We start from the raw sequence: 57,671 nt of genomic DNA, 5'->3' as shown, positions 1-57,671 counted from the left end.
GCGGCCGGAGGGCGGCTGACATGCCGATGTGCGCGGACGGGCACACCTCGCAGTCGACCGACTACTGCGATGTGTGCGGTTCGGCCCTCGGCAGCGCGCCGCAGGCCGACCCGTCGTCACTGCGGCTGTGCCCCCACTGCCAGGCACCGACGAGCGGCCGCTTCTGCGAAAGTTGCGGGCACGATTCGGCTTTGCCGCCCGCCGCCGAGTCCAGGGCAGGGGATCGACCGGCCGCGGCCGACCCCTTCCGAGCTGGTGCGCGATCTGATCCGGCACGGGCAGGCACCGAATCAGGGCCTGTCGACGTCTCCCGCGGGAATGCGCGGCTCGACTCGTCGGGGACCGCCGGGGCCGATCCGACCCGGGCCGGTGTGCAGCCTGGGTTCGACCCCACCCTGATCGCGGGCACGCCACCGCCTGGTTCAAGGACATGGATCGCCCGGATCTTCGCCGACCGCGAGTTCTACGCGCGCGTCCAAGCCCGCAAAGGCCCCGATGCCGAACGCGTCGAATTCCCTGACTTCTATCCCGAACGCCGAATCATCTTGCGCGGCAATCAGTTCCTGATCGGAAAACGATCGGCCTCGCAGGGCATCGTGCCCGAGATCGACCTCGGCATCGCCCCCGTCGATATCGGCGTCTCTCGCGCGCATGCGATGATCCAGGTAGATCAGGGCGGCGCGCTCACCATCACCGACCTCGGTTCCACCAACGGAACCAGCCTGGACGGCGCCGAAGCCTCGATCACCCCGCAGCAGGCGATCGCCCTGCGCGAAGGCAGCCGGATCCACGTCGGCGGCTGGACCACCATCGCGATCACCGCGGAAGCGTAGACGCAGCTGTTCACCGAAACGTAGGGTCGGGGCCATGACGAAGTTCGACGGGAAGACCTGCCTGATCACCGGCGCCGCCAGCGGCCTCGGCCGCGCCACCGCCTTCGCGGCCGCCGCCAAAGGGGCGTCGCTCGTCCTGACCGACATCACCGCCGACGCCCTCGCCGCCACCGCCGAGGAACTGCGCGCGACCGGCGCCACCGTGCATCTCGCGCACGCGGCCGACGTCAGCGACCATTCCGCCGTGGTCGGTCTGGCCGCCCACACCTTCGACGCGGTCAGCCACGTCGACATCGTCATGAACGTGGCAGGCATCGCCACCTGGGGCACCGTCGACAAACTCACCCCCCAGCAGTGGCGTCGCACCGTCGACATCAACCTGATGGGCCCCATCCACATCATCGAAGAGTTCATCACCCCGATGATCACCGCGGGCCGCGGCGGTCACCTGGTGAATGTTTCCTCGGCGGCAGGCATCTTCGGCCTCCCGTGGCACGCCCCCTACAGCGCCACCAAGTTCGGCCTACGCGGCGTCTCCGAGGTCCTGCGCTTCGACCTACGCCGCCACAAGATCGGCGTCAGCCTGGTCTGCCCCGGCGCCATGTCCACCCCGATGGTCGACACCGTCGACATCGCGGGCATCGACCGCGACAACGCCGCCCTGAACAAGGCCATCGGCCTGTTCATGCGTCACGCCGTCACCCCCGACCAGGCCGCCACCGCCGTCATCAAGGGCGTCGAACGCAACCGCTACTGGGTCTACACCTCCCGCGACATCCAACTGGCCCACTGGGGCCAACGGTATGTTCCCTACGGCTACACCCTCGCCATGCGCGGCCTCAATTCCGCCATGACCAACTACGTCACCAAGAACGAGCTGGTGCGCTAGGCGTACCTCCGCCTTCGCTCCGGCCATGAACGCCGGCGTGCTTGCTAAACGAGGTCGCTGGGGTCGGTGTTGGCTCCGCACAGAATCACGCACACGCGTTCGCCGGGTTCGGGCCGGTATGCAGGGCCCGAACCTGTGTCGAGCAAGGCCGCCATGGCGGTCGCGGCGCCGTTTTCGACAGCGATCCGGTGTGAGTCCCACAGCTGTTGCCGGGCCGCGCGGATCGCGTCGTCGGGCACCAGCAGTGAGCGCACACTCGGATGCTGAGCTGCGTCGAGGGCCATCGCGGAAACACTCGGAGCACCGAGGGAATCAGCGGCGATCGAGTCCACGGTGACATCCACCGGGTGGCCTGCTTCGAGGGCGGCGTTCAGCGACCGACAGCCCTGCGGCTCGACAGCCACTGTACGAATCCCGAAATGCTGTGCGGCGATCGCGGTTCCGGTGAACAACCCACCGCCACCGACGGCGACGAGCACCGTGTCGAGGTCGGGCCGTTGCGCCTGGATCTCCCGCATGAGCGTGCCTGCCCCAGCGGCGACGAGCGTATTGTCGTAGGCATGGGCGGCCAGCGCTCCACTGGTCTCGGCGAACTCCCGGCAAGCGGCCAACGCTTGCTTATATTCCGGACCGATCAGTCGTACCTGCGCGCCGTAGTCACGAAGTCGACCGATTTTGACCGCAGGCGCGGTCTCGGGCAGAAACACCGTCGCGGGCACCCCCGCCTCCCGTGCCGCCCACGCACACGCCAACCCGGCATTGCCGCCCGAGGCGATCGTCACACCCGCGTCCGGCAACGTCCCCGCTGCGGCGTGCGCGCGCATGAAATTCTGCGCGCCGCGAGCCTTGAAGGAGCCGGTGAACTGCAAGAACTCCAAGGCGAACCAGAGCGGGTTCGTCCCTGGTCCGGCCGGTGCGACGGTGATCGGGCGAACAAGTCCGTCGATGCGCGCCGCAGCGGCTTCGATGTCAGCAAAAGTCGGGGTCACACCCACGATGATGCCACTGGATCGACCCCGTCGAACTGCGTGTTGACCGGCCGAATTGTTACGACGGGTTTACGCCACGAGCAGTCTGGGTACATAACAGATCGGTAACAAGCTCGAAGGCGGGTAGTCGTGTCGGTCTGGGGACGCGAAAACCCCCAGTGCACCGGCGCACGCCCGGCGTGTCAGCAAAGGATGTGCACACACAATGAGCGAGCGAAGCGAGCGGGCAAACACAGCCGCCATCGCGGTCATGACGGCGCCGAGCGTCAGCGAGGTGCTGGCATGAGCGCGAACCTGATGATTGTGGACGATGACGTCCAGATGCGGGGAGACCTGCGTCGCGCGATGGAGGACGAGGGTTACGCCGTCGCTGAAGCGGGCGTTCCCTCGGATGCCCTCGATCGGCTGCGCAGCGACGGCCCACCCGATCTGATGATCGTCGACCTGATGCGCGGTGAGGCCGACGGCTTCGACTGCATCAGAGAGATCCGTCGCGACCACGACGTGCCGATCATCGTGATCAGCACCCGGTACGACACCCACGACGTGGTCGCGGCCCTGGAGGCGGGGGCCGACGACTTCGTGAGCAAACCGTTCGAAATCAAAGAGATCACCGCCAGGATGCGCGCGCTCCGCCGTCGCGCCCGCATCACCGCCGACCGCGACACCACCCCCGAGGCGGTCCTCGACGCCGATCCGCTCACCCCGTTGGTGCTCGCCGCCGACGCGGGCGCGGTGCGACGCGGTGCCGAGGAGATCCATCTCACGGTCACCGAATTCCGGTTGCTGTGCGAGCTCGCGGAGACCCCCGGCAGAGTGCTGAGCCGGTCCGTGCTGCTCGAAAGAGTATGGGACCAGGGCTTTTTCGGTGACGAGCGGATCGTCGATGTTCATGTCCGACGGCTGCGTACCAAGATCGAACGCGACCCCTCCGATCCGCGCATCGTGGTTACAGTGCGTGGACTCGGGTACCGCCTGGACGTGCAGTCGTGTTAAACGATTCGTCATACAACCGCAAAGAGGTCGACACAAAGACCGCAAAGTCTGCTGGGCACCTTAGATGTATGACAACGTCCACCATGTCCATCGAGCCGACTGCCAGCGCGGCGGCCCCTGGTTCGGAACCGAGATTGCGTCATCCACGACTGGGCGATGGTGCGCAGCTGTGGCGGATCGCCCGCGACTCGCAGGTGCTCGACGTCAATTCCAGCTACGCGTACCTGCTGTGGTGTCGCGATTTCACCGCGACCTCGCTGGTCGCCGAGATCGACGGTCAGCCGGTCGGGTTCGTCATCGGGTATGTGCGCCCGGACGCTCCTGACACGCTGTTCGTCTGGCAGATCGCCGTCGACGCGCAATGCCGTGGCCGCGGCCTGGCCGCCAAGATCCTGCACGCACTGCTCGATTCGGTAGCGCACGCGGGCATCACCACGCTGGAAACCACGATCTCACCCGGAAACACCGCCTCCCAGGCGCTGTTCTCCGCGGTGGCCCGGGAACGCGGTGCCGATTTGCGCACCGAGGACCTGTTCGAAGAAAACGATTTCCCCGATTCACACGAGGCCGAGCTGCTGTATGTGATTTCACCGGCTCAGCGCCAGGAGGAACGACGATGATCACGACCACCGACACCAGCATTTTCGAGGCCATGGAATCGAATGTGCGCGGATACTGCCGTGACTGGCCGGCCATCTTCAGCACCGCCGAAGGCGCCTGGCTGCGCGACGAACAGGGCCGCGAATACCTCGACTTCTTCGCAGGCGCCGGCGCGTTGAACTACGGACACAACAACCCGATCCTGAAGAAGGCGCTGCTCGACTACATCGGCGGCAACGGCATCACCCACGGTCTGGACATGTCGACCGTGGCCAAACGCGAGCTACTCGAGACCTTCCGCGACACGATTCTGTCGCCGCGTGGCCTCGACTACAAGGTGCAGTTCCCCGGCCCGACCGGCGCCAATGCCGTCGAAGCCGCGCTCAAGCTGGCCCGCAAGGTCACCGGGCGCAAGACGATCCTGAGCTTCACCAATGCCTTCCACGGCATGACCCTGGGCGCGCTGGCAGTCACCGGCAACGCGGCCAAGCGCGCGGGTGCCGGTGTGCCGCTCGAGCACTCCACCCCGATGCCCTACGACGGCTACTTCGACAACACCATCGAGGACTTCGGCTGGATGCAGCGCGTCCTCGACGACAGCTCCTCGGGTTTCGATCGCCCCGCCGCGGTGATCGTGGAGACCGTGCAGGGTGAGGGCGGCGTCAACCTGGCCCGTGCCGAATGGCTGCGCCACCTGGCCGGACTGTGCGCCGCGCGCGACATCCTGCTCATCGTCGACGACGTGCAGATGGGTTGCGGTCGCACCGGCCCGTTCTTCTCCTTCGAGATCGCGGGCATCACCCCCGACATCGTCACGCTGTCGAAGTCGATCAGCGGTTACGGCCTGCCGATGGCGCTGGTCCTGCTCAAGCCCGAACACGACGTGTGGTCGCCGGGCGAGCACAACGGCACCTTCCGCGGCAACAACCCCGCCTTCGTCACCGCCACCGCCGCCCTGCGCGAGTACTGGGCCGACGACAAGCTGGCCCAGCGCACCGCCGAGAACGGCGCCTACGTGGGCCGCACGTTGAGCGCGGTCGCCGAACGCCACGCCGGAGTGTCGACCCGTGGTCGCGGCATGGTGCACGGCATCGTCTTCGACGACCCGTCGCAGGCGGGCAAGGTGTGCCGCACCGCGTTCGAACAGGGCCTGCTGGTGGAGACCTCGGGTTCGATGGACGAGGTCGTGAAACTGTTGCCGCCGTTGACTCTGGCCGGCGACGAGCTCGACCAGGGCCTGTCGGTGCTGGTCTCCTCGATCGACACCGTCTGTGGTGGTGCCGCATGATCGTGCGCACCACCGAAGAGATCACCGGCACCGAACGTGATGTGGCAGGGCCGGGTTGGCGCAGCAAGCGCATCGTGCTCGGTGGTGACAAGGTCGGCTTCTCGTTCCACGAGACGACGATCGAGGCGGGCACCGTCCACAAGTTCCACTACCAGAATCATGTCGAGGCGGTGTGGCTGGTCGAGGGCGAGGGCAGTCTGCTCGATCTCGACAACGAGACCGAGTACCCGCTGGGCCCCGGCTCGATGTACCTGCTCGACGGCCACGAACGTCACCAGGTCACCGCCCGCACCCAGCTGCGCATGCTGTGTGTTTTCAATCCGCCGGTCACCGGCCGCGAGGTACACGATGAGAACGGGGTGTATCCGCTGATCATCGAGGAGGAGGACGCTGCCAGTGTCTGAGATGTTCGACCGCTACTCGACCCGGTTGTCCGAGCCGGCCCCGCACGTCGAACGCACCGACCCGACGGCGTGGGGAGAAATCACCTCGCCCGAGTTGGCCGGTTTCGACGCGAACGGTTTCGCGACGATCCCCGACCTGCTCACCCCCGACGAGGTGGCAGCCTTCGGCGCCGAGATCGGCCACCTGGCGGCCGACCCCGTGCTCTACGGCGACGAACGGGTAGTGGTGGAACCTGTTGCCGGACAGGTGCGCTCGGTGTTCGAGGTACACAGGCTCAGCAAGCCGATCGCGGAGTTGATCACCGAATCGCGGATCGTCGGCCTGGCCGAGCAGATCCTCGGAACACCGGTGTACCTGCACCAGACCCGGGTGAACTACATGCCCGGTTTCGGTGGTAGCGGTTTCGCCTGGCACTCCGATTTCGAGACCTGGCACGCCGAGGACGGCATGCCGGCTCCGAGGGCGGTGAGCTTGTCGATCGCGTTGACCGACAACTACCCGTTCAACGGCAGCCTGATGTTGATGCCCGGCTCGCACCGCACCTTCGTGCCGTGCCTGGGCGAAACACCCTCCGGGCACTATCGGGAGTCGTTGCGCGAGCAGCGAATCGGTATCCCGACCCCGGACGACATCACCTTCCTCGCCGCCCGCTACGGCATCACCCAGTTCACCGGGCGGGCCGGTTCGGCCCTGCTGTTCGACTCCAACCTCATGCACGGTTCGTCGAACAACATCACCCCGTTCCCCCGCTCGAACATCTTCCTGGTGTTCAACAGCGTGGACAACGCCCTGGTCGAGCCCTACGCGGCTCCCCAGCGCAGGCCACAACACATCGCCGCGCGCGATTTCACCCCAGTTCGTGAGGGCGTGGCGGAAAGTGTTGGCGCACTGGCGGATCAGTCCCGCTAGGGCAGCTCGGACAATGCGGTGAGACAGGCCGCCGCTCGCGGATCGTCGCGGGCGGCGGCCTTCCACCATTGTTCTGCTGCGGCGCGTTCGCCTTGCTGCATCAGGAGAGCGCCGAGGTCGTAGGCGGCACCGCTGTGGCCTGCCTGCGCGGCTTGGGTCCACAGGATGCGGGCCGATGCGTGTTCGCCGCGTTCGTGCATGGCGGTTCCGAGGTCGTGCAGGGCGCTGCCGACACCTTGGCTCGCCGGTCGTGGGGGAGGGGGCGCGATGGCGACGTCGGTCGGGGGATCGGCAGCCGCCGCAAGGGAGACGGCCGGGAATTCGACGGGGTTCGGGAGTCCGACAGGCTCGGAGGTGATCGGGGCGATCGGGCCCGTGGTGAGTTCGACGACCAGTTCGTTGAAATCGGGTGTGCCGGGCCCGGTGCTGCACCACAGCGTCGACGCCCCGTCGGGGAGCAGATCGACCACCATCCCGTAATTGCCGGTCCAGGACTGATGCGCGCCCGACCCCGCGACCCAGACCGGCGTGAGCGTGAACAGCGCGTCGGGTGCGTCGGCGGTCACCGAGATGTCGATGCCCGCGGCGAGGGCTTCGTACCAGATGTCGACGCCCGCCAGGGATCTCCCGTCCAGATTCACGTGTCCGTCGTGCACGGAGAGCCCGAGCCCAAGGCCCGTCACGTCCTCGGGTGCCATCACCGACAGCGCGCGCAGGTGGACCGCGGTCGTCCCGGCGGGCAGCGCCTCGGTGTACATCGGGTACACCGCCGCGCCGCACCATTCGATCGGATCGGCGCCGCGGTAGCGCTGATCGAGCGGAATCGATTCGCTGCGACGTTGCGCGCCGGGATCATTCATCGGTGGAACCCACCCTTTCCGCTGTCACGCCCCCTCGCGGTGCCGCACGGTCCGCGGTTGCGCGCTACACCGTACTCGTGTCTACGTGGGGCCGTGGCGGATTCGCGCGTCCGCGCTCAGACGGCGACCGATTCGCCGATCTCCTCCTCGACCGCGGCGGGCGCGATCGGCTCGGGCGCGTGGCGCGCCTCGTACCGACCCGCCACCACGACGAGCACCACACCGACCGTCAGCCAGGCGAACAGCCCGAACAGGCGGGAACCGAATCCGGCGCCACCGTCGAAGTAGAGCAGGCTGCGCACGCCTTCGACGAAGTCGGCGCCGTTCCAGAACGAGTGCAGCGCACCGAAGAAGCCGTTCTGCAGTTCCGGTCCGTAGACGCCACCGGAGGTGGTGAAGTTCAGCATCACGAACAGGGTGATCAGGGCCAGCGTGGTCCAGCGCTTCAGGAACGTGTGCAGGCCGATGCCGATCAGGATGATGCCCGAGGCGTAGAGCCAGGCGATGCCGAACACGCTCGCGAGGTTGCCGTCGATCACCCCGAACACCGGACCCGCCACGAGAACGCCGATGAGGCTGACGATCATCGCCGTCACCACCCCGACCGCCGCGCGCACCCGCATCCGCAACATCGCGCCCGCCGCACCGATCACCGCGACGCTGCCGTACGCGCCGACGCTCAACGCGACCAACAGGAAGAAGATGCCCTGCCCCGTCGGGTCACCGCCGGCCTTGGTCGTCACATCGGTGACCACCAGCGGCACACCCTGATGATCCGACACCGACCGGAAGGCCACCTCCGCGGCCATCGCACTGGTGTCGGAGCTCGCCGTCGCGACGAGCAGTTCCGGCTTGGTCGCGTCGGGCACATAGGCGCCGACGAGCTCGCGGTTGTTCAGCGCGCTGATGGCTGCCTCGCGGTTGGGCACAGTGATCATGTCCAGGCCGGCGCCGCCCTTGTCCTTCATTGTCTGCGCCAGCACCATCGACTGCGGTGAGTCGCCGACGACAGCGAGCGTGAGATTGTTCGGCTCGGGCTGGTGGAACGCGCCGAGGTAGGCGAAGGCCATGCCGAGACACATCAGCAGCGGTGTCAGCAGATGACCGGCGATGTGCCGGAACTGGGTGCGAGTCATCGAGGGAAATCTCCAAACGGTTGGTAAATGCAACTATGTATGGTTGTATGATACAACTATGAGCGTGCGGAACACAAGAACCCAGGCTGTCGACACCATCCAGCGCGAACTCACCGCGTTCGCCCGTCGCGCCCGCGGCCGCGCCGCCGAACTGCACCCCGAGCTGAGCCTGGTCGCCTACAGCATTCTCGACCTGATCCTCGAGCGCGACGGCTGTCTGGCCACCGATGTCGCCGAGCAGTTCCTGCTCGACAAGTCGACAGTCAGCAGGCAAGTTGGCGCGCTCGAGCAGCTCGGCTACCTCGAGCGTGCCGTCGACCCCGCCAACCGCCGCAATCACGTCCTGCAGGCCACCCCCGAGGGGCGAAAGGTCGCCCGAGAGGCCGAACGCCGCCGCCGCGAGGCCTTCCAGGCGCGTTTCGCCGACTGGGCCGACGAGGACGTCACCGCCATGGCCGGTTACCTGGCCCGCTACAACCGCGGCGACTGACCGACCCCGCATTTCACGCGAGTAGTCTCGCGGTGGGCATCCGGCTGGCTATTGCGCGCGTCACTCCCGCCGGTGGGTGGTGCCCCGATGACGCACGCGAGTCGGTATAGTCGCCGCGGATGAGTAGTGACACCACCCACCCCGAGCAAGAGCGTTCCCCACGCCCGATCAATCGAGCATGGTGGCTGGTGCCGGTGTTGCTCACCATTGTTTCGGTCGTCTGCGTCAGGACGCCGATCTGGCCCTTTGAACGCTATTCCGACGGCTTCATCGACCTGCAGGTCTACCGCCTCGGCATCGAGGCGATGCGCGACGGCGCCGACATGTACGGCCAGCTGCCCAAGACCTCGATCGGCATCGGTCTGCCGTTCATCTACCCGCCGTTCGCGGCCATCGCGCTGGCGCCGTTCGCGCTGCTGCCGTGGGCTACGGCGAAGGTCCTCTACGTAGTGGTGTCGATCGCCGCCCTCTCCTGGACCCTGTACCTGGTCGCCCGCCGCTACCACACCGACCGCAAGCAAGCCGCCCTGCTGGTCACCGCCTGCGCGATCCCCATGGCGATGCTGCTGGAACCGATCCGCGCGACCATCGACTTCGGCCAGGTCAACCTCCTGCTGATGGTGCTGGTCGCCACCGACTGCCTGCTCCCGAAGACCCGCTACCCCCGCGGCATGCTGATCGGCCTGGCTGCCGCCATCAAGCTCACGCCCGCCGCGTTCGTCCTCTACTTCCTGGTCCGCAAGGACTACAAGGCCGCCGCGACCGCCGCTGCCACCGGCGCGATTGCGACCGTGGCCTCGTTCGTGTTCCTGCCCAAGGAATCGACCAACTACTGGTTCGGCGGGCTCGGCAATGTCTCCGGCCTCAGCGGTTCGGCCTTCCACACGAACCAGTCGATCCAGGCCGTCATGGCCCGCCTGCACATCACCGGCCTGCCCTTCGACGTGCTGTGGCTGGTACTCGGCGCCCTCCTGCTGGTCCTCGTCGTAGCCGCGATGCGCAAGGCCGCCGACGCCCCCGCGATCGCCCTGTCTCTCAACGCGGTCTTCACCCTGCTGCTGTCACCGATCTCGTGGTCGCACCACTGGGTCTGGATCGCCCCCGCACTGCTCGCCATGTTCTGCCACGCCCGCACCCTGCCCGCGAGCAGCGCCCGAGGCTGGTACGCCACCTCCGTCGTGGTCGCCGCGGTCTTCGTGATCGCCCCGCACAGTTTCCTGCCCGACGGCGAACACCGCGAGACCTCCTGGACCTGGGACCAACACATCATCGGCGACACATATGTATGGCTGGCTGTCGCACTCGTCGTGCTGTTCCTCGTAACCGGTCGCCGAACCACGCCCGTAGTAACGGCGCCGACCGCAGTCGAGGAACCCGCACGCGCCGCTTGAGCGATGGATCCAGCTCGGATTGCGTAGCGGGCGGATTCGAGTTGGTCGCAATCATGAGTAGAGCCGCATTGTGCTGTGCCGATGAATAATGAATTGAGGGTGGGTATTTCGGTCAGCTGCGGACGCGAAGCGGTGGTCAGCGCAATTTTCCACCGTTCCCGAGGTGATTTCTGGACAATTATCAACGGTGAGATCTCGGGACCTGTGTAATTTACAGAGAAAGGTTCTCGGAGGGCTTCAGCGGCGTTAACTGGATTGCACCCGCCACGTGGAAGTTCCGGTGTTACTCGGCCTACTCGGCGGTGACTTCCGAGGAGGATCGGATGAACGACAGTGCCGTCTTCGTCGTCGACCGGCTGCAACTCGTCGGCATCCTGTGTGCCGCCCGCGCTGCGGCGCGCGACATCGCCACAGCCCATCACCTCCAGATCGTCCACACGATCGTCGAACCCGACGTGGACCTGGAGTCGCTACTCGCCTACATAGACACCCACGAGATCGCCGTGGCCATCACCCCCACTTATCGACACATCCAGAACAACCCGGCGTGGGTCCGAACCCGATGCGACCTGATCACCATGAGCCCCCTGTCCTACCAGCGCCGCCAGCGCAGACTCATCGTCTCCTGAACCTGCGGTACCGGTGAACCGGTCATGAATCGTCGGGCTCCACCCACTGGAACCGGTGGTTGTGCAAGGGGAACTCGCTCAGGTCGACCCGGTCGAGCGTCATAGTGACAAGGCTGCCGTCCAATGAGCCGTTGAGGCGCAGATGGTCGGCGCCTTCTTTCTGGAAGGTGAACGATGCCAGTGGTTTCGACCCGGTATCGGCCAGTTCGATGCGGTGAGCCGCGGTGTCGATCGTGGCCTGTACATCGACGAAGCTGTCGTCCATGCGCTGATACGTTGCCCAGCCGGGCTCATCGAAAACCAGTCGTCGCCAACGGGTCCGGTCGGTTGTCAACGGCGGGACGTCGACTCCTTCCCGGGTGAACTCCGTGACCGTCCAGATGCCGTGAACCGGTGACTTCGGTGGATGTTGCGCGCGCCAATAGTCGATGCTCACGGGCAGGAAAGCGGTGGCGACCCAGATGCCGAGCAGCACCTGCGCGCCCGCGGCGATCCGCTGGGATCGCCTGGTGTGGAACGGATATGGTGCGGTCGAGACGTCGGTAGGCCGATCGAGGAACAGTACATTCATCAAACGCTGTGCCTCGGGTGCCAACAGCAGCAGCGACATCAACAGCAGGTGACCGGACAAGGTCCGGACGTACACGCCGAAACACAAATCCATCACGAACACCATGGACATGTCCACCATGACCAAGAGGGCGCCCGCGATCCTGGTCCGTGGGATGAACAGCAGTATCGCGCCCAGCACCTCGGCGGCGCCAAGCAGTACCTCGTAGGGCAATGAGACGCCGACCTGATTCCACAGCACATCCAACCGCGTGAAGTCCCCATACGGTGTGAGCAGCGTCGGTAGCGTCGGCGCGGGCATCTGCGTCGGAATCAGTTTCGCCAGACCGTAATTCATCATCGCCCCGGCGACACACAGCCGGATGAACACGAAGAACCAACCTGCCAGCTGCCGATGCGCATACCGTCGGTCCAGCAGCGTCCACACCGCAGTGCCGACCAGGCTGACCACCGAGATGCAGAAGAGCAGTACCCAGAATATGAGGTGATCGCGGCCGCCGGTCGTCACCAAGGGAACGTCGGTGACCCCGAACACCTGCCACCCCACCCATTGCAGAAACGGCTGCAGCAGTTGCAGTTGCCAGATCGGTGGGTCCAGGCGCGCGGACCGCCCGGGCACGAGCCATCCGGCGAGATCCGTGAGCAGCTGCGGATACAGCAGGCAATAGAGCCCGAAGTACAGGAAGCAGAACCGAAACGCGACGCGGGTGGGCAGGCTCCAGTGTGCGGAGACCACCCGATCCCGCACGTCGTCGGCATCTTCGACCCGTCGCGGTCGGAGTGCTTTCGATTGTTGGACAACGGCCGTGACGCTGTAGTGGGGCTGTACCGGCGTGCTGCTCGTGCGTGGCATTTCGCTTCACCTCGACGGTGTCTCGGAGCACGGTAGTTGATCTTGATTGCCGTACAATAGCCGACGATGAGGATGCGTTCGATTCATTCCTACGCTGAGGAGATCCGCATGCCCCGAACTCCGAAATCTCGCATGAAACTGGCAGTACTCATCAGTGGAACGGCACTGTCGGCTGCGCTCTTGTCGACAGTCGTCGAGGTGGCACCGATGCTGACAAGCCCCGCACGTGCTGCTGACCCGGTTCTGACGCAGGCCGACAAAGACGGTCAGTGCAAGGACGGGAGCAAAGGCAAGGGCAAGGCCGACGACTCGAAGTGCACCGGCGAGGACCCCGACAGGCGCCACCGCGACCACCGCCACAGGCACCGCCACCGTCACCGGCACGGCTGACCTACGGGCGAACAGCACAGGCTGCGGCCCACCTCTGCTGATGTCGGCAACGTTGCAGTTCGCCGACACGAAGCAGAGGTGGGCCGGCAGCGAACGGCCGAACTGATCCGTCGGCGTCCGGTCTGTCACATAGCTGCCGTGTTCCCGACGACTGTGGCGACTACCTCTCGTAGGCCAGTCATACGGGGCGCGTCCTTCTCGCTCGATGGCCACACGATGCCGAATGTGCAGTTGGGGAGCACGACCCTCCGGAAACGACTCCGGCACCATCGTCACAACCTCGTGCTGTGCGAGATCAGCCAGGCGCAACGACTTTCGTTGCGCCAGCGGATCCGTGGCGGCCAGACACGCGACCCGGCGCTCGTCCACGAGTGGAACAGCGTGAAAATGCGACGGAACCGGCAAATGCACGAATGCCGCGTGAATTTCACCGCGCTCCAGCGCGACCAACTGCTCGGCGAATGTGTCGATCACCTGCACTCGGGGTCCCAGTTCAGGAAAGCGTGCAGATACGCCGTCGATGATCCGGCGCGTCTGACCAATTGTCGTGAAGCTCTCGCATAAACCGATCCGCAATATCGCCGCCTGACTCGAAGCACGAAAGGCGATTTCTCTCAACTTTCCGTGGCATCCAAGACCGAACGGGCAAGTGGCACCAACTCGAGCGCGACCGGCGTGAGTTCTACTCGTCTGCTGGTTCGGTCGAAGAGTTGAACGCCCAATCTTTGTTCCATCGTGCGGATTTGCTGACTGAGTGCGGGCTGAGTCAGATATGCGCGCCTCGCGGCACGTCCGAAGTGCAACTCCTCGGCGAGAATCAGCAGCAAGCGAAGTTGGTGGGGTGTGGGGTCGTCTCCGTGCAAATTCAGACCCTTCTCGTCCATAACTCATACTCTATCGATGAGGGTGAGATTCCGATAGTTGCGCAGTTGTGAGGCATCACCCCGGGGTGGCAACGTGAAGGCGGTTCGTTTCCGCTCCTCATAACTCACAGAGATGGTAAAAATGCGCGCAAGTCTTGCCGCACTCGTGTTGTGCGTTTTCGGTATCACCACCGGTGAGTTCGTCATCGCCGGAATCCTGCCCGACGTCGCGGCCGACCTCGACGTCTCGATTCCGGCGGCCGGCCTGTTGGTGACCGCCTATGCCGTCGGCATGATCTTCGGCGGGCCGATCCTCACCGCGCTCACGGCGCGCTACCCGCGCAAGCCGTTGATCAGTGTGCTGCTGGTGATCGCGGTGGCAGGCAATATCGCCTCCGCGATGGCGCCGTCCTACGAGATCCTCTTCGTCGCCCGCGTTGTCACCGCGCTGGTCACCTCCACGTTCTTCGCGAACGCGATCGTTATCGCGACGTCGACCTCGCCGCCGGACAAACAGGCGTCGACAGTGTCGAAGCTGGTGTTCGGGATGAACATCGCGATGGTGCTGGGTGCACCGATCGGGACCCTCCTCGGTGATCAGTTCGACTGGCGTACCCCATTTTTCGCGATCGCGGCGGTCTGCGCGCTCGGCTTGGTGCTGGTCGTTCGGTTGGTTCCCGAGGTGGCGAACTCCGGTGGTTCGGCGTGGTCGGAACTGCGGGTGTTCGGCGATCGCAACGTTCAGTTGGCCATTGCCGTCACGGCGACCGGGAGCGCGGGCGTGCTGATGGTGTTCGTCTATTTCGCCTCGCTGCTGACCGACATCGCGGGATTCGCCTCCGGCGCTGTGGCGGTGATGCTCCTCGTCTACGGCCTCGGCGCCACCGTAGGTAACGTCATCGGCGGCCGACTGTCCGACCGCTCGCCGAAGAGGGCGCAGCTCGGTCTGCTCACACTGCTGGCGTGCGCGCTGCTGCTGATGTGGGCGGTCAGCGACAGCACTGTGCTCATCGCCGTGATGGTGTTCCTGGTGGGAGCGCTCGGCTTCTCGGTCATTCCGGGAATGCAGGCACGCGTCCTGAGCACCGCGGCGCAGGCCCCGACGCTGGCGATCGCGGTCAACGCCTCGGCATACCAGCTCGCCGCAGCCTTCGCCGGCTGGTTCGGCGGACACGTGATCGACACCGCCGGACTGCGCGCCGTGTACCCGGTCGCCGCCGCGATCACGGTCCTCGGCATCGCCGTCAGCGTCGCCGCCTGGAGCCGTGAGACGGTTCGGCTCGCGAGCTGACATCGACGCGGCGGCCAGTTCGGCGAGGAGGTTGCCGCGCTGGCCGGGTAGTTGCGGCCGGTCCTGCGATTCGACTCGGTCCAGGTTGCATTCCGCAACGTAGCCCCACCCGCACGAGCAGCGGATCCATCCAGCGCGGACCGCGCGAGTTGCAGCGCGACGGTGCCTGTCCCTAACGGTGGTGATCACCATGGCGCTGGTCCGTCGCCGTGGGAAACGCTGAGAACCAGCCCTGAACAGTTGCTGGCGTCGATCGTCTGCCGGGCTCGCGGACTCACCAGTCGGGATGGTCGGTTACTCCGCCGAAATCACCTTGTCGATACTCGCTTCGGCCCACGTCTTGAGGGTTGTGAAGTCGTCGCCGAGCAAGCCGAGTGCCGGATGAACGAACCGCAGCAGGGCGGCGGCGCCGTGATGGGTGTTGGTGTATCGCCGGTCCGGTGTCGTGATGTCGTCGTCGACCCACGCGAACGGCCGACCCGCGGCATGCTCGACCAGTTGAGCTGTCTTCCAGAAGGTGCCCTCCGGTCCGCGTCGGTGGCCGGGAATCCATTCGACGACAGGCAGTTCCGGCAATCCGATCGCGGGTCCGATGTAGGTATTGGCGTCGTGTTCCCATGTCGTCGCCCACCACAGCTCGTAATACTCCGCCAGCGCGACAAGCGCGGGACCATGCGTCCGGTTCAACCACACCCGTAGCGGTTTCACGCGCCGCACTGGGTTTTCGCCGTGCCGCGCGACCCAGACCGGCGGCATGAAACGGTGCGTTTCGTACCCGACGGGCCGCTTCGCCGGCTTCGCCCCGAACGGGTTCAGCGGTCCGTCGACATCGAGATACAGCAGCGGCCGAACCTCATTCGTCATCAAGGTTTCTCCTCGGTGATCAAGTCTCGACCCAGTCGCAGCCACCGTGATCGACTCCGCCACGACCGAAACGCGCAGTCAGGAGTGTAGAGCCGGACACCGACATCATTGAGCGCCAAGGCATTTCGTCCGGTAGGCCGCATCGAGTCGCTCTCGCTGATGTGGCAGGCATGATGGGCGGGTGAGCGTGGCGGGGGAGTACAGGCGCGTTGCCGAGCAGCAAGATCGGTCGGCGACCTTTGCGCTGATTCGGGTGTTGGCCGATCCTGATGCCACGGCGGCGGAGCGGGAAGAAATCTGCGATGTGCTGGGGCGGCTGGGTGATGTGCGGGCGGTTGCGCCGTTGGCCGCGATCGGCCGCGATCGGGACCGGCCGACCGGGGTGCGGCACAGTGCGTTGCGGGTGTTGGAGAACGCGGCGATGTGTCCGGAGGGTGCGCAATGGCGCGCCTGGTGGGACGCCGGTGACGACTTGGTCCGCGGCTGTTTGTTGCGGCAAGCCGAGCGAAGTGAGGCCGATCTGCTCGAACCGGTGGCGCGCGATCCGCACCACCCGCTACACCGGCACGCACTGACCGGAATCGAATTCGGCTTCGAGGAACCGCGTTGGCAGCAGTACAAGATCCAGGGCCTCGACCACCCCGATCCGGGGGTGCGCCGGACCGCGGCCGACGTTCTGTACTGGGAGGAACCGGTGGCAGCGGAACAGGCACTGCACCGCGCCGCCGACGACCCCGACACCGGTGTCGCCTGCGCTGCGATTGCCACGCTGCGCTGCTACCGCAGCCGGGCCACGCTGCGACTGCTGCACGAGATCTCTCAGGGTGATGGTGAAAGAGCTGTCGCTGCCAGGGATTCGAAGGATGACCTGCTCTACTACTTCCAGCGCGAGCAGCTGTCGGTTCCCCGCTGGCTCGCACCCGTCGCGGACCTGCTCGGCCCGCACGAGTTCGATGCTCCGACTTCGGGGGTGGCGTCGGCAGCCGACAGGTCCGAGCTGACCGTGCCGGCGGCGGCGGAGATCTTCTCCGTCTATTCCGACCTCGACGGCCCGTGGGCGCCGAAACTGGACGCGTTGCGCCGCTACCACTGGATCGGTGTGCCTGCTGCCGACCGCTTCGGCATCGCAACTTTTCTGTCCGCCCATTCGGACCCGGAGGTACGGGCATCGAGCTGCGCTGTGCTCTCGACCTGGCATGAGGTGGATCTGCTGTTCGCCCTCGCCCACGATCCGGAGGTGGGTGTCCGCAAGTCCGCCGTGTACTACCTTCGGTTCGTGCCACGATCTCACGAGATCGCCGCGTTCACATGGGATCTCGTCGACTCCGGCGAGCTCGCCGGTACTCGCGGCTATGAGGCGCTGGCCACCTGCGCCGCTCACACGGCATCGGGTGAACTCGACGACCGACTGATCGAGTTGGTACGTACGGACTCTCGCGAGAGCATCCGTGCCGAGGCGGTGTCCCAACTGGGCAATCGCATCCAACCCGTGCTGTCGGTGCTGACCGAATCGCCCTTGGTGACATGGGCAGTGCACATCGGCATGTTGAGTGCTTGCCGCGCGATAGGCCTGCGTCCGCCCGCTGTCGGCGCGCTGCGAGCTGTGGACAATCTAGATCTGGCAGTCGCGCTGACAGATTTCGACGATGTCAGCGCGGCGCGGTGATTTCCCCCACCGCGCGTCCGCTGTGCTGTTGAAGCCCGGGCACAGCCACCCGAACGCGGAACCGCCCACTGAGCATCACGGCTTACCGGAAAGTGGGCTCGTGCCAGTATTTCCCGCCTGCATGTACTCGTGCACGGTGAGCGCTGCTCGCATTTTCCAGATGAGACCCGGGTCGTGCGGATGGAGTCCGGCGAGGCGGTAGATCCGTTTGAGTCGATAGTCGACGGTGTTCTGATGGATGTGCATATCACGCGCGGTGAGTCGACGATTCAAACCGTTGTCGAGATGCGCGCGCAGTGTGCTGATCAGTTCGGGTTGTTCGGCGACTGCGTCGAGGGCCGTTTCGAGGCGGTCGCGTCCCGGTCCGGGGCGTGTCAGTTGGTATTCGATAGCGAGGTCGTCGAAATGGTAGAGATCTGGCGGTCGATGGAGTCTGCGTACTACGTCGAGCAATTCGTGTCCGTCCGCGGCAGCCGAGGGAATGTGGTCTCGCGCTGCCTCGATCGCGATGACCGTCAGTGCTGTCTGCACGACCAGGTCACGGAATTCTTCGAGGTCGGGGGAGCCTTGCAGCAAGATGGTTCCCCCGAGGGCACTGTGCAGCGCAGACACCGACGGCCCGAACCGCAGGACCAGCATGTCCAGGAAGTGACTGAGGGAGAACGCATCTCGGTCGGCGGACACCGACAGCACCGTGTACCGCTCGCTCAGTGGCGTGCCCCATTCCCGCGCGACCATGGCTGCGTGACGCCCGCTGAGCAGGGCACGAGTGACCGCCTGCTGTCCATTGTGCTGAGTGGCTGACTGGGTCACCTCGAGGTACGCCGTCGAGACCGTCGCGTTGATCGTTTGCATGGCATCTATGAGGTGCTCGACTGTGTGCGACGCGGATTTCGCGCTGTGCTCGTCCAGGTGGAGTCGGAATCCCGCCTGGATGAGCCGATGGACGGTCTCGATCGGTACGCCGGTAGCTGCCCATCGTGCGGCGGCAGGGTGAAGTGCTGCCCTGGCATCGCATTCCCGCGCACCACCGACCAGTTCCAGACACTCCGCGACAACGCCGGCTATCTCGTCCCGCAAGACATTGCCCTGGGCATTTCGGGGCGGAATAGTGCGCAGAATTCCGTCGACAATCGACTCGACCCGAGTGACACTCATAGCGAACTCTTCCGCATAACCAGTCATTCCCATCTGATCCCACGCCCACAATTCACTGTGCTGTAGGACGGTGGTCAGGAAAGTCTGAACCGAACGGTCTGCTCAGTCACTCGACTGCGGGACGAATTCATTCGACCTACGTTGTAACCAGTGCCAAATCTGGGGTCACGGGAAGTTGGTGTCCCGCCATCTCTGTCGCGGGACACCGTTCCAGGGAGCGGCATCGCCCTCGACATATTGTCGTCGCGGATCCAGAGTTCCTGCCGCTAGATTGTCCGGTGTGACCGGACAATCCTTCGTTCCCCAGGCTCAGCATCCAGCGGCCTACCTGCACGGCGACACCATCATCCAACTCGACGACGAGGCAGTGGTCTCGCTCGCCCACGACCTGCGGCGACGTACGTCCGATGACACCGAGTTCGCCCGGGCCGCCTTCGACTGGGTGCGAGATGAGGTCGCCCACTCGTTCGACGTTCAGGACTCCCGCGTGACCCTGACCGCCGGTGAGGTGCTGCGGGAGCGGGTCGGCCTCTGCTACGCGAAGTCCCATCTCCTCACCGCCCTGCTGCGGGTTGGCGGCATCCCCACCGGGCTCTGCTACCAGCGCCTTTCGCACGGTGACGGTCACGTCCTGCACGGTTTGGTGGCCGTGTATCTGGACGGCCGGTGGCATCGTCAGGACCCGCGGGGCAACAAGGAGGGTGTGATGGCCGAGTTCTCGCTGGCCGGGGAACGGCTGGCTTGGCCGGCCGATCCCGGTCTCGGCGAGATCGACTACCCGCAGGTGCTGGTGTCTCCGGCCGAGTCCGTGGTGAAAACCCTCAGCGGTATCTCGGATGTGCTGTCGATCTACGACACCGGCCTCCCCACCGCATTGGACAACTGAGACCGGCCCTATGTCCGGGTCTCGTTCATCCAGTTCGCGATCTGCACACGGCTTTTCGCGGCCAGTTTGTCCAGAATGTGCTGGATGTGGGTGTCGACGGTGCGGACCGAGACCACCAGCTCGGCGGCGATGTCGCGATTGCTCTTGCCCTGCGCGACCAGTGCCGCGATCTCGTTCTCGCGTCGGGTCAGCGGTCCCGGCTCGTCGCGAGGTTCGAGCATGAACTTCCACGCCTCGGCGATCGACATGTCCTTACCGCGCAGCCACAATTCATCGAATCGCTTGCTGCCCAAGGCCTTTCGGGTCGTATCCCGGCGATGTTGGTGAATGAAGTTGACCGCGATATCGGGCGAAGCGCCCAGGTCCTGCCACCCGGTCGCCGCGATGCCGAATACCGTCGCGGCACGCGTCAGATCGCCCTGCTGGTGGGCGATCCAGGCCAGCGCCTCGACGAGATAGGCGGCCATCGCGACGCGTTCGAACCGGAATCCCTCGGCCATGCGCAATCCCGTCGTGGCCGCGCGCAACGCCACCTCCACATCGCCGAACTGCACCTCCACCAACGCTTGCCCGAACAGTGCGCCGATGAGACTGAACTCGGCGCGAGCACCGGTGCAGACATCCAGGTTCCGTTGGACCGCGGCGCGTGCGGTGGCGAGGCCGCTGCTGTACGACTTGATGACCCCATCGAGAAAGAGCAGATGCGGTTCGGGCAGACGGGCGTGCCGGTCGAACGTGGCGACGGCGTCGGAGATCAACGTGGCCGCACCGTCGACATTCATCAACAGCAGTTCCAGGAATCCTTCCGTGTGCCCGATCTGGGCGCCCAGAATCTCGTCGGTGCCCGCGAGTGCGCGCGCCTCGGTCAACAGCTCGCGCGCCGCGACGAGATCGGACTGCCAGATCGCGAACATCGCCTCGGTGCGCAGCGCGAACGCGATCGCCGCGCCGTCGACGTCTTCGGCACGGGCGGCGGCGCAGGCCCGCCGCAACCGATCCCGGGCCTCGCCGAGCGAACCCCGCATGACCCAATACTCCTCGGAGCGGGCCGCCATCCGCACGGCGACGCCCGCTTCGCCGGGCACGGTCAACGACCACGCGATGGCCTCACGAATATTGGCGTGCTCGTCGCGCAGCCGCCCGTACCACTCCCGTTGACGCGGGCTGACAGCTTCGGCGTCGGCCTGAGCGCTGAGTCGATCGAACCAATCACGGTGGCGGCGAAGCGCTGTCGATTCCTCGCCGGACCCGATGAGCTTCTCGCGCCCGTACTCACGCAGTGTTTCCAGCATCCGGTACCGCACGATGCCGTTCGAATCGCCGCGCACCAGCACCGATTTGTCGAGCAACCCCTCGATGAGATCGAGGACCGGGCCCCCTGCTGCGCTACCGCAGACGTATTCGGCGGCCTCCAGGTCGAACGAACCATGGAACACGGTGGACAGTGCCCACAGGTTCTGCTCGCTCGGTGCGCAGAGCCGAAAGCTCCACTCGATAGTGTCGCGCAGGGTGCGGTGCCGCGGCGTCGTGTCGGCGACATGGTCGGTCAACATCGACATGGTGAGCCGATCGCGCAGCTGCGCGGGCGTCAACGCCTTGATGCGGGCGGCCGCCAGTTCGATGGCCAGCGGCAGACCGTCGAGACGTTCGCACACCTGCGCCACATCATCGCCCGACTCGGTGAAACCCGGCACCACCGCCGCGGCCCGATCGGTGAACAGCCGGTGCGCATCGGTTGGCTGCAAGGGCGGCACAGGGTAGACGTGTTCGCCCCGCACCGACAGCGCCTGCCGACTGGTAGCCAGCAGTGTGAGCGTGGTGCAACGGTTGAGCAAAACGGCGAACAACGCTGCGCAACCGGCGGCAAGGTGTTCGCAATTATCGAAAACCAACAGGATCTTGCGCGCCCGCAGGTGCTCGACCAGCACATTCATCGCGGACTCGGTGGACCGGCGATGCAAGCCGAGCGCCTCGATCAGTACGTCTTCCAGCAGCGCCGCATCACGTAGTTCGGCCAGTTCGATGATCACCACACCGTCGGGGAATCGCTGGTCGAGCGTGGCGGCGATCCGCAGGGCCAGGCGCGTCTTCCCGACCCCGCCGGGACCGGTCAGGGTGACCGATCGAGCACGGTCGAACAATCGTGTGATCTCGGTGGTTTCGGAACGCCGACCCACGAAGGAAGTTACGTCACCGACGTTGGCGACTTCGTCACGTATCACGAGGCTCAGTATCTGGGTTGATTGGTTGTCGGACACAGCAGATACGTAATTCTACTGATCCTGTGCCACAACTCGGTCGGCTAACGTCTGGCGAAGTCGCGTCCAGCCTCGCCGGAAACTGGCAGGTTGCGCGACAGGCGGCCGACGTTCGGGTCGCGGAGTGGAAAGGCGCGGTGTTGCGCATGACGAGACGGTATCTGCGCGCTCGATCGAACTCGATCAAGGGTCGCCTGCTTCGGATCGCCTTCCTTCCGTGTCTCGTCGCGGTCGTCCTCGGGGCGCTGGTCAGCGGTTATCTGGTGCGAAGCGGCCTGGCGTCGCTGTCCTACGCCGATCAGCGTGACACGGGAATGGGCGCGACGAGCGCGCACATCAAGGCGCTCTCGGTCGAGCGTGCGACGACGCTGGGCTATCTCGCGGGCCGCGAGGACCTGCGGCCCGCGATGCTGGCCGCACGGGCCGCGGTCGACAGGTCCACCGTCGATTTCATGGCTTACGCCGACGAGATCCTCGAGTCGGTTCCCCAGATCCAGCCGCAGATCGATCTCGCGATCGCGTTCATCCCACAGTGGCAGGATGCCCGCGCACAGGTCGACGCGGGCCAGGCCGATGTCGGGCGCTACGTCGCCCTGTACAACAACATCTTCGACACCATCGCGGTGAGTTCGAAGCGGCTGTCGTACGCGTCCAACAGCGCGGCGGCCGCGTTCGAGCAGGTCGTCACTTCCGACACCTTCGTTCTGCTCGAGGCGGTCAACCGGGCCAATGCGCTGGCCGGCTACGTCTTCACCCATGACGACCCCGAACTCCGCACCCAATTCGGTGCGATGGTCGGCCTCTACCATGTCGATCAGCACGAGTTGATGGCGAACTGGACCGATGCCTCGCGGGCGGCGTTCACCCAGCTGCGCGAGTCGCCGGAGTGGGCGACCCTGATCGCGGGCGACGCCGCTCTGATCGCTGATGAGCCATTCGACTTCGCCGCCCGGAGCAAGGCCGCCGAGGCAGTGAGCGGCGCACTGTCGGCGATCTACATCGGCCAAGCCGACCACAGCTCCACCGTCGTCCGCGCGGAGGGCCGCGACGCACTCCGATGGTCACTCGCCGCGGCTGTCGTGGTCGCGCTGGCCGCGCTGGGCGCCGCGCTCGCCGCCTACGTCGGCGCGAACCGACTCGTTCGCCGCATCACCGCCCTGCGCACCCAGACCCTCGACATCACCGAGCGCGAATTGCCGCAGGTGCTGGCACAGGTCAACGCTGGCGAATCAGCCGAGCTCGAGAACCCTGTTGCCCGTATCGATTTCGGCACCGACGAGCTCGGCGAGGTCGCGCGCGCGTTCGACAAGGCGCAGAGCAGTGCGACCGCGGCGGCTGTCGCCGAGGTGCACACCAGGCGCGCCGCGGGCACCGTCTTCCTGAACATCGCGCACCGCAGTCAGGCGCTGGTGCACCGGCAACTGCAGTTCCTCGATCAGATCGAACGGTCCGAGGACAATCCCGAGTTGGTCGACCGGTTGTTCCAACTCGATCACCTGACCACCCGTGCCCGCCGCAACGCCGAGAACCTGATCATTCTCGGCGGCGAATCGGTCGGCAGGCAGTGGCGTCGACCGGTGCCACTGGCGGATGTGTTGCGCGGCGCGGTGTCGGAGACCAAGGACTACACCCGCGTCGACACCGGCCCCGTTCCTGATGTCGCCCTCAATGGTTCGTGCGTCGCCGACATCGGTCACCTGCTGGCCGAGCTCGTCGACAACGGCACCGCGTTCTCCCCGCCGCAGGCCAAGGTCTACGTGCGTTCGGCGATCACGGGCCGCGGCATCGTGGTCGAAGTCGAGGACCAAGGCTTGGGAATGTCCGCCGAACGGTGCGCCGAGCTCAACGAATTACTCAGCGAGCCAGGTGATATCGGTGTGCTGTCGCTGGTCGGCGAAACCAGGGTCGGCCTCTATGTGGTGGCCACGCTGGCAGCCAAACACGGTGCGCGGGTGACTCTTCGGGAGTCCGCTTACGGTGGCATCCACGCGATCGTCCTGTTGCCCTCGGCGCTGATCGCCGCACCCGAGCACCCCGCACCTGAGCAACCCGCGCCCGCGCCAACCGAGCCCACTGGCATTCCCGAGTACGTCCCGAACGGGTATGAAGCGTTCATGCCCGGTGCGTCCGCGCAGCATGCCGCACCGGAGCCTGTCACCTACCGCGCCGAACCGGATGGTTACCAGCCGCGCGGGCCGGTCGACGCCGAACCTCCGCCGTTGCCGACCCGCGTTCGTCAAAGCGATATCGCCCCGCAGCTGCGGCAGGAGCCGACGCCGAGTGCGGGCAGCACGCCGAACGTGGAGCGTTCCAGCGCAGCGCTTTCCGCCTTCCAGCGCGGCACAGCACGGGCCAGGACCGAGGCGAACACGGGCGAATTCTCGATCAACGGAGCGGAGTGGTAGCAGTGCAGAACGCAACGAACGCAGGCCTCGACTGGCTGATAGACGACCTGGTCAACCGTGTCGCGAGCGTGCGCAGCGCAGTACTGTTGGCGACCGACGGCCTGCTGATCGCAGGCAGTACCGGCCTGGCACGGGCCGATGCCGAGCACCTGTCGGCGATCGGTTCGGCCTACCGGAGCCTGGCCACCGGCGTCGGCAACCATTTCGACCTTGGACCCGCCAGACAGACCGTGGTCGAACTCGGCCGGGCGTATCTGCTGGTCACCGAGGCGGGCCCGCGGGCGAGTCTGGTGTTGATCGCCGACGAGGACGCCGACCTCGGACTGGTCGCCTACGAGATGAATCATGTTGTCCTGCAAGCAGGGCCGCATCTGTCCGTGGAGGCGCGGACCGCACCGGTCGGTGGCGGACAGCGTACGCAGGGGTAGCGATGACGCTCGACGACGACAACGAGCGGTGGTGGTTCGACGACGCGGCGGGCCCGGTCGCGCGGCCTTACACCTTCACCGGCGGACGCACCCGCTCCAACTCGGGCATCGAACTGGATCTGGTGACCCTGGTCGTCACCGCGGCCGACTCGTCGAGTTGGCACCGGGTCGACTCCGCCTCGGCGCAATTGCTGAGATTCTGCGAACATCCGCTGTCGGTCGCCGAGGCTGCCGCCGGAGTTCACCTGCCGTTGCGGGTGGTCAAGGTGCTGCTCGGTGATCTGATCCATCAACAACTGATGCTCTACCGCACCGGCGCAACGCGGGCCGGTCGGCCCGACGTCCACACAATGCAGAGGGTGATCGATGGTATCCGGGCTCTCTGAGGCCAGGGCGCACCCGCCCGAGGTCTCGCTCGACGCCACCACGTTGAAGATCCTGATCTCCGGTGGTTTCGGTGTGGGTAAAACAACCCTGGTCGCCACGATCAGCGAGGTCACGCCGCTGCGCACCGAGGAGACCATGACCGCGGCCGGTGTCGCCCTCGACTTCGGACGCATCACGATCGCCGAGGATCTGGTGCTGTATCTGTTCGGAATGCCGGGGCAGCAGCGGTTCTGGTTCATGTGGAACGAGATGACCGAAGGTGCGCTCGGCGCGGTCGTACTCGCCGACACGCGTCGCCTCGACGGGTGCTTCGCGGCGATCGATTTCTTCGAACGTCGCGGCATCCCGTTCATCGTCGGGGTGAACTGTTTCGACGGTGTGCAGCTCTACACCGTCGAGGCCGTGCGCACCGCACTCGACCTGACCCCGACAGTGCCGATCCTGCTGTGCGATGTGCGCGACCTCGAGTCGACCAAACATGTACTGGTCAACCTGCTCACCCACGCCATGTCGCAGCCGTGAGCGGCCGAGGTCATGTCTCCCAACAGCTTCAGCCATTCGACCGTGAGGGCCGCGTCGGTCGCGATTGCTGGTTAGGGTGACGGCGTGGCTTTAGATTACGTAGTTGACCTGCCGTGTCGGCCGAAGCAGGCGCTTGGCACCGGAAAGATCCTCGAACTGCTCATCCTGCGAGGTGCGGCGATGGTTACGCTTGACGATCAGCAGCACAACGTCGGAAGGCGGTGGCGCAGACTGACTTTCAGCAATGTGGTGACACGCCCGACCGGCGCGGTGAAGGTCAGGTCGAGCGTCACCAAAGCACTCGAGCAAGCGGCCCAGCTCGACGCCTTCGTCGACGATTGCCTGGCCTGCCCAGCCAACAACGACGGACACAGCGGCTTCGGCTGCTACGGCCGGGTCAACTATCCCCTCGACCTCGCAACCGAGGAAATGCTGCTGTCGATGTTGCCCGATGACCTCACCGCCCCGGGCGCGGGTACCGAATTCAAAGCTGGGTGGGACTATTTCGGCTGGGACGGTAGTCAGGCGGCCGAGGTGCGGGCGGCGAGCCGGACCTTCTTCGAGTCCCCAGTGGCCCCTGTCCGGCAATGGCCGACTGGTGAAATGCTCACCGGTGACCAGGTTTTCGAGATGCTGTTCATCGGCCAGGGCTTCGAATGGTCCTTGGCGAAGCTGCTCGCCATCTCCTTTCGCCTCATCATCCTCGACGAGGAAGCCGGCCCCCTCTTGGACCTCGCGATCCCCGAGAGTGAGCAGGCGAGCCAGGTCATCGCATATCTCAATTCCATCAGCTTCGCGGCCATGAACGAACTGCCCGTCCTGCTCGACGGTTAGTAACTTCTCCAACAACCGCCAGGTCGTGGAGGGGATGTTGTCACGGTTGCGGACCGGGCCGCCCCGCTGAACTCAGAGCTGTGATTGCACCTGGGTGGCGATGAGTTCCAGGTGATCGAGGTCGGCCAGGTCGAGGATCTGCAGGTAGATCCGGGTCGCGCCGATCTCGCGGTAGCGGGCGATCTTGTCGACGACCTCGGCGGGCGAACCGGCCAGGCCGTTTTCCTTCAGCTCGTCGACTTCGCGGCCGATCGCGGCGGCCCGGCGTGCCACCTCGGCGTCGGTGCGCCCGACACACGCGACCAGGGCGTTGGAGTAGATCAGTTCGTCGGTGCGCCCGGCCGTGCGGACAGCGGCGCGTACTCGGTCGAACTGGGCGGCGCTGTCGGCGACCGAGGCGAACGGCATGTTGAACTCGGTGGCGTAGCGGGCGGCCAGGCGTGGGGTGCGGACCTTGCCGTTGCCGCCGATGATCACCGGCACCGGATCCTGCACGGGCTTGGGCAGGGCGGGGGAGTCGGTGAGCTGATAGTGGGTGCCGTCGAAACTGAATGTTGCCCCGGGTTCGGTCTCCCAGAGGCCGGTGACGATGGCGAGTTGCTCCTCGAGGAGGCTGAACCGGTTGTCCGGGAACGGGATTCCGTAGGCCGTGTGTTCGGCGGCGAACCAGCCACTGCCGAGACCGAGTTCGACCCGCCCGCCCGACATCTGATCCACCTGGGCGATCTGGATGGCCAGTGGCCCGGGCAGTCGGAAGGTCGCGGCGGTGACCAGGGTGCCCAGCCGGATCCGGGAGGTGTCCCTGGCCAGCCCCGCCAGGGTGATCCAGGCGTCGGTCGGACCGGGCAGGCCGGAGGCATCGCCCATGGCGAGGTAGTGGTCGGAACGGAAGAACGCGTCGAAGCCGAGGTCCTCGGTGGCGCGCGCCACCGACAGCAACGTGTCGTAGTCGGCGCCCTGCTGGGGCTCGGTGAAGATGCGGAGGTCCATGATCACCATCGTGCCCGATGCGGTGAATCCGGGCACGTCTACCGGCCGATCACCGCCCGCACGATGTCCGCAGTGACGACCTGACCGGTGGCGTTGGGATGCACGGGGTTGGCGTTGAGATGGCTGGGGATCGGCGGCTCGACCCAGCGAATGGCCGCATCCTGACAGGTGTCGTGCCCGAGGGTCGGGGTGTAGAGGTCGATGTAGGTCGCGCCGTTGGCCGCTGCCTGCTCGCGCAGCACCGCGTTGAGGTGCTTCTCGATGTCGCGCGTATAGGCGACATCCCCGTCGCTCAACGGCACCTGCGGCCAGCAACTTCCGGTCTCGGGCAGCACGGCCGGATAACCGAGAACATAGACCTGCGCGTTCGGCGCCCTGGTATGGATCTCGGCGATGGTCGCCCCGATCTTCGGTGCCCCCGCGGCGATTTCGTCACTGAACCTACTGCCGTAGGTATCCCGGCAGGGCGCGCCGATATTGAACGCGTTGGCGATATTGAGCCCCACACAGGACAACACCAACGTCTGGAACATTCCGTTGTCGTCACCGCCCGCTTGATAGGTGACAATCTGCGTCCCCGCATCGAGTGCATCGAATTGCGGTGGCTGATCGGGATATTGGGCCGTTGTCATGTGTTCAGTCATCGCCGAGGCGCAACTGCGATCGACCAACTCCCATCCGGTGGCCGCCGCCAGCACATTCGGGTAGTTGAACCTCGATCGCGTGCACAGCAGTGGACTGCCGGGAACCGGGGTCAGCATCCCCGGCGCGGAACTGTACGAATCGCCCAGCGCGACATAGCGGATCGGCGACCCGTCGGCGACCCCCGGAACCGCTGTCAGCCACGCAATGGCTGAAATGAGTAGCAGCAGAAAGCGTTTCATCACGACCCCCCGTAATATCGACTGGCCGCCGAAATATCCGATGCGGTTCCCTGGAATTCTATCCCCGAACTTTCGTCGGGATGACCGATTACGCCTGCGGACCGGCATCACCTGCGCGGTACAGCCGCGCCGGGCCACCGGCGACGGCCAGGTCGGTGGACCGTGATCGCCCGCGTACAACGCGCACATCAACGGGTCCGCGAGCAACGCCTCGACGCCGAGGTGGGCAACCCTCTTGATCTGCGGCTGCGGAAATCTACTTGTACGAATGTCCTAATTGGACTATCGTACAAATATCTCGAGTGGAGGGAAGTCGACATGACAGAAGTCGCTACCAGGCGGGCGGGACTACGGGAATGGGCAGGTGTGGCATTGCTGGCGCTGCCGACGGTCCTGCTCGGACTAGATGTCACGGTGCTCTACCTGGTCCTGCCCAGCATGGCCGCGGCGCTCGACCCCTCCGCGACACAGACGCTGTGGATCATGGACGCCTACGGGTTCTTCATCGCCGGATTCCTCATCACGATGGGCACATTGGGTGACCGGATCGGCAGGCGGCGCCTTCTGATGATCGGCGTAACGGCGTTCGCCGCGGTCTCGGTGTTCGCGGCCTTCGCTCCCAGCGCCGGACTGCTGATCCTGGCCCGAGCGCTGCTCGGCATCGCCGGGGCCACCCTGATGCCGTCGACACTGTCGTTGATCTCCAACATGTTCGGCGATGCGCGCCAGCGCGCGGTGGCGATCGGGATCTGGGCCACCATGTTCGCCCTCGGCATGGCCGCCGGACCTATCGTCGGCGGCGCGCTGGTCGACGCCTTCTGGTGGGGAGCCGCGTTCCTGCTTGCCGTCCCGATCGCGGTTGTCGTGCTGGTCGCAGCGCCCGCACTGCTGCCCGAATACGCCGAACCCGGTGCGGGAGCACTGGATCCGGCCAGCGTGGCCCTGTCCTTGGCGACCATCCTGCCGCTGATCTACGCGATCAAGCACACTGCCGCCGACGGCCTCGGCTTCGGCACGGTGGCGCTCGCGGTGCTCGCCGTCATCGCCGGAATCGCGTTCGTGCGCAGGCAGCGCCGACTGGCCTCGCCGCTGCTGGATGTCACCCTGTTCGGGAATCGAGCGTTCTCCGCGGCGCTGGCCGTGCTGCTGATCGTGCTGGTCGGAGTCGGCGGAACCATGTACCTGGTCACGCTGTACCTCCAACTCGTCGAAAACCGCACACCATTGGTCGCGGGACTGTGGATGGGCCCGCCCGCCGTGGCGATGTTCGCCGCCGCTATCGGAGCACCGTTGATCGCCAGGCGGATACCACCCGGCACGGTCATGGCCGTCACGCTCGGAATCTCGGTGCTCGGATACGCGCTGCTGGCGCTGGCCGACGCCGGTGACCCGGTGCAAGTAGTGACCGGCTTCGCGTTCGTCTACCTCGGCCTCGGCGCGGTCGCCGCACTGGGCACGGACATGGTCGTCGGCGCCGCACCGCCGACGAAATCCGGTTCGGCGGCCGCACTGTCGGAAACCGTCCAGGAACTCGGAATCGCTGTCGGCGTAGCCGTTCTCGGCAGCCTCACCACCGCGCTCTACCGGGCAGGGGTGAGCACACCGGCGAATGTCGAACCCGCGGTTGAAGCGCAACTCACCGAGAGTCTCGGCGGCGCGCTGTCAGTGGCCGATCGCGTGCCCGCGGAGGTCGTGCGGGCCGCACAGGACACATTCGTCACGGGAGTGAACATCGCCGCGGTGATCGCGGGTGTCGCCATCGTCGTCGCCGCCGTGCTCTGCCTGACGACACTGCGACACGTACGTCCACTCGGAGCGGACGAGTGCTGGGCTGCTCGACTACCCTCGACTCACACAGGAGGGTGCATGAACGACGAGGACCGGTCCATCGATGGTCGCAAGGCCAGGGGCAACAAGCGCCGCGCCGAGATCATCGAGGCCACCCTCGCCGTGGTCACTCGTGACGGCGCCGCGGGCGTCACGCACCGCACCGTCGCCACGCAGGCCGGGATCACCACCAGCCTGACCACCTACTACTTCGCCACCCTCGACGATCTGCTGATCGCGGCCTTGTCCAGCGTCGCCGATGTCTACACCGCACGTATCCGCGGGATCATCGACGGTTCCGGCGACAAGCTTCGGGGTCTGGCCGAACTGATCGCCGATTCCGCCGGAGTGGGGCGCGAACGTGCTCTGGCCGAACGCGAACTGTCCACCCTCGCGGCCCGTCGCCCGGCGCTGGCACCTGTCGCCCGGCGCTGGCGCGAGCACGTCGCAGACCTCGCCGCCACCCTCACCGACGACCCGGACGCCGGGGCCGCGCTCGTCGCCGCGTCCGACGGCCTGTGCACCGCGATCCTCGTCGACAACGCACCGGCCGACACCGACTACGTGCACCGCATCCTGGCCCGCGCCCTCGGCTGAGAAATTTCCACGCCACGCCATGCCACCTCCTGGTGTGGATGAAACCAGGTGCCGCTGCGGTAAAGTCGCTGACGTATCAGCAACTTTCGGGTGTAGTGATGAGGGTGTTGGGCAGCGTATTTCTCGTTCACCGGCGCCGCCCGGATTTTCGCCGTTCGAATGGATGTCACGGACATCTGTCGGTCGGTAAGCGAACCGGGCATTCGGTATTGCACATATTTACGTGTCATGTAATCACGGGGAAGCTGAAAAGTTACCACTTCGTCCAGCGAATTCCGCTGTAGTACATCGACAGTTACGCGGACTGAGACATACTGAATGGGTGAGCTGCGACATGATTCCGGGGCTTCGACATCAGGGCCAGTCGATCGACTGGCCGATTCGCAACAGTTCAGCTGGTAGTGATCAAGTGTCCATTTTGGGCACCCGTCCGACCGGTGTGCCCGTCGGGATGTTTCGACGTGCCGTCGCGGCCGGTGGATGTGCGACCGCTCGTCGTCGTCAGATCTGTATTCGTAAGCAAGACAAAGTATTTGGTGCTCAGCACCACTGCTCGTCGGCGTGTGGGATGGACCCCACTGCCGTCGTGTGAGCCCGGCTCTACGAACGTGAGCGGTCGGCAAGTGGTCGGTGCCGCTCAGCCCAGGTGATAAGCGAGGGGAACTGCCATGCAACCCGGTGGGAATTCACTGCTGCGCAATCTCACGTCGATTCAGAAAGAACTCTGGCTGGCGCACGAGCTGTCCGACAAGCCGAACAACTGCATCGTTTATGTCGATATCCGGGCGGGCCTCGAAATCGGCCGCTTTTTCGATTCGGTGCATCATGTTCTTGCCGAATCGGAATCGCTCACAGTAAATTTCGTCCATCATGCGGACGGCCCGATGCAGATTCAGCGAGATGTCGGTGACTGGGCGCCGACATATCGCGATCTGACCGACCTGTCCGATCCGAAATCTGCTGCGTTCGAATATATGTCCCGCGAACGTGAGCGGGGTTTCGATCTCGAAATGGATCCCCTGCTGCGCGTCGCACTGCTGAAAGTCGGTGCCGAACAATACTTCCTGTCGATGTGTTTCCATCACATCATCATGGACGGCGTCGGTGTGGCCACCTGGGCTCAGCGAGTGCTCGACGTCTACGCCGCCTCGGCGTGCGAGACGCCCATCGCACCAGCCGGATTCGTCAGTGTCGATGATGTTCTCGATAGCGATCAGGCCTACCGACGTGACCAGCAAGCCGTCGATCGCGCCTACTGGCGCGGGCAGATCCCGGCCGGGATCGACCCGCTGCGACTGCCGGGCAGTGCCGAGAGCGGCGCGAAGCCGGGCCGGGTCGGTTGCACCCGCAGCGTGTCCGGTGCGGAGCTGGAAGAGCTGATCGCCACGGCCGAATCGGTCGGTGTCCGATTGCCCTATCTGTTGATGTCGGTGGCGGCGGCCACCATTCAACGGCATGCGTCGCGCGACGAATTCTGTGTGCAGATGTCGGTGTCCAATCAAACCGCTATTGCCCAGAGAACGCCGTGTCAGCTCTCCGATACCGTTCCGCTGCTGGTGAATTCGAGCAGAAGCCTTTCCCTCGCGCAGCTCGCCGAACGGATCCGCGACAGCGTCGCGAGCGCCAAAGATCATCTGCGCTACGGGATGTCGAATATTCGGCGAGACTTGCAGATGGCGGACTCTCGCGCTGATGCCTTCGGTCCGGTAGTCAACATCATGTCGTTCTTCGGTGCCTTGCGAATGGTCGGCGGCACAGCCGATCTCCAGCTCTTCTCGGCGGGCAGCAGCGGCGATCTGTCGATCGTGTTCTATTACGAACGACAGGCATCGCGCGGCGGCTACCTCCGGATCGAGGGAGACGCCCAGCTCTACACCGATGATGATCTGCACGGCTACCTGGCATCGCTGGCTCGCTACCTGCGCCAGGCGGTAGCCGATCCGGCTGCCCCGATCGGGTCGGTGGATGTTCTCGGTCCCGAGCGTGCGCGGGTGCTCGGTATGTGGAACGACACGGCGGTGCCCGTCGCGCCGGAGGCGACCCTGCTCGGCCTGTTCGAAGACCGGGTGTCGCGGGTGCCGGACTCGGTGGCGGTGACGTCCGGTGAGGCGGAGCTGACGTATCGGGAGCTCGACCGACGGGCCGAACAGACTGCGGGAACCCTGATTTCGCACGGGGTGCGCCCGGACAGCGTCGTCGCGGTGGCCTTGCCGAGGTCGGTGGAGCTGATCGTCGCGATCGTGGCGGTGCTCAAGGCCGGCGGCGCCTACCTGCCGATCGATCCGACCTATCCGACGGAGCGACTGGCATTCGTCCTCGGCGACGCCGAACCGATCGCGATCCTCACCGACGGCGCGACATCGAAGACTCTGCCGCACACCGCAATACCGCAGATCCTGCTCGAAGACGCCGAGACCGCATCTGCTGGCCGCACGCGCGTGCCACCGCGGCCCGACAACCTCGCCTACCTGATCTACACCTCGGGCTCCACCGGGACGCCGAAGGGCGTCGCGGTCACCCAGGGCAATGTCGCGTCCCTGTTCCTGAGTACCGCGCAGTGGTGCGAATTCGGTGCCGACGATGTCTGGGCCTGGTGCCATTCCGCGGCCTTCGACTTCTCGGTCTGGGAGATCTGGGGTGCCCTGGTACACGGTGGCCGGGTGGTGGTCGTGCCATGGGACGTGGTGCGCACCCCGGCGCAACTGTGGCAGTTGGTCGTCGACGCGGGGGTCACGATCCTCAACCAGACACCCTCGGCCTTCCACGCGCTGGCCGAAGCCCGCACGGTCGGCGGCACGGATTCCGCGCTGCGCATGGTGGTGTTCGGCGGCGAAGCCCTCGATCCAGCCCACCTGCGGAGCTGGAACTCCGCCGATGTCGACGGGCCGACGCTGGTCAATATGTACGGGATCACCGAAACGACGGTCCACGTGACGAAACTGGAACTGGTTGCGGCACAGGACACTCGGGGCGGCAGTCCGATCGGCGCACCGTTGGGGAACATGCGGGTGTACGTGCTGGATTCGGGCTTGGCGCCGGTCCCGGTGGGCACGGCGGGGGAGTTGTATGTCGCCGGTGCACAGCTGGCGCGCGGCTACCGGAATCGGGCGGGCCTGACCGCGGCGCGGTTCGTCGCGGACCCGTTCGATCCGACCGGCGGTGGTCGGCTGTACCGCACCGGTGACGTGGTGCGCTGGAACGCGACCGGCGTGCTGGAATTCGTCGGCCGTGCCGATGATCAGATCAAGCTGCGTGGTTTCCGGGTCGAACCCGGTGAGGTCGCCACCGTGCTGGCAGAACATCCCGCGGTGTCGCAAGCAGTGGTGATCGCCCGAGACACCGACGGCGGCAAGCAACTGCTGGGGTACGTCGTGGCTGACCGTGTGGTCGGTAGGGAGATGCTCCGATTCGCGGCCGAGCGGCTGCCGGAGTTCATGGTGCCTGCGGCGGTGACGGTGCTCGACGCGATGCCGTTGACCGCGAACGGCAAGCTCGATCGAGCCGCACTGCCCGTGCCGTCGCTGGTGTCGTCGTCACGGTATCGGGCACCTCGCGGCGACCGGGAATCGGTGTTGGCCGAGCTGTTCGGCGAAGTCCTCGGACGCGATCGGGTCGGGGCCGACGACAGTTTCTTCGAACTGGGTGGGCACTCACTGTCCGCGACTCATCTGATCAGCCGGATCCGGGCGGTGCTGGGGATCGAGGTGCCCATCCGGACGGTGTTCGACGCACCGACCGTGGCGCAGTTGGCGACCCGGCTCGATGCCGAAGTCCGGGTGCGTCCGATGTTGTCGGCTCGGCAGCGGCCCGAGGTGGTGCCGTTGTCGTTCGCGCAGCGGCGACTGTGGTTCATTCACCGGCTCGAAGGGCCGTCGGCCACCTACAACGTCCCGCTGGTGGCGCGATTGACCGGTGTCTTCGACGCCTCGGCTTTCGCGGCGGCGATCGGTGATGTGGTCGCGCGGCACGAGAGTTTGCGCACGGTCTACGTCGAAACCGACGGTGTGCCCGCCCAGCACGTAGTGGACAGCGTCGAGGTGCCAACGACCGTCGCCGATGTCGATCCCGCCGACCTGGCGACGGCTGTTGCCGAAGCCGCGCGGTACCGGTTCGATCTGTCCGCCGAGATTCCTATCCGGGCCAGTGTCTTCCGGTGTGGTGCCGAGGATCAGACCCTGGTGTTGTTGATCCATCACATCGCCGGTGACGGCTGGTCGGCGACCACCCTGCTGCGGGACCTGTCGACGGCGTACGCGGCACGGCTCGAACAGCGAGCCCCGGAATGGCCGCCGTTGCCCGTGCAGTACGTGGACTACGCACTGTGGCAGCAGGAATTGCTCGGTTCGCCGGACGATCCGAAAAGCGTACTGGCACAACAGTTCGACTACTGGCGCGCAGAACTCGACGGCTTGCCCGACCAGCTGCGATTGCCCCTCGACAGGCCCCGCCCCCGCGTGGCGAGTTATCGCGGTGCGACGGTCCTGTTCGAGATCGACGACGAGATCCGTGGCGCGGTGCGACGCCTGGCCGCCGACACGGGCGCGACGGTATCGATGGTTCTGCAGTCGGCGTTGGCGGTGCTGTTGTCCAAAGTCGGTGCGGGCGAGGATATTCCGATCGGCACCCCCGTAGCAGGCCGCACTGACGACGCGCTGACCGAACTCGTCGGCTTCTTCGTCAACACCTTGGTCCTGCGCGCCTCGGTCGCTCCGGCGGCCTCGTTCACCGACATCCTCGCCCAGGTCAGGGCAAAGGCCCTGGCCGGGTACGAGAATCAGGACGCACCCTTCGAGTTGCTGGTGGAGTTGCTCAATCCCACCCGTTCGGCGGCGCATCATCCGCTGTTCCAGGTCATGTTGACCTTGCAGGACAGCCCCCTGTCCGCACTGGAACTCCCCGGCGTCGACGTCGATTCCCGCACCCCGCCCATCGCCACCTCACGTTTCGACCTGACCTTCAATATCGGGGACGGTCCGGCGGGGTGGGACGGCTATATCGAATACGCCACCGACCTGTTCGACCGCGCCACGGTCGAGGCATTGGCGGCTCGATTGACGCGAATACTGCGGCAGGTCGTATCCGCACCGGACATTCTGGTCGGGTCCATCGATGTTCTCGGCACCGACGAACGAGAACTGTTGTTGCACAGCCACACCGCCGTGCCGCTCGATGAGCGACGCACCGTGGTCGAGCTGTTCCAGGCACAGGCAGCAGCATCCCCGGATGCGGTGGCCGTCGTATACGCGGACGAGCAGCTGACCTATCGGGAGCTCGACGACCGTGCCGATCGCCTTGCCCGGCTGCTGAACGCGCGCGGTGTCGGTCACGGCGACATCGCCGCGGTCGCCCTGCCACGATCCGTGGACCTGATCGTGGCATTGCTCGCAGTGTCGAAGGCCGGCGGCGCGTACCTGCCGATCGATCCCGCCTACCCCTCGGATCGGCTGGCGTTCATCCTCGCCGACGCCGCCCCCGCCATCGTCCTGACCGATGAGGCCACCGCGACCGCCCTGCCCCGCACCGCGAAACTTCAGCTGCACCTCGACACAGTCGAGATAGGCGATGCTCCGCTCAACCGGACCACATCTGTCCGGCCGGACGACCTGGCCTACCTGATGTACACCTCCGGTTCGACCGGCGTCCCCAAAGGCGTTGCGGTCACACACCGCAACGTCGCCAACCTCGCATCTCAGCAGTGGGCGGCCGGTCCCGGTGAGCGTGTCCTCGTGCACTCGTCGATCGCGTTCGACGCCTCGACCTACGAGATCTGGCCCGCGCTGATCAGCGGCGGCACGGTGATCCTGGCCGGTGAGCAACGCTCGGATCCGGCCGAAATCGCTGAACTCGTCACCGGACGAGCGGTGACCAAGATGTTCGCGACACCGGCATTGCTCTCGGCCGTGCTCGATTACGCGGCATCGTTGCCCGACAACGCTTTTCGGAGCTTGACGCAGGTGATCGTGGGCGGTGCCGAACTTCCGCCGGGATTGGTCGGTCGACTGAAGAGCCGAGTCGGCGATGTCCGAGTGGCCAATGGCTATGGGCCGACCGAAACCACCGTGTTCGCCACGATGTTCGCAGCCGACGTGCTCGCGGACCAGCTTTCGGTGCCGATCGGGTCCCCGCTGGCGAATATGGCTGCCTACGTGCTGGATTCATGGCTGACGCCGGTCCCCGTGGGAGTCCCCGGCGAGTTGTATGTGGCCGGTGAACAGGTCACCCGCGGCTACCATGGCCGCCCCGGGTCCACCGCGGAGCGATTCGTGGCCGATCCATTCGGTGCGGTCGGTGGCCGGCTGTACCGAACAGGTGACGTGGTGCGCTGGACCGCGGCCGGTGTCCTGGAATTCGTCGGTCGAGCCGATGACCAGGTCAAGATCCGGGGATTCCGGGTCGAACCCGGCGAGGTGGCTGCCGCACTCGGACAGCACCCCGCGGTGTCCCAAGCGGTCGTGGTCGCACGCGACACCGACACCGGCGGCAAACAACTGATCGGCTACGTGGTCGCCGAACCAGCCGAGAACGGAAACACCCCGCTCACCGGCGAGGAGGTACGCCGTTTCGCCGCCGATCGACTGCCGGAGTTCATGGTGCCGGTGGCGGTGACAGTCATCGAGGCAGTGCCGTTGACCGTGAACGGAAAACTGGACCGCACGGCCTTGCCGGAACCTGAACTGGTGTCCTCGGTGGGCTATCGCGCGCCGGGTACCGAGCGCGAGCGAGCACTGGCCGAGCTGTTCGGCGAAGTACTGCGCCGCGAACGAATCGGCGTGGACGACAGCTTCTTCGAGCTGGGCGGCCACTCGCTGCTGGCTACTCGGCTGGCCAGCCGGATCCGGGCGGTCCTGGGGATCGAGGTCCCGATCCGGACGGTGTTCGACGCACCGACCGTGGCGCAGTTGGCGACCCGGCTCGATGCCGGTGCTCGGGTGCGTCCGATGCTGTCGGCCAGGCATCGTCCCGAGGTGGTGCCGTTGTCGTTCGCGCAGCGGCGCCTGTGGTTCATCCACCGGCTCGAAGGGCCGTCGGCCACCTACAACATGGCACTGGCGGTCCGGCTGCGCGGACTGGATTCGGTGGCGTTGCGCGCCGCGATCGGCGATGTCGTCACCCGGCACGAAAGCTTGCGGACCGTCTTCGTCGACGCCGACGGCATGCCCTCACAACGAGTCATGCACGCCGTCGAGGTGCCATTCACGGAAACGGACAATCCCGCCGACCTGGACACTGCGGTGACCACGGCCGCGCGCTACGGATTCGACCTGTCCGGTGAGATCCCGATCCGCGCCGACATCTTCCGCAACGGCGACGAATCGGTGCTGGTGCTGCTGATCCACCACATCGCCGGTGACGGCTGGTCGCTGACACCGCTGCTGCGCGATCTGTCGGTGGCGTACTCGGCACGCCTGCGCGACCAGGCACCCGCGTGGGCGCCGCTGCCGGTGCAATACGTGGATTACACGCTGTGGCAGCAGGAATTCCTGGGCTCGGCGACCGACCCCGACAGCGTGCTCGCTCACCAGTTCGAGTACTGGCGCGCCGAACTCGACGGCCTGCCCGAACAGGTGCGATTGCCGATGGACAGGCCACGGCCGAGGGTGGCGAGCTACCGCGGCGACACGGTGACCTTCGAGATCGACGCCGACACACGGCTGGCGGTACAGCGGCTGGCGGCAGATTCCGGCGCGACCGTGTCGATGGTGTTGCAGTCGGCACTGGCGGTGCTGTTGTTCAAACTCGGTGCCGGGGAAGACATTCCGATCGGCGCCCCGATCGCCGGCCGCACCGACGACGCGCTGACCGACCTCGTCGGCTTCTTCGTCAACACCTGGGTACTGCGCACCCGCGTGGAGTCGGCGGCCTCGTTCACCGAGATCCTCGACCGCGTGCGCACCAAAGCGCTGGCGGCCTACGAGAACCAGGATGTGCCGTTCGAACTGCTCGTCGAACTGCTCAACCCCACCCGATCGGCAGCACACCACCCCCTCTTCCAGGTGACGCTCGCATTCCAGAACAACACGCTGCCCGACCTCCGCCTCGCCGGAGTCGATATCGAGCCCTATCCGGCGTCCCTCGCCGCCTCCCGGTTCGACCTGTTCTTCAATATCGCCGACGCGCCTGCCGGTGCCGGTTGGGACGGCTTCGTCGAGTACGCGACGGAGCTGTTCGATCGGTCCACCGTCGAGACGATGGCGGCGCGCTGGGTGCGGTTGCTGCGGCAGATGGTCGCTGACCCGGGTGTCGCGATCGGGGCGATCGACGCCCTCGACCAGTCGGAACGCACCCTGGTGCTGGATCGCTGGAACGCCACCACCGTCGAGACCCCAGACACCACTCTCGTCGGGCTGTTCGGAGCGCAGGTCATCCGAACCCCGGATGCGATCGCGGTGGTATGCGCGGGCACCGAGTTCACCTATCGCGAATTGGAGTGTCGTGCAAACAAGTTGGCGCGGACACTGGTTTCGCAGGGTGTGGGTCCCGATGCCCTCGTCGCAGTTGCCCTGCCCCGATCCGCGGAGCTCATCGTGGCCCTGCTCGGTGTGCTGAAGGCCGGTGGCGGGTACCTGCCGATCGACCCGGCCTACCCGCCGGACCGGCTGGCGTTCATCCTGGCCGACGCCGGCGCGGTTGTCGTCGTGACCGATCCGGTGACCGCGCAGGAGTTGCCGCCGACCGAGGTGCCGCACGTCTACCTCGATCACTCGGAACAGGCGGAGCCGCACGCCGATGTCGTCGTCGCTCCGCACAATCTGGCCTACGTGATCTACACCTCCGGTTCCACCGGTGTGCCGAAAGGCGTGGGGATCACTCACCGCAACGTGGTGAACCTTGTTGCCCAAGCATGGCCGGTGGACCCGGGCGATCGCGTGCTGGTCCACTCGTCGGTCGCCTTCGACGCCTCCACCTACGAGATCTGGCCCGCACTGTGCGGTGGTGCCACCCTCGTGATCGCGAGTGAGCAGCGTTCGGATCCGGTGGAGATCGCACGTCTGGCCGAGACCCGGTCGGTGACGAAATTGTTCGCGACACCACCACTGCTCTCGGCATTGCTCGAATACGCACAAACCCTGCCGGACAACCCGTTCCGGAGTGTGCGGCAGGTGAACACCGGCGCCGACACGCTCACCTCGGGACTGGTGCACGCGATGAAATCCGGGTTCGCCGATGCCCGCATCGAGAACCTGTACGGTCCGACCGAAGCAACGGTCGACGTGACAACCTTCGCCGTTCCCGCCGATGTGGACGCGATCGTTCCGATCGGTGCGCCCGTCGCCAATACCCGGGTGTACGTACTGGATTCGTGGTTGGCGCCGGTTCCGGTCGGGGTGGCCGGTGAGCTGTACGTGGCCGGTGCGCAACTGGCGCGCGGATATCACGGGCGAACCGGACTCACGTCGGCCAGGTTCGTCGCCGACCCGTTCGATCCGACCGGTGGTCGGCTGTACCGGACCGGCGATGTGGTGCGCTGGAATGCGCGCGGGCAGTTGGAGTTCGCCGGACGTAGCGACGATCAGGTCAAGATCCGTGGCTTCCGCGTCGAACCGGGCGAGGTCGAATCTGTTCTGGCACAGCATCCTTCGGTTTCGCGTGCAGTGGTGGTCGCGCGTGACACCGACACCGGCGGCAAACAATTGGCCGGATACGTCGTGGCAGACCGGTCCGGGCCTGCCGTGGGGGAGGACGAGTTGGTCGGCCAGTGGCGTCGGATCTACGACGACCTGTACTCCGGGACCGACATCGGCACCGACCACAGCGTCGAATCCGACGTCGAGTTCGGTTCGGATTTCGGTGGCTGGAACAGCAGTTACACGGGCGCGCCGATTCCGTTGGAGCAGATGCGGGAATGGCGCTCGGCGACGGTCGAACGGATTCGTGAGCTGGATCCGGTGCGGGTGCTCGAGATCGGTGTGGGTTCAGGGTTGCTGCTGTCGCAGGTAGCACCGGTATCGGGGGAGTACTGGGCGACGGACTTGTCCGGTGCGACGATCTCGGCGCTACGTGCGCAGCTGGGTGAACTGGACGCCGACTGGGTGGACCGGGTGGTGTTGCGCGCGCAAGCGGCGGACGATCTCGAGGGGCTGCCGACCGGCTATTTCGACACCGTGGTGATCAACTCGGTTGTTCAGTACTTCCCGAGTGAGAGTTACCTGCGCACGGTGCTGGACCGGGCATCGGAACTGTTGGCTCCGGGCGGGGCGGTATTCGTCGGCGATGTGCGCAATTTCGCGTTGCTGACCGAGTTCGCCACGGCGGTCCAGGTCAGGCGCAACGGTGGGGACGACCCGGCTGCGGTCGGCGACCGGGTTCGACGCGACATCGCCGCCGAGCAGGAGTTGTTGCTGGCACCGGAGTACTTCGCTGGATTGTGCGGTGCGGCAGCCAGATTCGGTGCCGTGGATATTCGCCTCAAACGGGGCCGTTCGGTCAACGAGCTGACGCGATACCGCTACGACGTTGTCCTGCACAAGTCACCGGCGCGCCCCTACTCGGTCGCTGCCGCACCGAATGTCGTCTTCCGCGACCAAGAGTGTTTGCGCACGCTGCTGCACACGAGCCATCCCGACGGACTGCGGGTCACTGGCATTCCCCACACCGGACTGACGGCCGAGATCGAAGCGACCCGGCGAATCCACGCGGGTCAGTCCAGCGACGACACCCTCGACGTCGGGTTCGAAGGGACGCTCGATGCCGGATCCGGAACGGGCCTTCTGCCCGAGGACCTGTACGAACTCGGGCGACAACACGGCTACACAACGGCGGTGACCTGGTCGGCCGAGCCGGGCCTGATGGAAGCCGTCTTCGTCGAACCCGAAGCCACGCAAGGATATCCGCTGACCGATGTGTACCTTCCGCCGACTCCGGTAGGCGCCCCCGCCGGATATGCGAACAATCCGCGAGCAGGTCTGCTGGCCGCCGCGGTGCGGCGCTGGGCCGCGGAACGACTGCCGGAATTCATGGTGCCCGCGACGGTGACGGTGCTCGGCTCGATGCCACTCACCGCAGGCGGCAAACTCGACCGCAGCGCCCTGCCCGACCCGGACTTCGCCACCACCCGGGAGTACCGTGCACCGGACACCGAGCGGGAGCGAACCCTCGCCGACCTGTTCGCCGAAGTCCTCGGCCTCGACCGCGTCGGCGCCGACGACGACTTCTTCGCACTGGGCGGTCATTCGCTGTTGGCAACTCGCCTGACCAGCCGCATCCGCGCGGTGATGGGCGCCGAGGTGCCGATCCGGACCGTCTTCGACGCCCCGACCGTGGCGCAACTGGCGACCCGCCTCGACACCGGGGCGCAAGTGCGCCCGGCACTGTCGGCCCGGACCCGCCCGGACGTGGTTCCGCTGTCGTTCGCGCAGCGGCGGTTGTGGTTCATCCACCGACTGGAAGGCCCCTCGGCCACCTACAACATGCCATTGACGGTCCGCCTGACCGGTGCGTTCGACGCGTCGGCCTTCACCGCTGCCGTCGGCGACGTGATCGCCCGCCACGAAAGCCTGCGAACGGTCTTCGAGGAAACCGACGGTGTTCCCGCCCAGCGTGTCCTCGACGCCACCGGCATCGACGTGCCGGTCACCGTGACCGACATGCACACCACCGAAGTCGATCACGGCGAACTGGCCACGGCGATGCGATACGGGTTCGACCTGTCCTCGGAACTCCCCATCCGCGCCGACGTCTTCCGCCACGGTGCCGACGACTGCGTGCTGGTGTTCCTGATCCACCACATCGCCGGCGACGGCTGGTCGATGGCACCGCTGCTGCGGGACCTGGCGAAGGCGTATGCGGCCCGTCTGGAATATCGCGCACCGGAATGGCCGCCGCTGCCGGTGCAGTACGTGGATTACGCACTGTGGCAACAGGAACTGCTGGGTTCGGCCACCGATCCGACCAGTCTGCTGTCTCGCCAGTTCGACTACTGGCGAACAGAACTCGACGGTCTGCCCGAGCAATTGCCCTTGCCGACGGACCGTCCACGGCCCAAGGTCGCGAGCTATCGCGGCGACATGGTGCTGTTCGGGATAGACCCCGAGACCCGTGCCGCCGTCGAACACCTGGCGAGCCGCGAGGGCGCGACCGTGTCGATGGTGTTGCAGTCGGCACTGGCGGTACTGCTGTTCAAACTCGGTGCCGGACAGGATATTCCGATCGGTTCGCCCATCGCGGGCCGCACCGACGACGCACTGTCGGATCTGGTCGGCTTCTTCGTCAACACCTGGGTGCTGCGCGCCACGGTCGCGCCGGAAGCCTCGTTCACCGAAGTCCTCGCCCAGGTCAGGGCAAAGGCCTTGGCCGGGTACGAGAATCAGGATGTGCCGTTCGAACTGCTCGTCGAACTGCTCAACCCCGCCCGCTCGGCGGCCCACCACCCGCTCTTCCAGGTGTCCCTCGCGTTCCAGAACAACACGCTGCCCACGCTGGAACTGTCCGGCGTGCGATTCGAGTCCTACAACGCGTCCATCGCGGCCGCGCGGTTCGACCTGTTCTTCAACGTCGCGGACGCGCCCGCAGGCACCGGGTGGGACGGATTCGTCGAGTACGCCACAGAACTGTTCGATCGCTGCACCGTCGAGGCGATGGCGTCGCGGTTCGTGCGCATCCTTCGCGAGATCGCCACGGCCCCTGACACTTCGGTGGGATCGATCGATGTGCTCGACACCGAGGAGCGCGAACGGATACTGCATCGATGGAACGAGACCGTCTACGACATAGTCGACACCACCGTCGTCGAACTGTTCCAGGCGCAGGCAGGCCGGACGCCGGATGCGCTCGCGGTCGTCTGCGGTGAGACCGAACTGACCTACGCCGAACTCGACCTCCGGGCCGAGCAGCTCGCACGATCCTTGAGCTCGCACGGGGTAGGCCCCGACAGTATTGTCGCGGTCGCATTGCCCCGGACCGCGGAACTGATCGTCGCGCTGCTCGGCGTGCTGAAGGCAGGCGGCGGATACCTGCCGATCGACCCGGCCTACCCCTCGGACCGCCTTGCTTTCGTCCTCGCCGACGCCGCACCGGTCGTCGTGGTCACCGATTCGGCCACCGCGGACGTGCTACCTCGCCCGGCACCACCGTTGCTGTTCGTGGACGCACCCTTGACGTCGGACAACGTCGAAGAGATTGTCGGCGCCGCACCACAGAATCTGGCGTATGTGATCTACACGTCGGGCTCGACCGGTGTGCCCAAAGGTGTTGGTGTAACCCACCGCAACGTGGTGAACCTGGTCGCTCAGGCATGGGCGATCAACCCGGCCGATCGCGTGCTCGTGCACACCTCGATCGCCTTCGACGCCTCCACCTACGAGATCTGGCCCGCCCTGACCGGCGGTGCGACGGTGGTGCTCACCGCCGAGCAGCGCTCGGACCTGGTCGAGATCACCCACCTGGTCGAATCCCGTTCGGTGACGAAGATGTTCTCGACGCCGCCCATGCTCTCGGCTCTGCTCGATCACGACGAACCCCGGCTCGACAACCCGCTGCGGACTCTGCGCGAGATCATCGCAGGCGGCGCCGAACTGACCGCGACGCTCGTGCACCGGCTGAACGCGAAATATCCTGGGGTACAGGTGATCAACGGGTACGGACCCACCGAAACGACAGCGTGTGTGACCGACTATCACGCAGGCGCTGAGGACGACGGTGCCGTGCCGATCGGTGTTCCGGTGACGAATACGCGGGTGTATGTCCTGGATTCGTGGTTGGCGCCGGTCCCTGTCGGCGTGCCGGGCGAATTGTATGTAGCGGGAACGCAATTGGCGCGTGGCTACCACGGACGTGCCGCCTTGACCGCGTCGCGGTTCGTGGCGGACCCGTTCGACCCCGGCGGTGGCGGTAGCGGTCGGTTGTATCGCACCGGTGATGTCGTGCGCTGGAAGGCCGACGGCGTGCTGGAATTCGCGGGCCGGGTCGACGACCAGGTGAAGATCCGTGGATTCCGCGTCGAACCGGGTGAGGTGGAAACCGTCCTCGCGCAGCATCCTGCGGTGTCTCGCGCCGTGGTGGTGGCGCACGACGCTGAGGTCGGCGGCAGCCAGTTGGTCGGATATGTGGTCGCCGACCGAACGGGCCCGGTGATCGGCGAAGACGAATTGGTCGGCCAGTGGCGCCAGGTCTACGACGACGTGTACGGCGCTGATACCGCCGCCACGGGTTTCGGCGACGACTTCGGCGGCTGGAACAGCACCTACACCGGTGCGCCGATCCCGTTGGACCAGATGCGGGAATGGCGCTCGACCACCGTCGACCGTATCCGTGCGCTGCGGCCCGAGCGTGTCCTCGAAATCGGTGTTGGCTCAGGGCTGCTGCTGTCGCAGGTGGCACCGGACTGCGCCGAGTACTGGGCGACCGACTTCTCGGCCGCGACCATCAGCACGCTGCAACAGCAACTCGATCCGACGCTCACCGACCGCGTCTTTCTGAGTGTCCGAGCGGCCGACGACACCGACGGCCTGCCCCAGCACTACTTCGACACCGTGGTGGTGAACTCGGTGGTCCAGTACTTCCCCGGCGAACGGTATCTGCGCCGAGTCCTCGAGCGCGAGTTCGAACTGCTCGCTCCCGGCGGTGCGGTGTTCCTCGGCGACGTGCGTAACCTGGCCTTGCTGGAGGAGTTCACCACCGCCGTGCAGGTCACCCGTGAGGGCGGTGAGGATCCCGCGGTGGTCGAGGATCGGGTCCGTCGTGACATCGCGGCAGAGAAGGAACTCCTGCTGGCACCGGAGTACTTCCTCGCACTGGGTCGTGACCTGGGAATCGGCGCGGTAGATATCGAGCTCAAACGCGGTTTCGCGGTGAACGAGCTGACCCGATACCGCTACGACGTCGTTCTGCGTAAGCATGCCGAACAGCCGCTGTCGGTCGCAGAGACGCCGAAAGTCGAGTTCCGCGACCAGGATTCACTCACCACCCTGCTGCGCACGGACCATCCCGACGGTCTTCGCGTCACCGGGATCCCACACGCCGGACTCATCGGCCAGATCGCGGTGACCGAGCAGATCAGATCAGGACTCCCGGTCTCGGCCGATGATCGAACCGACCAGCTCGGCGCCGGTTTCGAAGGAATCCTCGCCGCCGACCGGCGAGGTGTCGGTCTGCTGCCCGAGGACCTGCACGCGCTCGGTCTGGAACTCGGATACCGGACGGTGGTCACCTGGTCGTCGGAACCCGGTCGGATGGACGCGGTCTTCGTCGAAGCCACCTCGGCGCAGGACCGAGTACTGACCGACGTGTACCTGCCGTCGGACGTGGTGGGTGATCCGGCCGCGTACGCCAACAGCCCCCAGGACACGCTGCTCCCTGCCGGCGTGCGCGCGTTCGCGGCCGAACGACTGCCCGACTTTATGGTGCCCACCGTGGTGATGGTGATCGACTCGGTGCCGTTGACCACCAACGGCAAGCTCGACCGCGCGGCGCTGCCCGCACCGGAGTGGGTGTCGGCCAGCAAGTATCGGGCGCCACGCTCCGACCACGAAGAGACCCTGGCCGAACTGTTCGCCGAGATCTTGGGGGTTGGCCGCGTCGGCATCGACGACAGCTTCTTCGCACTTGGCGGCCATTCGCTGCTGGCGACCAGGCTGACCAGCCGGATCAGGTCGGTGCTCGGCGTCGAAGTGCCGATTCGAGTGATGTTCGAGGCCGCCACGGTGGCCGAACTCGCCGCGCGGTGGCCGCAACTGGCTCCCACCCGGCGACCGGCTCTGCGCAGGATGAATCGAGAGGTGAGCTAGTAATGATTCCATTGTCGTTCGCCCAGCGCCGGTTGTGGTTCATCCATCGGCTGGAAGGGCCGTCGGCCACCTACAACATGCCGGTGACGGTCCGGCTGGCCGGTGTCTTCGACGCATCCGCTTTCGCGGCCGCGGTCGGTGACGTCGTCGCCCGCCACGAAAGCCTGCGCACGATCTTCGTCGAAGCCGACGGGGTACCGACCCAGCACGTACTCGATCCCGCCGGCGTCGAGGTGCCGGTGACCGTCACCGATGTCACGGCCGACGAGCTGGACCGGGCCGTCACCACGGCGACCCGCTACGCCTTCGATCTGTCCAGCGAGATCCCCATCCGCACCAACGTGTTCCGCTGTGGCACCGAGGAATGCGTGCTGGTCCTGCTGATCCACCACATCGCCGGCGACGGCTGGTCGATGACGCCACTGCTGCGCGACCTGTCGGAGGCCTACGCGGCACGTCGGGACGGCCGCGAGCCGCAATGGGAGCCACTGCCGGTTCAGTACGTCGACTACACGCTGTGGCAACAGGAACTGCTCGGCTCGCCGACGGATCCCAACAGTGTGCTCTCGCGCCAATTCGACTACTGGCGTAGGGAACTGGAGGATCTGCCCGAACAACTGCGGTTGCCGACGGATCGGCCACGGCCACGAGTCGCGAGCTATGCCGGCGATGTGGTGGTGGTCGGCATCGACGGCCGGATCAGAGCCGGAGTCGAACGCTGCGCGGCGGGTGCGGGCGCGACGTCGTCGATGGCATTGCAGGCGGCCTTGGCTGTGCTGTTGTTCAAACTCGGTGCAGGCGAGGATATTCCGATCGGATCGCCGATCGCGGGTCGCACCGATGACGCGCTGAACGACCTCGTCGGATTCTTCATCAACACATGGGTGCTGCGAACTCGGGTGTCGCCGGGGGCCTCGTTCAGCGAGATCCTCGGCCAGGTCACCGCGAAAGCGCTCGCCGCGTACGAGAATCAGGATGTCCCGTTCGAACTGCTGGTGGAGATGCTCAATCCCGCCCGCTCGGCGGCACGCCACCCGCTCTTCCAAGTGCTGTTGAGCATGCAGAACAACGCCGCACCCACCCTGGAACTGGCGGGGGTCGGATTCGAACCCTATGCGATGGCCGCCACGACCTCACAGTTCGATCTCACCTTCACCATCACCGATCAGGTGTCCGGCAACGGTGCCGGGCCCGGATGGGGCCTGCATATCGAGTACTCGACCGACCTGTTCGATCGGTCCACTGTCGAGGCCATGGCGGCGCGGTTCGTGCGGCTGCTCGGCTCGATCGCCGTGGACGCGCACCGGGCGGTGGGCTCGATCGATGTGCTCGACGCCGAGGAACGCGAAGACGTGCTGCATCGGTGGAACGCCACGACCGTCGACCTCACCGAGACCACCCTCCTCGGACTGTTCGAGGCCCAGCTCGCGCGGACGCCGGATGCGGTCGCGCTCGTCTGCGGCGACACGGAACTCACCTACGCCGAACTCGACAGTCGGGCTGAACTGCTCGCGCGGGTGCTGGTCTCGCGTGGGGTGGGCGCCGACAGCATCGTCGCTGTCGCTCTGCCGCGGAGCGCGGACCTGATCGTGGCGTTGGTGGCGGTGGTGAAGGCCGGTGGCGCGTACCTGCCGATCGACCCGGCGTATCCCTCGGACCGCCTCGCATTCGTCCTGGGCGATGCCGCCCCGGTTGTCGTCGTGACCGACCGTGCGACGGCGAATCTCCTGCCGCACCACGATATTCCGAATCTCTACCTCGGCGAGGAAGAGCATTCGAGTGCTGAGTCCCGGAGCGTTCCGGGGGCGCACAATCTGGCCTATGTGATCTACACGTCCGGTTCCACCGGTGTGCCCAAGGGTGTCGGGATCACCCACCGCAATGTCGTGAACCTGGTCGCGCAGGCGTGGTCGGCCGAGCCGGGGGATCGGGTGCTGGCGCATTCCTCGATCGCGTTCGACGCCTCGACCTACGAGATCTGGCCCGCCCTCTGCGGCGGTGCGACCCTGGTCGTCGCCGCAGAACAACGCTCGGATCCGGCGGAGATCGCCCAGCTGATCGAAACCCGCTCGGTGACAATGCTGTTCGCTACACCGCCCTTGCTGTCGGTATTGGTCGAGCAGGCGCAGTCGACACCTGGAAACCCGTTTCACACTGTGCGACAGGTGAATACCGGCGCTGACACCCTCACCCCGGGACTGGTGCGTGCGATGCGCCAGGAGTTCGGCGATGTCCGAATCGAGAATCTGTACGGTCCGACCGAGGCAACGGTCGATGTGACGTCGTATCGGGTGCCAGACGGTGGCGTGGACACGGTCGTGCCGATCGGTACCCCGGTCGCCAATACGCGGGTGTACGTGCTGGATTCGTGGCTCACACCGGTGCCCGTCGGGGTCGCCGGTGAGCTGTATGTGGCCGGTGCGCAGCTGGCGCGCGGCTACCAGCGACGACCGGGATCGACCGCTGCCCGGTTCGTCGCCGACCCGTTCGATCCGGCCGGTGGTCGGCTGTATCGGACCGGCGATGTGGTGCGCTGGAATGCCGACGGCCAGTTGGAGTTCGCCGGGCGCAGCGATGATCAGGTCAAGATCCGGGGCTTCCGGGTCGAGCTCGGCGAGGTCGAATCGGTACTGGCCCAGCACAGTTCGGTCGCGCAGGCTGTGGTGGTCGCCCGTGAGACCGACACCGGCGGCAAACAATTGGTCGGGTATGTGGTCGCCGATCGGAATGCTGTCCTCGACGGTGCCGAGGTGCGCGGCTTCGCAGCCGAACGGTTGCCGGATTTCATGGTGCCGACCGTGGTGATGGTGATCGACGCCGTGCCGTTGACCACCGGCGGCAAAGTAGATCGCTCCGCGCTGCCGATCCTGGAGCTCAGATCGTCGGTGCCCTACCGCGCGCCGAGCACTACCGAGGAACGCAAGGTGGCGGAGTTGTTCGCCGGTGTGCTCGGGCTCGACCGGGTCGGCGTCGACGACAGCTTCTTCGCCCTCGGCGGCCATTCCCTGCTGGCAACCCGGCTGGCGAGCCGGATCCGGGCGGAACTGGGCGCCGAGGTGGCGATTCGGACGATCTTCGACGCTCCGACGGTGGCGCAGTTGGCGACCCGGCTGGGTTCGGGCATTCGGGTGCGCCCGGCACTGGTGGCGCTGCCGCGACCGGACGTGGTTCCGCTGTCGTTCGCGCAGCGGCGGTTGTGGTTCATCCACCGGCTCGAAGGCCCCTCCGCGACCTTCAACATCCCGCTGGCGGTAAGGGTGCGTGGGCTCGACATCGTGGCCTTGCGTGCGGCGATCGCCGATGTCGTCGCCCGCCACGAAAGCCTGCGCACCGTCTTCGTCGACACCGGTGGGGTGCCCCGACAGCAGGTCCTCGACAGTGTCGAGGTCCCGTTCACGGTCGCCGAACCGGACTCCGCCGAGGTGGACGCGGCGGTCACCGAGGCAGCACGGCACACCTTCGACCTGACCTCGCAGATCCCTTTGCGTACCAGTGTCTTTCGATCCGGAACCGACGAGCACATCCTCGTCCTGCTCATCCACCACATCGCAGGCGACGGCTGGTCGATGGGCCCGCTCCTACGAGACCTCTCCACGGCGTACGCGGCCCGCCTGACGGGTCGTGAACCGCAGTGGACACCGTTGCCGGTGCAATATGTGGACTACACGCTGTGGCAGCAAGAGATGCTCGGCTCCTCGGACAACCCCGAGAGCATGCTGTCCCGGCAATTCAACTACTGGCGTGACGAACTGGCCGGACTGCCCGAACAATTGCGTGTGCCGACGGATCGGCCGCGCCCACGGGTCGCGGGCCATCGAGGCGACGTGGTGTCGTTCGACATCGATCCCGAGCTCCGCGCCGCAGTCGAGCGGTTGGCGGCTCGCGAGGGCGCGACGGTGTCGATGGTCCTGCAATCAGCCCTCGTCGTGTTGTTGCTCAAACTCGGTGCGGGGGAGGATATTCCGATCGGCTCGCCGATCGCGGGCCGGACCGACGAAAACCTCACCGATCTGGTCGGGTTCTTCGTCAACACCTGGGTGCTTCGTGCGAAGGTGTCGGCGTCGATGCCGTTCGCCGAAGTCGTCGGTCAGGTCAGGGCGAAAGCCCTGTCGGCCTACGAGAACCAGGACATTCCGTTCGAATTGCTCGTCGAACTGCTCAACCCGCCCCGATCGGCGGCGCACCACCCGTTGTTCCAGGTGTCCCTCGCGTTCCAGAACAACGCGTTGCCCGCCCTGGAGCTGCCGGGCGCGGGATTCGAACCCTACGGAGCCTCCGTGGCGACCTCCCGGTTCGACCTGTTCTTCAATATCGCCGATGGCGCCGCCGGTGACCGGTGGAGCGGACTGGTCGAGTACGCGACCGAGCTGTTCGATCGGTCCACGGTCGAATCGATGGTCGCCCGGTTGGTGCGACTGCTGGGTCTGGTCGTGTCGGCACCCGATGTGGCGGTGGGATCGCTCGACGTTCTCGACGTCGGCGAACGTGACGCGGTGCTGCGCCGCTGGAACGACACCGCCGGAGACGCCGTCGACACCACCATGATCGAACTGTTCCGGTCGCGAGTGTCGCGGACCCCCGATCTGGTTGCCGTCCTCGACGGCGACACCGAGCTGACCTATCGAGACCTCGACCTCCGTGCGGAACGGCTCTCACGGGTACTGGTCGCTCGAGGGGTCGACGCGGATCGTGTTGTCGCAGTGGCATTGCCGCGGTCCGCGGAGTTGATCGTGGCCATGCTGGCGGTCTGGAAGGCGGGCGGTGCGTACCTGCCGATCGATGCGGGCTACCCCGCGGATCGGTTGACGTTCATCCTCGCCGACGCCGCACCGGTCGTTGTGCTGACCGATTCGCTGACCGCCCCACTACTGCCGCACACGACCGTGCCACAGGTCTGCCTCGGCGCGCTTGACATCGAAACAGGGGACACGTCTGTCCCGCATCGCGCCGTGGTGAACCCGGAGAACCTGGCGCAGGTGATCTACACGTCCGGTTCCACCGGTGTCCCGAAAGGCGTGGGGGTCACGCACCGGAACCTGACCAATCTGGTTGCCCAGGCATGGCGGACAGAGCCTGGGGACCGGGCGCTGGTGCACTCCTCGATCGCCTTCGACGCATCGGGCTACGAGATCTGGCCCGCCCTGTGTGGCGGTGCGACGCTGGTCATCGCCGGTGAGCGGCGCTCGGACCTGGACGAGATCGCCCACCTGGTCGAATCCCGTTCGGCCACCTTGATGTTCGCCACCCCGCCGCTGCTGTCGGCGTTGCTCGAACACGTCGAAACCGTGCCGGGCAGTCCGTTGCGGAGTCTGCGGCGGGTCGTGGCGGGCGGTGCCGAGCTGACAGCGGCCATCGTGCACCGGGTGCACGCGCAGTACCCCGACCTCGAGGTCGTGAACGGTTACGGTCCGACCGAGACGACAGCGTGCGTGACCGACCACGTGGCAGAGCTCGACCTCGACGGAGCGGTGCCGATCGGGCGGCCGCTGGGGAATGTCAGGGTGTTCGTGCTGGACGCGTGGCTGGCGCCCGTACCCGTCGGTGTGCCCGGCGAACTGTACGTCGCCGGCGCGCAAGTGACCCGCGGCTATCAGGGGCGGGCAGATCTGACCGCGGCCCGGTACGTCGCCGACCCGTTCGACCCAGTCGGCGGTGGTCGGCTGTACCGCACCGGTGACATCGTGCGCTGGACGACCTGCGGACGGCTGGAATTCGGGGGACGCGTCGACGACCAGGTGAAGATTCGCGGGTACCGGGTGGAACCGGGTGAGGTCGAAACCGCACTGGCGCAACACCCTTCGGTGTCCCAGGCGGTGGTTGTCGCACGCGGTGATCAACTGATCGGCTATGTGGTGGCCGAGGCGTCTACGTCCGATGAACTCGATGCAGGCCGAGTCCGCGGGTTCGCCGCCGAGCGGTTGCCGGAGTTCATGGTGCCCGCGACGGTGATGGTGATCGACGCGGTCCCGCTGACCGCGAACGGCAAACTCGACCGCGCCGCACTGCCGGACCCGCAGTTCGCCGCATCCGCGCGCTATCGAGCACCCCGAACCGACGAGGAACAGATCCTGGCCGCCGCGTTCGCCGAGGTGTTGGGGCTGGAACGCGTCGGCGTCGACGACAGCTTCTTCGAGCTGGGCGGTGACAGCATCCGCTCGATTCAGCTGGTGTCGCGGGCTCGGGAAGCGGGCCTGGAGATCAGCCCGCGCGAGGTCTTCGAGTATCGGACAGCGGCCGGGTTGGCGGTCGTCGCTCGCGGCCTCGGCACCGCGAATTCGCGATTGGCGGAGCTCGACGGTGGAGCGGTGGGCTGGCTGCCGTTGCTGCCCGCGGCTCGGTTCGTGCGTGAGCTGGGGGCGGGATTCGATCGATTCACGCAGTCGTTGACGGTGGAACTGCCGGTGGGTATCGACCGGGCGGGGCTGGTGGCGACATTGACGGCGGTGCTCGATCGCCACGATGTGCTGCGGTCTCAGTTGGTCGATGACGACCGTGGTGCCGGGCTCGAAGTGGCACCGGTCGGCGCGATCGACGTCGACGCGCTTGTGTGTCGCGTCGAGATCCCCTCGATCACAGCGGATTCCAGCGACCCGTTCGATGATCAGGCTGAGCTCGTCGCCACACAGGTGGCTGCGGCCACGGGCCGGTTGGCGCCGTCGGCGGGGGTGATGGTGCAGTTCGTGTGGTTCGACGCGGGACCCACTCGCGCGGGCCGGTTGTCGATCGTGGCGCATCACCTGGTCATCGATGGGGTGTCGTGGCGAATCCTGTTGCCGGACTTGGCCATGGCGTGGCAGATCGTTGTCGCGGGATCGGTGCCGGTGTTGCCTGCCGCGGGAACATCGATGCGGCGATGGGCGCACGGGCTGGTCGAGAAGGCGGCAGCACCCTCGGTGGTGGAGCAATTGCCGTGGTGGCGTGCGGTTCTCGACGGACCGGATCCGATGGTGGGTGTCCGCCCGCTGGACCCGGCCATCGATGTCATGGGGACCGTGCACCGCGTCGCTGTCGAGATACCGACGGCACAGACCGAGGCGTTGTTGACCACCTTGCCCGCGCTGTTCCACGGTGGCGTCGAGGACGGATTGCTGGCGGCCCTGACCGCAGCGGTCAGTCGCTGGCGCCACGACCAGGGCGTCCACGAGGACTCGGTGCTGATCCGACTCGAGGGGCACGGCCGGGAAGAAGATGCCGTTGCCGGGGCCGATCTGTCGAGCACGGTCGGCTGGTTCACCAGCGTGTACCCGGTGCGATTGACAGCGACCGCCCCCGAATGGGACCAGGTCTGCGCTGGCGACACTGCTGCGGGAGCCTTGTTCAAGTCGGTCAAAGAGCAATTGCGTGCTGTGCCGGACAAGGGCATCGGCTTCGGGCTGCTGCGCTATGCGAATACCGCTACCGCACCTGAGCTGCAGCACCTTTCGACCGGCCAGTTCGGGTTCAACTATCTCGGTCGGTTCACCGCTACGGATCTGTTGCCGCAACGTCTGCGGGGAGCAGGGTGGGCCCCGGCCGGGGCGGGCGCCAACGCAGCCCCGGATGCGGCGATGCCGGTGATGTCGGTGGTCGACGTGACCGCGATCGTCGTCGACACCGGGGACGGTCCGGTGCTGCAAGTGGTGTTCTCGGCGCCGGATGGTGTGCTGGATCGAGCCGAAACGGCGCACCTCGCCGAGTTGTGGCGTAGTGCGGTGGTGGGTCTGGCCGGGTACGCCACTTCGTCGGCAGGCGGATTGACTCCGTCCGACGTGTCGTTGGTGGCGCTCGGTCAAGCGGAGATTGAGGGGTTGGAGCAGCGGTACCCGGGGTTGGTGGATGTGTGGCCGTTGACTGCGATGCAGTCGGGCCTGCTGTTCCATCAAGCCATGGCGAGCTCGGGTTCGGACGCCTATCACATGCAGGTCGTCTTCGGTCTGACCGGACTAATGGACGCCGACCGGATGCGGTCGGCCGGGCAGGCATTGCTGGACCGTTATCCGAATCTGCGGGTGGGATTTGTCGCGGGTGCGCGAGGAAAGCTCGTGCAAGTCATCGTCGACGACGTCGAATTGCCTTGGCGTGTTCTGGATCTCCGCGCACTGGATGACGCCGATCGCGCTTCGGCGTTGCAGCACATGCTTGCCGAGGATCGCGATGCACAGTTCGAGATGGCGACGCCGCCCTTGCTGCGACTGACGCTGGTGCTGATGTCGGAAGACCGTTCAGAACTCGTGTTGACCTCTCACCACGCATTGATGGACGGATGGTCACTGCCACTGCTCCTTCGGGACCTGTTGCGTCTCTACGCTTCCGACGGCGACGCGACCACCTTGCCGCAAGCGCCCGACTACCGGGAATTCCTGAAATGGTTGGGCGAGCAGAACCCCGACGCCGGGGTGGCGGCCTGGCTCGAAGAACTCGACGGTGTCGACGAACCCACGCTACTGGCAGCTGACACAAGTGGCGCCGGGAGTGCGGGCGTCGAACAGCTCGAGGTGCCGCTGACCGCGGAAACCGCAGCGCGAGTGAGTAAGCGGGCCGGGGAGCTCGGCGTCACCGCGAACACCGTCGTGCAGGCTGCATGGGGAATTCTGCTCTGCGCGTTGACCGGCCGACACGATGTGGTGGCCGGGGCGACGGTCTCCGGACGCCCACCGTCGATCGAGGGCGTCGACTCGATGGTCGGGTTGTTCATCAACACCGTGCCGGTGCGGGTCCGTGTCGGCCCCCGCGACACCCTCGCGGACGTGCTGGTCGGCTTGCAAGCGCGCCAAGCCGCACTGCTCGATCACCACCACGTCGGTTTGAGCGACATTCACCAGGCGACAGGCCTGCACGTCCTGTTCGACACCCTGATCGGGTTCGAGTCCTATCCCGTCGACCAGGCCGGAATCGGTGCGGCGGCCACCACCAGCGGCATCGCCATCGCCGACCTGCACTCCGACGCCCCCACCCACTACCCGCTGACCGTTTTCGCCGCCGCGAACCCCACCCTGCAACTGCGACTCGAGTACCGCACCGACGCCTTCGACGCACCCGCCGCCGAGGCGATCGCGGCCCGGTTGGCGCGGATACTGCGACAGATCGTGACCGACCCGGACATTCCTGTGCGGTCGGTCGACCTACTCGGTGCCGAGGAGCGTGAAGCGGTCCTGCACCGCTGGAACGACACCGCCCTCGATGTCGAGGACCGAACCCTCGACGGACTGCTCGAAGCGCAGGTCGCCCTGACCCCTGACGCCATCGCGGTCCGTTGTGCGGACGTCGAGCTCACCTACCGCGAACTCGATACGCGGGCAACGGAACTCGCCCGTGTGCTGAGATCGCAAGGCGTCGGCCCGGACACTGTTGTCGCGGTCGCCCTGCCCAGGTCCGCGGACCTGATCGTCGCGATGTCGGCTGTGCTCAAAGCCGGCGGCGCGTATCTGCCGATCGATCCCGCTTACCCCTCCGAGCGACTGGCGTTCATCCTCACCGACGCCGCACCGGTGGTCGTGGTAACCGACACTGCTACCGCACCGCTGCTGCCTGACACCGCGCCGCGCCTGTTCCTCGACACCCTCGACACCCTCGAGGTGCCGAGGGGAACGACGTCGGGCGCGGTGTCCACACCGCAGAATCTGGCGTACGTGATCTACACCTCCGGATCGACCGGTGTGCCGAAAGGTGTTGGTATCACGCACCGTAACGTGGCAAACCTGATCGCCCAGGCCTGGACGGCGGGCACCGGGGATCGAGTGCTGATGCACTCGTCGGTCGCGTTCGACGCGTCCACCTATGAAATCTGGCCCGCACTGTGCGGTGGCGCGACGCTGGTGATCGCGGCCGAACAGCGATCGGATCCGGCGGAGATCACCCGATTGATCGAAACCCATTCGGTGACAAAGATGTTCGCCACCCCGCCCCTACTGGCTGCCTTGGTCGAACACCTCGACACAGTCGCGGGCGAGCCCCTGCGCAGTCTGCGGCAGGTGAACACCGGCGCCGACACACTGACCCGCGGATTGGTCGCGGCACTGCGCGCCAAGTGCGACGACGTCCGGATCGACAACCTGTACGGCCCCACCGAGGCGACAGTCGACGTGACAGCCCTGGAAGTGCCCGCCGACATCGAGACCGTGGTGCCGATCGGTGCGCCCGTGGCCAATACGCGCGTCTACGTTCTGGATTCGTGGCTGGCGCCGGTGCCTGTCGGCGTGGCGGGCGAGCTGTATGTCGCCGGTGCGCAGTTGGCGCGCGGGTATCACGGCAAGCCAGGCCCGACCGCGGCCAGGTTCCTCGCCGACCCCTTCGACGCCGCCGGAGGCCGGTTGTACCGCACCGGTGACGTGGTGCGCTGGAATGCGGACGGGCAGCTGGAGTTCGCGGGCCGAGCCGATGATCAGGTCAAGATCCGTGGGTTCCGGGTCGAACCGGGGGAGGTCGAAACCGCACTGGCACAACATCCTTCAGTGTCCCGTGCGGTAGTGATCACCCGTGACATCGGCGTCGGCAAACAACTGCTGGGCTACGTGGTCGGCGCGGACGGGCTCGACGGGAAACAGGTGCGCGACTTCGTGGCCGAGCGGCTGCCGGACTTCATGGTGCCCGCGGCGGTGACCGTGATCGAGTCGGTGCCGTTGTTGCCGAGCGGAAAGCTCGACCGCGCCGCCTTGCCGGAGCCGGAACTGACCTCGTCGGCGGACTATCGCGCGCCAGGGACCGATCACGAACAGGTCCTGGCGGGCGTGTTCGCCGAAGTGCTCGGCCTGGAACGCGTCGGCGTCGACGACAGCTTCTTCGAATTGGGTGGGGACAGTATCCGCTCGATCCAGGTGGTCTCGCGGGCACGCGAATTGGGGGTGGAGATCAGTCCGCGGGAGGTGTTCGAGCACCGGACGGC

General features: G+C 66.1%; 33 protein-coding genes (2 of these 33 running past the window's edge). 22 read left to right on the top strand and 11 right to left on the bottom strand.

The genetic code is table 11. From position 1 onward, the window contains the following. The 3 genes in view from ACFW6D_RS02290 to ACFW6D_RS02280 are tightly spaced (at most 34 nt apart) and all read left to right on the top strand, a layout consistent with a single transcriptional unit that may run on beyond the window. Window positions 1-19 carry the end of a VWA domain-containing protein gene (locus tag ACFW6D_RS02290; RefSeq protein WP_379323908.1) on the top strand. 1,271 nt of this gene lie to the left of the window's left edge, so the window shows 19 of its 1,290 coding nt (coding positions 1,272-1,290); its start codon lies off the left edge, out of view; its stop codon occupies window positions 17-19. 1 nt (window position 20) lies between these two features. Continuing rightward, window positions 21-833: an FHA domain-containing protein gene (locus ACFW6D_RS02285; protein WP_379323906.1), complete on the top strand. Its 813-nt coding sequence runs from the start codon at window positions 21-23 to the stop codon at window positions 831-833. Window positions 834-867: 34 nt separating this feature from the next. Further along, entirely contained in the window at window positions 868-1,722 is an 855-nt protein-coding gene (locus ACFW6D_RS02280) for an SDR family oxidoreductase (protein ID WP_379323904.1), read from the top strand. Between the two features lie 44 nt (window positions 1,723-1,766). Here ACFW6D_RS02280 and ACFW6D_RS02275 read toward each other — a convergent pair whose 3' ends face one another. Then, window positions 1,767-2,711 (bottom strand): threonine/serine dehydratase, encoded by a 945-nt coding sequence (locus ACFW6D_RS02275; protein WP_379323902.1) that lies wholly within the window; start codon window positions 2,709-2,711, stop codon window positions 1,767-1,769. A 282-nt stretch (window positions 2,712-2,993) separates the two neighbouring features. Here ACFW6D_RS02275 and ACFW6D_RS02270 point away from each other — a divergent pair, with 282 nt between their 5' ends. The 5 genes from ACFW6D_RS02270 (at window position 2,994) to thpD (ending at window position 6,909) form a co-directional block, all read left to right on the top strand. Continuing rightward, on the top strand, window positions 2,994-3,707 hold the full coding sequence (locus ACFW6D_RS02270; RefSeq protein WP_379230338.1) for a response regulator transcription factor: 714 nt from the start codon (window positions 2,994-2,996) through the stop codon (window positions 3,705-3,707). 68 nt (window positions 3,708-3,775) lie between these two features. After that, the gene (gene ectA / locus ACFW6D_RS02265; RefSeq protein ID WP_379323900.1) at window positions 3,776-4,327 is read left to right on the top strand and encodes a diaminobutyrate acetyltransferase; all 552 of its coding nucleotides are present in this window, start codon (window positions 3,776-3,778) and stop codon (window positions 4,325-4,327) included. Then, window positions 4,327-5,595: a diaminobutyrate--2-oxoglutarate transaminase gene (ectB, locus tag ACFW6D_RS02260; RefSeq protein ID WP_379324227.1), complete on the top strand. Its 1,269-nt coding sequence runs from the start codon at window positions 4,327-4,329 to the stop codon at window positions 5,593-5,595. Before ectA ends, ectB begins: the two co-directional genes overlap by 1 nt. Continuing rightward, complete coding sequence (locus ACFW6D_RS02255; protein ID WP_379323898.1) at window positions 5,592-5,999, top strand: ectoine synthase; 408 nt, start codon at window positions 5,592-5,594, stop codon at window positions 5,997-5,999. Before ectB ends, ACFW6D_RS02255 begins: the two co-directional genes overlap by 4 nt. A 1-nt stretch (window position 6,000) precedes the next feature. Further along, the gene (gene thpD / locus ACFW6D_RS02250) at window positions 6,001-6,909 is read left to right on the top strand and encodes an ectoine hydroxylase (protein ID WP_379324225.1); all 909 of its coding nucleotides are present in this window, start codon (window positions 6,001-6,003) and stop codon (window positions 6,907-6,909) included. Here the strand turns inward: thpD and ACFW6D_RS02245 are convergent. Together ACFW6D_RS02245 and ACFW6D_RS02240 are read right to left on the bottom strand one after the other, a co-directional pair. Further along, complete coding sequence (locus ACFW6D_RS02245; protein ID WP_379323896.1) at window positions 6,906-7,769, bottom strand: tetratricopeptide repeat protein; 864 nt, start codon at window positions 7,767-7,769, stop codon at window positions 6,906-6,908. The two genes, thpD and ACFW6D_RS02245, sit on opposite strands and share 4 nt — an antisense overlap. Window positions 7,770-7,885: 116 nt before the next feature. Beyond that, a complete protein-coding gene (locus ACFW6D_RS02240) occupies window positions 7,886-8,905 on the bottom strand; it encodes a hypothetical protein (RefSeq protein ID WP_379323894.1) in 1,020 nt (339 codons plus the stop codon). Window positions 8,906-8,963: 58 nt separating this feature from the next. On the opposite strand from ACFW6D_RS02240, the gene ACFW6D_RS02235 reads away from it, so the two are divergent. The 3 genes from ACFW6D_RS02235 (at window position 8,964) to ACFW6D_RS02225 (ending at window position 11,415) form a co-directional block, all read left to right on the top strand. After that, window positions 8,964-9,395 (top strand): MarR family winged helix-turn-helix transcriptional regulator, encoded by a 432-nt coding sequence (locus tag ACFW6D_RS02235; protein ID WP_379323892.1) that lies wholly within the window; start codon window positions 8,964-8,966, stop codon window positions 9,393-9,395. A 119-nt stretch (window positions 9,396-9,514) separates the two neighbouring features. After that, complete coding sequence (locus ACFW6D_RS02230) at window positions 9,515-10,786, top strand: glycosyltransferase 87 family protein (RefSeq protein WP_379323890.1); 1,272 nt, start codon at window positions 9,515-9,517, stop codon at window positions 10,784-10,786. A gap of 323 nt (window positions 10,787-11,109) precedes the next feature. After that, window positions 11,110-11,415 carry a hypothetical protein gene (locus ACFW6D_RS02225; RefSeq protein ID WP_379323888.1) on the top strand — a complete coding sequence of 102 codons (306 nt, stop codon included), beginning with the start codon at window positions 11,110-11,112 and terminating at the stop codon, window positions 11,413-11,415. A 22-nt stretch (window positions 11,416-11,437) separates the two neighbouring features. Here ACFW6D_RS02225 and ACFW6D_RS02220 read toward each other — a convergent pair whose 3' ends face one another. The 3 genes from ACFW6D_RS02220 to ACFW6D_RS02210 are packed head-to-tail and all read right to left on the bottom strand — an operon-like array spanning window position 11,438 to window position 14,112. After that, a complete protein-coding gene (locus tag ACFW6D_RS02220) occupies window positions 11,438-12,838 on the bottom strand; it encodes a DoxX family protein (protein WP_379323886.1) in 1,401 nt (466 codons plus the stop codon). Window positions 12,839-12,844: 6 nt separating this feature from the next. Beyond that, window positions 12,845-13,846, bottom strand: a complete 1,002-nt coding sequence (locus ACFW6D_RS02215) for a LysR substrate-binding domain-containing protein (protein ID WP_379323884.1) — start codon at window positions 13,844-13,846, stop codon at window positions 12,845-12,847. Then, a complete protein-coding gene (locus ACFW6D_RS02210; protein ID WP_379323882.1) occupies window positions 13,843-14,112 on the bottom strand; it encodes a LysR family transcriptional regulator in 270 nt (89 codons plus the stop codon). Before ACFW6D_RS02210 ends, ACFW6D_RS02215 begins: the two co-directional genes overlap by 4 nt. Window positions 14,113-14,233: 121 nt before the next feature. Between ACFW6D_RS02210 and ACFW6D_RS02205 the strand changes: the two genes are divergently transcribed. Then, window positions 14,234-15,382, top strand: a complete 1,149-nt coding sequence (locus tag ACFW6D_RS02205) for an MFS transporter (RefSeq protein ID WP_379323880.1) — start codon at window positions 14,234-14,236, stop codon at window positions 15,380-15,382. A gap of 294 nt (window positions 15,383-15,676) precedes the next feature. Here the strand turns inward: ACFW6D_RS02205 and ACFW6D_RS02200 are convergent, their stop codons facing one another. Beyond that, window positions 15,677-16,246, bottom strand: coding sequence for a hypothetical protein (locus tag ACFW6D_RS02200; RefSeq protein ID WP_379323878.1), 570 nt, complete (start codon window positions 16,244-16,246; stop codon window positions 15,677-15,679). A gap of 181 nt (window positions 16,247-16,427) precedes the next feature. Here ACFW6D_RS02200 and ACFW6D_RS02195 point away from each other — a divergent pair, with 181 nt between their 5' ends. After that, the gene (locus ACFW6D_RS02195) at window positions 16,428-17,912 is read left to right on the top strand and encodes a hypothetical protein (RefSeq protein WP_379323876.1); all 1,485 of its coding nucleotides are present in this window, start codon (window positions 16,428-16,430) and stop codon (window positions 17,910-17,912) included. Between the two features lie 75 nt (window positions 17,913-17,987). Here ACFW6D_RS02195 and ACFW6D_RS02190 read toward each other — a convergent pair whose 3' ends face one another. Continuing rightward, window positions 17,988-19,070 (bottom strand): PucR family transcriptional regulator, encoded by a 1,083-nt coding sequence (locus tag ACFW6D_RS02190; protein ID WP_379323874.1) that lies wholly within the window; start codon window positions 19,068-19,070, stop codon window positions 17,988-17,990. 280 nt (window positions 19,071-19,350) lie between these two features. On the opposite strand from ACFW6D_RS02190, the gene ACFW6D_RS02185 reads away from it, so the two are divergent. After that, a complete protein-coding gene (locus ACFW6D_RS02185; RefSeq protein WP_379323872.1) occupies window positions 19,351-19,956 on the top strand; it encodes a transglutaminase family protein in 606 nt (201 codons plus the stop codon). Window positions 19,957-19,964: 8 nt separating this feature from the next. Here the strand turns inward: ACFW6D_RS02185 and ACFW6D_RS02180 are convergent, their stop codons facing one another. Then, complete coding sequence (locus tag ACFW6D_RS02180; RefSeq protein WP_379323870.1) at window positions 19,965-22,178, bottom strand: LuxR C-terminal-related transcriptional regulator; 2,214 nt, start codon at window positions 22,176-22,178, stop codon at window positions 19,965-19,967. A 182-nt stretch (window positions 22,179-22,360) separates the two neighbouring features. On the opposite strand from ACFW6D_RS02180, the gene ACFW6D_RS02175 reads away from it, so the two are divergent. The 5 genes from ACFW6D_RS02175 to ACFW6D_RS02155 all read left to right on the top strand — a co-directional run bounded on the left by ACFW6D_RS02175 (window position 22,361) and on the right by ACFW6D_RS02155 (window position 26,790). Next, the gene (locus tag ACFW6D_RS02175; RefSeq protein WP_379323868.1) at window positions 22,361-24,619 is read left to right on the top strand and encodes an ATP-binding protein; all 2,259 of its coding nucleotides are present in this window, start codon (window positions 22,361-22,363) and stop codon (window positions 24,617-24,619) included. A 2-nt stretch (window positions 24,620-24,621) separates the two neighbouring features. Continuing rightward, window positions 24,622-25,047, top strand: coding sequence for a roadblock/LC7 domain-containing protein (locus ACFW6D_RS02170; RefSeq protein ID WP_379323866.1), 426 nt, complete (start codon window positions 24,622-24,624; stop codon window positions 25,045-25,047). Window positions 25,048-25,049: 2 nt separating this feature from the next. Next, window positions 25,050-25,433, top strand: coding sequence for a DUF742 domain-containing protein (locus ACFW6D_RS02165; RefSeq protein WP_379323864.1), 384 nt, complete (start codon window positions 25,050-25,052; stop codon window positions 25,431-25,433). Then, window positions 25,414-25,956, top strand: a complete 543-nt coding sequence (locus tag ACFW6D_RS02160; protein WP_379323862.1) for an ATP/GTP-binding protein — start codon at window positions 25,414-25,416, stop codon at window positions 25,954-25,956. The genes ACFW6D_RS02165 and ACFW6D_RS02160 overlap by 20 nt, the downstream gene beginning before the upstream one ends. Window positions 25,957-26,136: 180 nt before the next feature. After that, complete coding sequence (locus tag ACFW6D_RS02155; RefSeq protein WP_379323861.1) at window positions 26,137-26,790, top strand: hypothetical protein; 654 nt, start codon at window positions 26,137-26,139, stop codon at window positions 26,788-26,790. Window positions 26,791-26,862: 72 nt separating this feature from the next. Here the strand turns inward: ACFW6D_RS02155 and ACFW6D_RS02150 are convergent, their stop codons facing one another. Together ACFW6D_RS02150 and ACFW6D_RS02145 are read right to left on the bottom strand one after the other, a co-directional pair. Then, window positions 26,863-27,780, bottom strand: a complete 918-nt coding sequence (locus ACFW6D_RS02150) for an LLM class F420-dependent oxidoreductase (protein WP_379323859.1) — start codon at window positions 27,778-27,780, stop codon at window positions 26,863-26,865. Window positions 27,781-27,818: 38 nt separating this feature from the next. Continuing rightward, window positions 27,819-28,664, bottom strand: coding sequence for an SGNH/GDSL hydrolase family protein (locus tag ACFW6D_RS02145; protein ID WP_379323857.1), 846 nt, complete (start codon window positions 28,662-28,664; stop codon window positions 27,819-27,821). A gap of 318 nt (window positions 28,665-28,982) precedes the next feature. On the opposite strand from ACFW6D_RS02145, the gene ACFW6D_RS02140 reads away from it, so the two are divergent. From ACFW6D_RS02140 to ACFW6D_RS02130, 3 genes are all read left to right on the top strand, one after another. Further along, on the top strand, window positions 28,983-31,088 hold the full coding sequence (locus ACFW6D_RS02140; RefSeq protein ID WP_379323855.1) for an MFS transporter: 2,106 nt from the start codon (window positions 28,983-28,985) through the stop codon (window positions 31,086-31,088). A gap of 668 nt (window positions 31,089-31,756) precedes the next feature. Next, window positions 31,757-46,810 (top strand): amino acid adenylation domain-containing protein, encoded by a 15,054-nt coding sequence (locus tag ACFW6D_RS02135; RefSeq protein ID WP_379323853.1) that lies wholly within the window; start codon window positions 31,757-31,759, stop codon window positions 46,808-46,810. A gap of 2 nt (window positions 46,811-46,812) precedes the next feature. Then, window positions 46,813-57,671 carry the 5' portion of a non-ribosomal peptide synthase/polyketide synthase gene (locus ACFW6D_RS02130; RefSeq protein WP_379323851.1) on the top strand. The gene runs 9,796 nt beyond the window's last position, so only the first 10,859 of its 20,655 coding nucleotides appear in the window; the start codon lies at window positions 46,813-46,815; its stop codon lies off the right edge, out of view.

Origin of the sequence: Nocardia sp. NPDC058705 (genome assembly GCF_042749305.1) — a bacterium.
Lineage (GTDB): Bacteria > Actinomycetota > Actinomycetes > Mycobacteriales > Mycobacteriaceae > Nocardia.
The sequence above is the reverse complement of the archived record's forward strand: the minus strand, read 5'-3'. Positions and strand labels throughout refer to the sequence as shown.

Excerpts from the sequence above, each read along its gene's own strand:
- ACFW6D_RS02285 (WP_379323906.1), top strand. The coding sequence starts at position 21 with ATGCCGATGTGCGCGGACGGGCACACCTCGCAGTCGACCGACTACTGC.
- ACFW6D_RS02280 (WP_379323904.1), top strand. The coding sequence starts at position 868 with ATGACGAAGTTCGACGGGAAGACCTGCCTGATCACCGGCGCCGCCAGC.
- ACFW6D_RS02270 (WP_379230338.1), top strand. The coding sequence starts at position 2,994 with ATGAGCGCGAACCTGATGATTGTGGACGATGACGTCCAGATGCGGGGA.
- ectA (WP_379323900.1), top strand. The coding sequence starts at position 3,776 with ATGACAACGTCCACCATGTCCATCGAGCCGACTGCCAGCGCGGCGGCC.
- ACFW6D_RS02255 (WP_379323898.1), top strand. The coding sequence starts at position 5,592 with ATGATCGTGCGCACCACCGAAGAGATCACCGGCACCGAACGTGATGTG.
- thpD (WP_379324225.1), top strand. The coding sequence starts at position 6,001 with ATGTTCGACCGCTACTCGACCCGGTTGTCCGAGCCGGCCCCGCACGTC.
- ACFW6D_RS02245 (WP_379323896.1), bottom strand. The coding sequence starts at position 7,769 with ATGAATGATCCCGGCGCGCAACGTCGCAGCGAATCGATTCCGCTCGAT.
- ACFW6D_RS02240 (WP_379323894.1), bottom strand. The coding sequence starts at position 8,905 with ATGACTCGCACCCAGTTCCGGCACATCGCCGGTCATCTGCTGACACCG.
- ACFW6D_RS02235 (WP_379323892.1), top strand. The coding sequence starts at position 8,964 with ATGAGCGTGCGGAACACAAGAACCCAGGCTGTCGACACCATCCAGCGC.
- ACFW6D_RS02230 (WP_379323890.1), top strand. The coding sequence starts at position 9,515 with ATGAGTAGTGACACCACCCACCCCGAGCAAGAGCGTTCCCCACGCCCG.
- ACFW6D_RS02225 (WP_379323888.1), top strand. The coding sequence starts at position 11,110 with ATGAACGACAGTGCCGTCTTCGTCGTCGACCGGCTGCAACTCGTCGGC.
- ACFW6D_RS02220 (WP_379323886.1), bottom strand. The coding sequence starts at position 12,838 with ATGCCACGCACGAGCAGCACGCCGGTACAGCCCCACTACAGCGTCACG.
- ACFW6D_RS02210 (WP_379323882.1), bottom strand. The coding sequence starts at position 14,112 with ATGGACGAGAAGGGTCTGAATTTGCACGGAGACGACCCCACACCCCAC.
- ACFW6D_RS02205 (WP_379323880.1), top strand. The coding sequence starts at position 14,234 with ATGCGCGCAAGTCTTGCCGCACTCGTGTTGTGCGTTTTCGGTATCACC.
- ACFW6D_RS02200 (WP_379323878.1), bottom strand. The coding sequence starts at position 16,246 with ATGACGAATGAGGTTCGGCCGCTGCTGTATCTCGATGTCGACGGACCG.
- ACFW6D_RS02190 (WP_379323874.1), bottom strand. The coding sequence starts at position 19,070 with ATGAGTGTCACTCGGGTCGAGTCGATTGTCGACGGAATTCTGCGCACT.
- ACFW6D_RS02175 (WP_379323868.1), top strand. The coding sequence starts at position 22,361 with ATGACGAGACGGTATCTGCGCGCTCGATCGAACTCGATCAAGGGTCGC.
- ACFW6D_RS02165 (WP_379323864.1), top strand. The coding sequence starts at position 25,050 with ATGACGCTCGACGACGACAACGAGCGGTGGTGGTTCGACGACGCGGCG.
- ACFW6D_RS02160 (WP_379323862.1), top strand. The coding sequence starts at position 25,414 with ATGGTATCCGGGCTCTCTGAGGCCAGGGCGCACCCGCCCGAGGTCTCG.
- ACFW6D_RS02155 (WP_379323861.1), top strand. The coding sequence starts at position 26,137 with ATGGTTACGCTTGACGATCAGCAGCACAACGTCGGAAGGCGGTGGCGC.
- ACFW6D_RS02150 (WP_379323859.1), bottom strand. The coding sequence starts at position 27,780 with ATGGACCTCCGCATCTTCACCGAGCCCCAGCAGGGCGCCGACTACGAC.
- ACFW6D_RS02145 (WP_379323857.1), bottom strand. The coding sequence starts at position 28,664 with ATGAAACGCTTTCTGCTGCTACTCATTTCAGCCATTGCGTGGCTGACA.
- ACFW6D_RS02140 (WP_379323855.1), top strand. The coding sequence starts at position 28,983 with ATGACAGAAGTCGCTACCAGGCGGGCGGGACTACGGGAATGGGCAGGT.
- ACFW6D_RS02135 (WP_379323853.1), top strand. The coding sequence starts at position 31,757 with ATGCAACCCGGTGGGAATTCACTGCTGCGCAATCTCACGTCGATTCAG.